We start from the raw sequence: 56196 nt of genomic DNA, 5'->3' as shown, positions 1-56196 counted from the left end.
AATCGGCTCCTTGTTCTTCAAGGTTCGATGATGGAAAACGTTCGCGCAACCACCCGCCCTGCCCTCTGGCTGATGTTCAGCATCATGCTCGTCGCCCTGAACCTGCGCCCGTCCATGGCCGCTGTCGGGCCTTTGCTGTCGGCGATTCGCGGCGACATTGCGCTGAGTTTCAGCCTGGCCTCGTTACTGACCATGCTGCCGGTGATGGCGATGGGGTTGGCGATGTTCTTCGGCCTCAGCGTCAGCCAGCGCCTCGGCGAACAGCGCACCGTGGTGCTCTCGTTACTGATCATCGCCGTGGCGACGGTGTCGCGCCTGTTCCTCGATTCGGCGGCCGAACTGATCCTCAGCGCCGTCCTGGCGGGGATCGGTATTGCGCTGATCCAGGCGTTGATGCCGGCGCTGATCAAATCCCGTTTCAGCGACAACGTTTCCGTGTGCATGGGGCTCTACGTCACGTCGATCATGGGCGGCGCGGCGATCGCGGCCTCCTTCGCGCCATTGGTGATGACCCGCACCGGCAGTTGGCGCGTGGGGTTGGCGATCTGGGCGGCACTTGCCGTGCTGGCGTTGCTGTTCTGGTGCGTCCAGCGTTCGAGGATGCCGGCACCGGTTTCGAAAACGTCAGGGAACCCGTCCTTCTTCAAGAATTCCCGCGCCTGGCTACTCGCGATCTTCTTCGGGCTGGGCACGGCGTCCTACACCTGTGTGCTGGCCTGGCTGGCACCGTACTACGTGGAAAAGGGCTGGAGCGAACAAAACGCCGGTTTGTTGCTGGGCTTCCTGACGGCCATGGAAGTCTTGTCCGGCCTGTTGACGCCGGCCATCGCCAATCGCAGCCGTGACCGACGCTGGGTGCTGGTGGTGTTGCTGACGCTGATCATGGCCGGCTTCTGCGGTTTGATACTCAGCCCGCCACACTTGAGCCTGCTGTGGCCGTGCCTGCTGGGATTGGGCATTGGCGGGTTGTTCCCGATGAGCCTGATCGTGTCCCTGGATCATCTGGACAACCCTCAGCGCGCCGGTGGCCTGACTGCGTTCGTGCAAGGCATCGGCTACCTGATCGCCGGCCTCTCGCCACTGATTGCCGGGATGATCCGCGATCAGCTCGGCAGCTTCGAATGGGCCTGGTGGTCACTGACCGGCGTCATGGCGCTGATGATCCTGATGGTGCTGCGCTTCGATCCCCGGCACTACGCCAGGCACATTCACTAACCCGGAACCCCGACCATGAAACACACCGGTTTCGCCGCCGCGCACTTGGGCATGTTGCTCTGGGCCGTGTTGATCGCCGCCTCGTTTCCAGCCGCCGCGCAGGTCAGCCAGGCCATCGACCCGATCCTGCTGACCGGTTTGCGCCTGCTGTTCTGCGCCCTGGTGTTTTTGCCGCTGCTGCTGTTAAAGGGCGATACCGCCATGACTGCGCGCGGACTGCTCGGCCATGCCGCACTCGGCTTGTTGCTGGCGGTGTATTTCGGCTCACTGTTCGAAGCGCTGCGCTACACCTCGGCAGTTAACACCGGGACGATGTTCACCTTGGTGCCCTTGCTGACACTGCTTTTCGAAGCGCTCCTGATGCCCTACAACAGCCTCAAACAACGGGCGCTGCCAATGCTGGTTGCTGCTGCCGGGGCGGTGTTGCTGGTTCTGAAAGGCACAGGACCGAGCGAGTTGCCATCGCTCTACGCGGTGTTGGTGTATGGCGTCGGTTGCCTGGCGATGGCGCTCTATTCGCCCCTGAGTCAGCGGCTCAAGGCCAACAGTCTCAAAGGTCGTGGCCCGGTAGGCATGACCTTCTGGAACATGCTGTTCGGCGCGCTGTTTTTGCTGGTGTTCTGTGGGTTCAGCGGCGGCTGGCGATCGGCGTCATTGCTGACGCTGAATGATTTCTACTGGCTGATCTACCTGGCCGTGTTCGCCACGCTGGCGACCTTCTGGTTGCTGCATCGCGCTATCGGCGTGATCGCCCCGTCCTCGGTGATTTCCTACATTTACTTGAGCACGTTGTTCATCACCTTGTTTCACTGGCTCTGGTTGCGTCAGTCGCCGTTACCACTGGAAATCATCGGTGCATTGTTGGTAGGCATCGGTATGCTGGCCTTGCTGATGTCCAGCCGGCGTGCGGTGTTTGCAACCGCTCAGGACTGAATGCCTACAAGGCATTCTCCTGGCACCATCGTTCCGTTAGGATCATTCGCACAACATTGCGCACCATCAGCGCAAGGAACGCAGCGAGAACGGAACGGATGCTGAACAGTAATTTGCTAAGAAAGCTCGATATGCAGGACCTCATGGTGTTTATCGCCGTGTATGAGCAAAGCAGCGTCACCGGTGTGTCCGAGACGCTCTGCGTCAGCCAGTCCACCGTCAGTTACTGCCTGAAAAAACTGCGCACCAGTTTCGAAGACGAGTTGTTCATCAACACCCGCGCGGGCATGCGTCCGACCTACAAAGCCGGCACCATGTACACCCACGTGCTGAAAATCCTCGAAAGCATCAATCTGTGCCACGCCGGGGCGCCGGCATTCGATCCGGCCTTGCAGCCAGTCACGTTCAACATTTGCGCACCGGAATACTTCGAACAGTTGATTCTGCCGCGCCTGTTGAAGCGCTTCGATTCCGCCGACCTGTCGGTGATGATCAACATGCACAAGTTCGAAACCGATATCCCCGCCGAAGACCTGCGCGACGGCAGCCTCGATCTGGTGATTTGCTTCGGCCCCAACTTCCATCGCAGCCACGGCGATGTCAAATCCCGACTGCTGTTGGAGGACGATCTGGTCTGTGTGTTCGACAAACGCGCCACGCCGCTGCAGCCGCGCTTAAGCCTGCAAGCCTTCGTCGAACGCCGGCACGTGTTCCCGACACCCTGGACGTCCACCACCAATATGGTCGACGGCTGGCTCGCGCAGCAGGCGCAAAAGCGCCAGATCGTTGCGCGCGCCAACAGCTACAGCGCGGCGCTGAAGATGATCACCGGCACTGACTTCATCCTGACCTTACCCCGGCGCATCCAGCAATTGCTGGCCAACGACGCGATCTTCAATCACTGCGAAGCGCCCAACGGCTTGCCGGGTTTCACCCTCGACATGCAATGGAGCCAAAGCGTCGATCAGGACAGCGCCAACACCTGGCTGCGTGAGCAAGTGGTCAAGGCCTGCTCCGAGCAGGAACTGACCTGACACTCAGTGGTTGATGGCGATCTTGGTGTAGGACTCTCGATCGATATCGAGGATTTCCACGGCCAGCTGGACCTCAACGCCTGTCGGCCATTCGCAAAGATCCTGTACTACCGCCAGCAGGCTTTCGGACAACTGCTTCTTGATTTCCGCCGAGCGACCGCTCAACAACGCCAGTTTCACATGCACGAACGCCCGTTCTCCCAACGCAGTACCGACCTTGAACGTCTCGACCTTCACCGCTCGACTCTTGATGTCGTACTCCGCCGCAAACTGACCGGAAGCCACCAGCGTATTGTTGAGCCGGATCAATGCCAAGTCGGCATTCAGACCCGGCAGGTTGTTGGTGTATTCCATGTGCACGTGAGGCATGACGTTGCTCCTTTAAGGGGTGGAAAAGTCGAAGATATAACACGGCGCGGCCCTATGGCAGCACTGGACGCTCACTCATGAACGCTTCCAGACGCGAACGCAACCAGCGTTCGGCCGGATCGGTGTCGACATGACTGAGCCAGACCATGGACAGATCCAGGGTCGGCGTCTTGAACGGGAACGGTTCCTTGAACAGCAGACCGGACGCCGCCATCGCTTCGGCCGCGTAATCCGGCAGGCTGGCGATCAGGTCGGTTCCGGCGAGCAAGGCTGGCAACGAACTGTACTGCGGCACCGACAGCACCACTTGCCGCGTCCGGCCTATATCGGCCAGCCACTCGTCAGCGTAGCCACTGACGTTGGCGGTGTGGGACACCAGCACGTGCGGCCGCGAGCAATATTCATCGAGCGTCAGCGGCGTGTCCGAGGCATCGGCACGCAACACGCAGGGCAAGATGTGCCGCAGCAACTTGCGCTTGGCGTTGGCCGGCAGACCGCGAGTCTGGCTGATACCGACCGTGATATCGCCGGACGCCAGCAAGTCGGGAATCCGCCAGTAATCGACGTGCTGCACTACAAACACCACGTTCGGCGCTTCCTGGCGCAAGGCGCGCAGCAACGGCGGCAACAGGCCAAACTCGACATCGTCCGACAGCCCGATACGAAAGGTCATGGTGCTGCTGGCGGGGTCGAAATCATGGGTCAGGCTCAGGGCCACCGACAACGAATCCAGTGCCGGCGACAAGTGCAGAATGATCTCCTCGGCCCGCGCCGTCGGCTCCATGCGATGGCCGACGCGTATGAACAGCGGATCGTTGAACATCGTGCGCAAGCGATTGAGTGCCGAACTGATGGTCGGTTGCCCAAGAAACAGCTTCTCCGCCACCCGGGTGACGTTGCGTTCGAGCATCAGCGTTTCGAACACCACCATCAGGTTGATATCGGCCTTGCGTAGTTCGTTGCGATTCATCTACTGCCCCTACTCCCCAAAACTGCTGACAGTTTAGGTAGCTGTCGCAATCGGCGTCTATGCGACTCAAGCCGATAGCGTTTAATTCAAATACGGGCTGCCCGGTTGAAACGAAGCTGCTCTGACTGAGCAGCTTCACTGCCTGCAACCTATATTTCCTTGATCGGAGTCTGATCCTGAGTGCCCTTGATCAAACTGATGGCATGCACGCAATCAGCCTTGTTGACGTAAGACTCCCCACTGGCAATCGTCTCATTGTTCCCCGCCCTCAAACGCCACCGCCATTGGCCCTTGCCAGTCTGTGAGGTGCCACGGGTTTGCCTGTAAATCTCAAAATACATTGATCGCTCCTTGCGATTGCTGATGACGGCAGATCAGTGACCTGCGAAACCAGAGTAGATGAGGATTTTGGGTGGAGAGGTCTTTCAATGTCAGGGGATATGTCGAGGGAAAGCCCTGAATTCATGGGGCGGCCAATGGATACGGGGTCGGGTAAATTGAGTGACCTGGATGAGTAACTTTTCTTGGGAACAGGCTTATTTTTCTTACGCCAGGACGCTGTCTGTTCCCACGCAAAACCCCAAGGGCATCGTGAAAATGAAGGGTAGTGGCTGGGCGCTTTGAAACGTCCAGCCGATGGCGTTTACTTACTGGCCCAGGCGTTGAACCGCTCTTCGAGTTCTTCGCCGTGATCGACCCAGAACGCCACGTCCATCGATAGCGCGCCTTTCAGGTTCTGCGGTGCAGTGGGTACCCATTGAGCGAGTTTGCTATCGAGCTTGGCCGCCGCTTCAGTATTGGTCGGGCCATAAGGGATTTGCTCAACGTACTTGACCTGGGCATCCGGCTGGTTGGCGAAGGCGATAAAGCGCTTGGCCTGATCGACGTGTTTCGAGCCTTTGATGATCGCCCAGTAATCCATGCCATACAGGCTGCCCGGCCAGACCAACCCGAGGTGGCTACCACTTTGCGCTGCGGCGGCGACACGCCCGCTGTAGGTCGAGGTCATCACCACGTCGCCGGCCGTCAGCCATTGCGCCGGTTGCGCGCCGGCTTCCCACCACTGGATGTAGGGCTTGAGTTCGGTGAGTTTGGCGAAAGCGCGGTCGACACCTTGCGGCGTGTTCAACACTGAATACACGTCCTCGACCTTCACCCCGTCAGCCAGCAAGGCGAATTCCAGGTTGTACACCGCGCGTTTGCGCAGCCCGCGTTTGCCTGGGGTTTTCTTCACATCCCAGAAGTCGGCCCACGAGGTCGGGGCCTGCGCAAGCTTCTGCGTGTCGTAGGCAATCGCAACGCTCCACACCAGCGCCGCCGAACCGCAGGCCTGCGCCGCATCGGGAATCAACTGCTCGACACGACCCAGGCTTTTCCAGTCGAGTTTTTCGTACATGCCTTCGTCGCAACCGCGCATCAAGTCCGGGCCTTCGATCTGCACCACGTCCCAATCGGCGTTGCCGGTGTCGACCATGACTTTGATCCGGGCCATCTCGCCGTTGTATTCACTCTGGATCAGCTTGCTGTGATCCGCGACGCTGAACGGTTGGAAGAAGGCCACATCCTGGGCTTTCTGTCCGGCACCGCCGTAACCCACCACCACCATCTCTGGCGCTGCCTGCGCACTGCCAAGGCCGAGGGCCAGGGACAGCAGCAAGGGATAAAAACCGTGCTTGAGCGTATTCGATTTCATCAGTGGTTCCTCTTGCAGGTGCCACCCGACTGAACGCCGCATGACCCTTTTTATTGTTGTGAGGTTCGCCCCAGGTGCGGGCGCCAACTGAATCTACTTCGAGCCGAAGTAAAAAAACAAGTTGATTTTTTACTACAGGTAAATTTCTATAGGAAAATAATAACAACGCCGAAAAGCCGGCCTTTCGGCTTCAGCCTGCCTGGAGTACCCGTCCCATGCCGACCTCGTCACCCGCTTTTGCGCACCTGTTCGAGCCCTTGCAGCTGCGTGGCAAACGCCTGAAAAACCGCATCATGTCCAGCGGTCACGACACGTCGATGCCCACCGACAACCTGGTCAATGAACAACTGATCGCCTATCACACCGCGCGAGCCGAAGGCGGTGTCGGCTTGATCGTGCTGCAAGTGGCCGGGGTGCATGACAGCGCGCGGTACACCTCGCATGTGCTGATGGCGACCGACGACGCCTGCATCGAGGGTTATCGAAAAATCGCTGAGCGTTGCCATGCTCACGGCACGGTGGTGCTGTCGCAGATCTTCCATCCGGGTCGGGAAATCATGGAGTCCAGCGATGGTCTGCTGGCCATCGCCTACTCGCCTTCAGCGGTGCCCAATGAACGTTTTCGGGTGATGCCGCGCGCGTTGGATCAGGCGATGATCGATGAGATTGTCGCCGGTTACGGCGCTGCCGCCCGGCGCCTGTATCAGGCCGGGATCGATGGCGTGGAAGTGGTCGCCAGTCATGGTTACCTGCCAGCGCAATTCATCAATCCGCGGGTCAATCGGCGCACCGATGGCTACAACGGCGATCTGCAACAGCGTCTGCGCTTTCTGCGCGAAGTGATCGCGGCCGTGCGCGCCAACACCGATGAACAGTTCATCATTGGCCTGCGCATATCCGCTGATGAACGCGATCCCGAAGGACTGACCGAGGACGAATCCCTGGCCGCCGTACAATTACTGCAACCGCTGCTGGATTACGTGCATATCGTCGCCGGAACGTCAGCGTCCTTGGGTGGCGCAGTGCATATCGTGCCGCCGATGGCGATCGAAGCGGCTTATCTGGCCAAGGAAGCCGGCACGTTCAAGGCCAGTCTGGCGATTCCACTGTTCGTCACCGGACGCATCAATCAACCCCAGGAAGCCGAACTGATTCTGGCGCGCGGCCAGGCGGATGTGTGCGGCATGACCCGCGCGTTGATTTGCGACCCGCAAATGCCCAACAAAACCGACACTGGCCACGTCGAAGATGTGCGCGCCTGCATCGCTTGCAATCAGGCGTGCATTGGCCACTTCCACAAAGGCTTGCCGATTTCCTGCATCCAGCACCCGGAAACCGGGCGCGAGTTGATTTTCGGCCAGCGACAACCAGCGACCCAGCGCAAACGCATCATGATTGCCGGCGGCGGTCCGGCCGGGATGAAAGCCGCTGCCGTGGCAGCCCAACGTGGACATGAGGTGACCCTTTACGAAGCCAGCTCGCAACTCGGCGGCCAGGTTTTGCTCGCGCAACTCTTACCCAAGCGCGCCGAATTCGGCGGCGCCAGCACCAACCTGCAACGCGAAATGGAACTGGCCGGTGTACGCGTCGTGCGCAACACCCGCGTCGACCGCGCGTTGGTGGAGCGCGAACGACCGGACATGGTGATCGTCGCCACTGGCGCCGAACCTTATTGGCCGGCGTTCGAGCGTGGCGGTGACTTGCAGGTGGTGGACGCCTGGCAGGTGCTGCGCGACGAGGTGCAAATCGGTCGCTCGGTGATGGTGGTCGACTGGCGCTGCGACTGGATCGGCCCCGGCATCGCTGAACGTCTGGTACGCGCCGGGCATCAAGTACAACTGGCCGTCAACGGCACCCATTGCGGCGAAAACCTGCCCTTGTACGTGCGCGATCAACTGGCCGGCGAACTGCACAAACTCGGCATCCCGATCACACCCTACGCCCGCCTTTATGGGTGCGACGACAACACCGTCTACCTGCAACACACGGCCAGCGGCGAACCGATGTTGTTTGAAAACATCGACACACTGGTGCTCTGCCAAGGCCATCAACCGGTCGACACTTTGGGCACCGAACTGCAAGGCTTGGTCGAGTTTCGACGCATCGGCGACTGCCTCGCGCCACGCACCGCCGAAGAGGCCATCTACGAAGGTTTGAAAGTCGCCTGGGAGCTTTAAGGCTGTTTATACTCCGGGACCATTTTCCTGTAGGAGCGAGCTCGCTCCTGCAAGGTTCACGTTCGACCCGGTTCGGAAATCACCATGAGCAATAAGAGCACGGAACGGCCCGCAACCGGCACCGCCGAACAACACTTCCTCGGCACACGCATTCGTGGCCTGCGTAAACGCCGGGGCATGACCCTGGCGGAACTGGCGCAGATGAGCGAGCTGACGGCGGGGTACATCAGCCAACTTGAACGCAACCTGGCGTATCCCTCCATTCCCGCACTGTTCAATATCGCTCGCAGCCTGGGCGTGACCATTCAGTGGTTCTTTGCCAGCGAAGCGCAAACGGCGCCCGAAGATGACGGCATTGTGGTGCGTAAAAACAGCCGGATGAGCGTGCATTACGAAGACGGCATTGTTGATCACCTGCTGACGCCACAGCCGAATCGGCAGTTGGAAATGCTGCACTCACGGTTTCCGCCTGGAACTTATAGCCAGCAGAGTTACAGCCACGAGGGTGAAGAGGCTGGGTATCTGCTGTCGGGGAGTTTTGAGCTGTGGGTGGGGGATCGGCATTTTCAGCTGGGTGAAGGAGATAGTTTCAGCTTTTCGAGCCAAGAGCCGCATCGGTATGGGAACCCTGGTGAGGTGGATGCGGTGGTGATTTGGGTGATTACGCCGCCTTCGTTTTGAACAGCGTGGATCCATTTCCGAAAGCTGACTAAAGTCAGTTCGCTGATTTCTGCCGAGTTAAATCATCGGCAGGCAGGCTCAATGGCTGTTCCGGTGATAGCCCCGCCTCGTTATCAACTTCTGCTTGAGGTTGGGGGATGATCGGGTCAGCAGGAGCCAGCAAAGCGCCCACAGCCCAATCAATCAGTGAAAGCAGTCCAAAAACGATGAAACCAAAGATCAGCCCCACCACCACGATGCTCAACGGGTGAATTTGATCGGCGTCGGGGCTTTCCATCATGTAGAAAAACGCCAGGACAGAAGCCGTCAGGCACGCCGCAACGGCTGCCATCAGCTTCACAATCAACCAAATCCGTCGCCACCTGTTCATGCATTTCCCCGTCATCCGGTGATTTGCTCTGTATGCATGATAGCTAATGAGCTGGTTGAGCCATCAGAAACGACAAAGCCCCGCAGTTAGTTCAGTTGCGGGGCTTTTCAATGTGAGCGAGGGGTGCGAGAGGGATCAAATCCATTTCACCACCATGCGACGGCGATAAAGAGGGTCAACGCCCTTTATAGATCATGGGGCCGTAGCGAGTGCGTTGCCCCTGGTTATGCATCGTCGTCAGGCATGCGCCTCACGATCCAGAACGTCTGCTACCCACTGATTGATACTCTTGTGGGCTAACTGCGCTTTTACGGCGACTGTCGCGTGGAGCGCGGGCGCTAAGCGCAGACTGAGGTTACCCGAATAGGGTTTCTGCGGTGCGCGTCCGAGCGTCGCGCAGGTCTCCAGGTAATCAGTGACGGCTTCTTCAAATGCCGCTCGAAGCTCACTGACTGATTCGCCATGAAAACCCACGACATCCTTGATACCCGCGATGTGGCCAACAAATAGGCCGTCTTCGTCGCTGTACTCAATTCGGGCGGCGTAGCCGTTGTAATTCATCACATTCACGGGGTAACTCCTGCTTGTTCAAGGAAAGCCCGAGCGTCACGCACCTGGTAGGGCTTGGCTTCTTTGTCGGGATGGGGTCGATGAAAGGTTGCGACCACACCATTGAGTTCAAAGCGCACTCGTGATCCTCTGCCTTCGATGGTTTTGGCGCCAACGGCGGAGAGCAAAGACTCGAGACGGGCCCATTCGAGCGTGGCCGGGGTCGGCCTCGAGAATACGGCTTTGAGGGTGCTGAGCTGTTTGTTATTCATGGTATTATATCATGATACCGTTCTGGTTTTTTAGCAGTCGCGAATCACATCGCTGATGCGTGAAGCGAACTCTCCACGTGCTTAAGAACGCCGCTTATCCAGTAGTAGGAAAGCGGCGTTTTCGTGTCTGAGATTCAGTTTTTTCAGGACGGTTACGAGAATATAGAGGTGACTCTCGATGGAGTTGTAGGCAAACTCCGAGAGTTGCGTAGGTAGGTACGTTTGCTGTGCCTTTGGTTAAGTTACCGCCTTGTTGGTGTGTGTTATGCCGGCTGTGCGTGGGACGTATTCAGGCGTGCCGATCTCCTTGGCTCCCGGTTTCCAGCCCGCGCGCAGTTGCCACCCTAATGAAATGGCTACCCCCGCCGCCCCCTGTGATCGCCGCCCACTAAGCTTTCACCGGGGGCTCATCGGAGACTGTTGCCATGAACAAAGTAGCTATTGCCGCCATTGATTTGGGAAAACACTCCTTTCACCTGCATGCGCAAGATGATCGCGGTCATGAGCTTTGCCGCAAAAAATTCAATCGGATGACGCTCATTCAGTATCTGGCCAACCTGGAGTCCTGCACAGTCGTGATGGAGGCCTGCGGAGGCGCCCACTTCATGGCGCAAGAGGTCGCAAAGCTGGGGCACACGCCCAAACTCATTGCGCCTCATCTCGTGCGTCCTTACGTGAAAAGCAACAAAAACGACTTCGCAGATGCCGAGGCAATCTGCGAGGCGGCGACCCGGCCCACGATGCGTTTTGTGCCGCCCAAAACCCAAGCCCAGCAGGCGCTGGCCATGTCCAACTCGATACGTGAGTCGTTCATTAAAGACCGCACTGCGACCGTCAATCGGATTCACGCAGCCCTGCTGGAGGTGGGCGTCAGTCTGGCAGTCGGCTTCAAAGCCATCAAAGAGCTTCCAGCGTTGCTTGAAGTGAGTTCATTTTCTGAACGCATCAAGAAAAATCTGATGCTGCTGCATGGGCACTTCAACTATCTGGATGGGCAGGTCAAGGCGCTGGACAAGGACGTGGAGTGCCAGGCCGCTGAAGATGATCTGGCGGCGCGCTTGATGACCATGCCGTGTGTCGGCCCGATCACCTCCACCGTCCTGGCTGCCGAGTTGGGCGATGGCAAACAGTTCAAATGCGGCCGAGGCTATGCGGCCTCGATCGGCTTGGTGCCGAAACAGCATTCCACGGGCGGCAAGACCGTGCTGTTGGGCATTAGTAAACGCGGCGACCGAAACCAGAGGCGTCTGCTCATCCAGTGCGCCCGGGTTTATTTGATTCAGGTAGACCGACAAAAAGGCGCTTTGGCGGAGTGGGTCCGCCAGCTAATAGCGTCCCACCATCACTCCAATCTCGTGGTTTGTGCGTTGGCCAACAAGCTGGCAAGGATCGCCTGGGCGATTGCGGCCCACCACACTGAATTCGATGCGGGGCCAGCCGCGATGAACGCCTGACCCCGCTGTCACCCGAGCACCACCCACCTGGTTTTGCGATGCTGGATAACTGATGACGTGAACGGCCAACCGGCCTGACGACAACCCTGAGCTGCTACACGGCTGTAAGGCCGTCACTCTAATTAGGGTCGTTAGGCATCGATTCTCATCGAGGCGCGGGGCCATAACCCCACTCAGACGCCGGATAGATGAAAGCAAGCCAAACACGCATCAAAAACAGTATTGCAGAAAAGGGGGTAACCATAGATATAGCAGCGCTACCCCTGCGCTCGCAGAGCGGATGTAAAAGCTAATTTAGGCATGCACTCCGTTCATTCCTTAAGACCTTGTAAAAAGCACCCTAGAGCTGCGTGTAAACGAGGTTTATGTCTTGAAAATGCCATAATCTAAACCTCAGAAACGAAAAAGCCCCCGTAATCATCAATGATTACGGGGGCTTAGTCTTGTTCAATAATGGCGGAGAGATAGGGATTCGAACCCTAGGTACCGGTGAAGGTACAACGGATTTCGAATCCGTCCCATTCGGCCACTCTGGCATCTCTCCAACGGCGCGCATCATAACAACACTTTTGCCGGAAGCGAACCCCCCAAGCCAAATTTTTTCCGTGCTATCAGATGCTTGCGTCGATTAAAGCGGTACGCCCAGACGATTGGCGACTTCTTCGTAGGCTTCGATGACGTCACCGAGGCCCTGGCGGAAGCGGTCCTTGTCCATTTTCTTGCCGGTGGCCTTGTCCCACAGGCGGCAGCCGTCCGGGCTGAATTCGTCACCGAGGACGATGGAGCCGTCGGAGAACACGCCGAATTCGAGTTTGAAGTCGACCAGCAGCAGGCCGGCGTCGTCGAACAGTTTGCTCAGGACTTCGTTGACCTTGAGCGACAGTTCTTTCATGCGAACCAGTTGCTCGGCGGTGCCCCAACCGAATGCCACGACGTGGGATTCGTTGATGAACGGGTCGCCCTTGGCGTCGTCCTTCAGGAACAGTTCGAAGGTGTAAGGGTTGAGCTTCATGCCTTCTTCGACGCCCAGGCGCTTGACCAGGCTGCCGGCGGCGTAGTTACGCACGACGCACTCGACCGGGATCATGTCGAGTTTTTTCACCAGGCATTCGTTATCACCCAGCAGTTTGTCGAATTGAGTCGGCACGCCGGCTGCTTCGAGTTTCTGCATGATGAAGGCGTTGAACTTGTTGTTCACCATGCCTTTGCGGTCGAGCTGCTCGATGCGCTTGCCGTCGAACGCCGAGGTGTCGTTGCGAAACAGCAGGATCAAGCGGTCAGCGTCGTCGGTCTTGAAAACCGATTTGGCTTTGCCGCGGTAGAGTTCTTCACGTTTTTCCATGATGGGCTCCGCTTGCTAAGTAGGTGGGCTAGGCGATGTGTCGCCAGTCGAGCCCTGAATCTTGATCGGCCAGTTGCAGCCAGTCCGGGTCGCACCCAAGGGTGTCGACAAAACATTGCCGGGCCAGCTGCGGCAGGTTGTTCTTGCTGCTCAGATGGGCCAGGACCAGGTGTTGCAGGCCTTGCCAGCCCAACTCGGACACCAGGAATGCCGCCTGGTGGTTGTTCAAATGTCCCAGTTCACCGCCCACCCGCTGCTTGAGAAAGTAGGGGTAGTGACCGCGAGCCAGCATGTCACGGCAATGGTTGGACTCGATCATCAACGCATCGAGGTCCCGATAGCCGTCCAGCACCTTGTTGCAATACGAGCCCAGGTCGGTCAATAGGCCGAAGCGCCGTTCACCGTCACTGAAGACATATTGCGTCGGTTCCTGAGCATCGTGGGCCACGGCAATGACCCCGATGTTCAAGTTGCCGATCTGCAGTTGCTCGCCGCCGGCCAAAAAGCCCGCGGGTTCAATCGGTTTGCGCATCCCGCGCAGGGTGCCGCGACTGAGGTAGACAGGCAGATTGTAGCGCCGAGACAGCAAACCCACGCCATGCACGTGGTCGGCATGTTCGTGGGTCACGAGTATCGCGCTCAACTGCGCAGGGTTTACCCCCAGGCGCAGCAGGCGTTTTTCGGTTTCCCGCAGGGAGAAACCACAATCCACCAGCACATACGTATCAGCACTGGCTATCAGCGTGCCGTTCCCTTGGCTACCGCTGCCGAGAACGGCAAAGCGCATGTGTGATCAGCCCAGGTTGTCTTGAATCACGCTCAACACTTTGCGCGCCACGTCTGCCGGCGCCACGGTGTTGATGTTTTTCTCGACGGTGACCTGCACGCTATCGCCCACTTTGCTCAGGCGAACCTGATAACGCTCGGCGCGGGCTTCGATTTCTTCCTTGTTCGGCGCGCTGCCGAACAGGCTGCTGAAGAAGCCCGGCTTCTCGTCTTTCTTCTCGGCTTTTTCAGCCAGGTTGATGTAGTACAAACCCAGGCTGCGGTTGATGTCTTCAACGCGCCATTCGCCCTGTTCCAGCGCACGACCGACGCTCGACCAGGCACGATCCAGGTCCGTACCGACGTTCAGTACCGGGTTGCCGCTGCCGTCTTCGCTCAGGCTGACACGATTGGGCGTATCGGAATCACGCGAGGCCAGCATGGAGACCGAACCGCCCTTCTCCGAAATGCGGCTCATGCTCGCCAGCATGTCGTCGACCAGTGCCGCGTCCAGGCCGGTGTTGACCGAACGGTTGGTGAAGGCCACGTCGGACGTACTGCCGGCAGGACGCTCGGCGGTGACCACATAGACTTCGCTGGTGTTGCGCTGCACACCCGGCTCGATACGGACACGAGCACGGACTTCGTTGTCCGCACTCACACCGGCGGCGCTCAGGCGCTTGGCCATCGCTGCCGACAGTTCGTCGGAATGTTGCCAGGTGGTGGTGAATTCGCCGGTTTGCGGGCGCTGTTCGTCCAGACGGAAACCGTTGTCCTGGAAGAACTGCACCGCCACTGGCCAGACTTCGGCTGGCGGGTTCTGCGCGACGATCCAGCGCGTATCACCGCTCTTTTGCAGCGAGTACGAGCTGATGTCGGCAGCCGCCGACAGCGGTTGCGGACGCGGCACGACGTATTCGCCCTTGACGGTGTCATCGGCCACGTTGCGCGGGATCGGCAGCAGCGGATCCAGACGCTTGGCGGTGCTGACATCGGTCGGCAGTTGCATCGGTGCAGTCTGTTGCGCTTCCAGGTAATCGCTACCACGGTCACGGAAATAACCTTCCGGGCCCCAGACCCATCCACAGCCACTGGTGCTGGAGATAATCAAGGCAAGTGCGGAAAGTCCGGCCATTCGCTTCATGCGTTGTACTTCCTCAATTAAACCAGGACGCCGGACTGGCGCATGGCCTGCCGCAGCGGTTCGTGACAGGCAGCGCTGAGCCAGGTGAGCGGCAGACGGATACCGTCCGGCATCAAGCCCATTTCATGCAGTGCCCATTTCACGGGAATAGGGTTGGATTCGATAAACAGGGTTTTATTGAGTGGCATCAGCTTTTCGTGGATGGCGCGGGCCGTGACGGCGTCGCCTTTCAGAGCAGCGTTGCACAGGTCGGCCATGTCACGCGGGGCAACGTTGGCGGTCACCGAGATGTTGCCTTTGCCGCCGAGCAGGATCAGCTCGACTGCGGTGGCGTCGTCACCGGAGATCACCAGGAAGTCTTTGCTGACGCCGTCGATGATGGCTTTGGCGCGAGACAGGTCGCCAGTGGCTTCCTTGATACCGATGATGTTTTTCACGGTCGACAGGCGGATCACGGTGTCGGCCAGCATGTCGCACGCGGTGCGGCCAGGCACGTTATAAAGAATCTGCGGGATGTCGACGGCTTCGGCGATGGCCTTGAAGTGCTGGTACAAGCCTTCCTGGGTCGGCTTGTTGTAGTACGGCGTCACCAACAGGCAGGCGTCGGCGCCGGCGGTCTTCGCATTGGAGGTCAGCTCGATCGCTTCGCGTGTCGAGTTGGCGCCGGTACCGGCGATCACCGGGATGCGCCCTGCCACTTGCTTGACCACGTAACGAATCACTTCGATGTGTTCGTTCACGTCGAGGGTGGCCGATTCACCTGTAGTGCCGACCGCCACGATGGCGTGGGTGCCGTTTTGCAGGTGAAAGTCCACCAGTTTGCTCAAGCTGTCCCAGTCGAGACGACCTTGTGCATCCATGGGTGTGACCAGTGCCACCATACTGCCCGCAATCATGCAACCGCTCCTGCCGGAAAAAGAGAGCCGTAATGGTACTGGCGCCAAGATGCTTGTACAAGCGAAGTACTGCGCTGCTGCCATTCCCCTTGGCGCCGCTTTTCGCTACCCTTCAGACTTTGATCGGTACTGACAAGCTCGTACGCCGGGTTCCAGCCTCCATTTTCGGCATCACAAGCCCCGATCCAGCGTTGCTACCCTTCGCTCCTGCCACTCTGGAGCACGTTGCAACCTTGCGGCTCGGGCTTTCTGAATTCGCATCCGCAGGCTCGTTTCCGGTAAAAAAAGCCCGTCGACGTATCGACCGCTCATCGCTTTAGGAATGCTGCATGTCCACCCCCACAGTTCGCGAACAATTCCTTGTCATCAGTGCCCTCGGCGCCAACCCCATGGAGCTGACTAACGTCCTGTGCCGCGCCAGCCATGAAAACCGCTGCGCCGTGGTCACCTCTCGCCTGACGCGTCACGGCGAGTGCAGTGCGTTGGTCCTCGAGATCTCCGGTAGCTGGGACGCCCTGGCGCGCCTGGAAGGCAGTCTGCCGGGCCTCGCCAAGAAGCACGCCTTCACGGTCAACGTGGTGCGCAGCGCAGCCCTGGAGAACCGTCCCCAGGCCCTGCCTTACGTCGCCTACGTCAGCTCGGCCTACCGCTCGGACATCATCAACGAGTTGTGCCAGTTCTTCATGGATCACAACGTCGAGCTGGAAAATCTGACCTGCGACACCTATCAGGCTCCGCAAACCGGCGGCACCATGCTCAATGCCACGTTTACCGTGACCTTGCCGGCCGGCGTGCAGATCAGCTGGTTGCGCGATCAGTTCCTGGACTTCGCCGACGCGCTGAACCTGGATGCGCTGATCGAACCGTGGCGCCCACAAAACCCAATGTAAGGAAGCTTTCATGGCCGTTGCCATCGACCAACCGGTTGCCGACTTCGAAGCACCCGCCACCAGCGGGCAGACCGTCAATCTCGCGAGCCTCAAAGGCAAGCAGGTGGTGATCTACTTCTATCCGAAGGACAGCACACCAGGCTGCACCACTCAGGGCCAGGGGTTTCGTGATCAGCTTGAGGCGTTTAAAGCGGCCAACACCGAAGTGTTCGGTGTGTCCCGCGACAGCCTGAAATCCCATGAAAACTTCAAGGTCAAGCAAGCGTTCACCTTCGAGCTGATCAGCGACAAGGAAGAAGCGCTTTGCCAGCTGTTTGATGTGATCAAGCTGAAAAAGCTGTATGGCAAGGAATACATGGGCGTTGATCGCAGCACGTTCCTGATCGACAAGGACGGTGTGCTGCGTCAGGAATGGCGGGGTGTGAAGGTGCCGGGGCATGTGGATGCTGTTTTGGCGGCTGCCCAGGCCCTCAATAAAGCCTGATTCATTTGGCGTCTGTTCGGACGCCTTCGCGGGCAAGCCTCGCTCCTACAGGTTATGCGTCAAGTGGTACGGTTGACGTATAACCTGTAGGAGCGAGGCTTGCCCGCGAAGAGGCCCCAAAGCTGACCAATCAAAGCAGTGGCGCAACCTCCGGCTCCTTGCGCGGCCACGCATCCAGCACCGCCTTGAACAGCGTCGCCAGGGGTATCGCAAAGAACACCCCCCAAAAGCCCCACAACCCGCCAAACAACAGCACCGCACAGATGATCGCCACCGGGTGCAGGTTGACCGCTTCCGAGAACAGCAGCGGCACCAGCACGTTGCCGTCCAGGACCTGGATGATTCCGTAGACCGCCATCAAATAGATGAACTGATCGCTCCAGCCCCACTGGAACAGCGCAATCAGCAGCACCGGCACGGTCACCACCACCGCTCCGACGTAAGGCACCACCACCGACACGCCGACCAGCAATGCCAGCAGCGCCGCATAGTTGAGGCCCAACACGACGAAACCGATGTAGGTCGCGCCACCGCAGATGAAGATTTCGATGACCTTGCCGCGAATGTAGTTGGCGATCTGCCGGTTCATCTCGTGCGCGACGCGGGTGATCAGCGTACGCTCACGCGGCAGGTAACCACTCACCCATTGGCCGATCATCTCCCGATCCTTGAGAAAGAAGAACACCAGGATCGGCACCAGCACCAGGTAGATCATGATGTTCACCAGCAGCGGCAGACTCGACAGCGAGAATGTCAGCGCCCACTGGCCAAACTTGCCAATCTCGCCCCGCGCCACTTCGATGGCTTGCAGCACCTGCTCGTCCGACACCAGATGCGGGTAGCGCTCCGGCAGCAGTAATAGCAGTGACTGCCATTTGGCGAGCATGCCCGGCAACTCGTTGAACAGCGTGATCAGCTGATGCCAGAGCAACGGCACCAAGACCACGATGAACACCAGCAACACGCCCATGAACAACGCGAAGACCAACCCCACCGCAACCCCGCCCGGTACGCGCAGACGCTCGAGAGTGACCACCAGCCCCTGCATCAGATACGCCAGCACCATCCCGGCGAGCACAGGCGCGAGCATGCCGCCCAAGGTGAGTACGGCGGTAAATGCCAGAAACAGCAGAACTGCCAGCACCACGGCTTCTTCGTCGGAAAAGTAGCGCTGAATCCAGTCGCGTAACACCTTGAACATCAATAATCCCTTAGAAACGAACGCAGTAGATTTCAGGCTTTTTTCAACCAATAGCGGTAAACGCCCGCTTCATCTTCTTCACGAAGCAGCGTATGACCGGCCAAACGGGCAAAGGTGCGGAAGTCGCGCTGTGAGCCCGCGTCGGTAGCAATGACCTTGAGCACCGCGCCGCTGGCCATTTTGTTGAGTTCCATCTTGGCCTTGAGCAGCGGCAACGGACAATTCAGACCGCTGGCGTCCAACTCCAGGTCATGGGCTACAGCATCGGTCATCGGGTCACTCCGGATCAGGTGGTTGAGCGGCTTAGAATATCTGGTCCCAAGCTTACTGTCCGGCTACAGTAAGGTCTTTGTCGACTAAGGCTTTGTGCATGACTTTTTTGCGCCCTACCCTGCTGACGCTCGCTTGCCTGCTCGCCTCACCGGGCTTCGCCGACGACCTGCCGTCACTCGGCGACGCCAGTTCTGCCATCGTCTCGCCGCAACAGGAGTACCAGTTGGGCCGCGCCTGGCTGGCGTTGTTGCGCAGCCAGGTTTCCCAGCTCAACGATCCGCAGCTCAAGGACTACGTCGAATCCAGCGTCTACCGACTGGTCGAGACCAGCCAGGTCAATGACCGGCGCCTGGAGTTCATCCTGATCAACAGCCCGCAACTCAACGCCTTCGCGGCACCGGGCGGGATCGTCGGGGTCAACGGCGGTTTGTTCCTCAATGCCCAGACCGAAGGCGAATATGCCTCGGTACTCGCTCACGAATTGGCTCACTTGTCGCAGCGCCACTTCGCCCGTGGCGTTGAAGCCCAGCAGCGCATGCAAGTGCCGATGATGGCCGCCTTGCTGGCCGGGATCGTGATTGCCGCCGCCGGTGCAGGCGATGCCGGGATCGCGGCCATTGCGGGCACGCAGGCGGCAGCGATCCAGGAACAGCGACGCTTCTCGCGCCAAAACGAGCAGGAAGCCGATCGCATCGGCATCCTCAATCTGGAAAAGGCCGGCTACGACCCACGCTCGATGCCGACCATGTTCGAACGGTTGGCGCGTCAATACCGCTTCGACGCCAAGCCACCGGAATTCCTGCTGACTCACCCGGTCACCGAATCGCGGATCGCCGACACCCGCAACCGCGCCGAGCAAGCCAAACCGGGCGGCATCGAAGACACCATGCGTTATCAGCTGATTCGTGCGCGGGTCCAGCTGATCTATGAAGAAACCCCGGGCCTGGGCGCCAAGCGTTTTCGCGCCCTCCTGGATGAAAACCCGAAGAACGATGTTGCGCGTTACGGCTTGGCGATTGCCCAGATCAAGGGCGGCCAGCTGAACGAAGCGCGGGAAAACCTCAAGCTGCTGCTGGCCAAATCGCCGAACGAGATCATCTACAACCTGGCTCAGGTCGATCTGGACATCACCAACAATCGCTTGCCGGATGCCCAAACCCGGGTCGACCGGTTGCTGACTCAGTATCCGGGCAACTATCCGTTGAATCAGGTACGGGTCGACCTGCTGCTCAAGCAGAACCGTGCACCGGAAGCGGAAAAAGCCCTGGAGAATCTGCTCAAGAGCCGTCCGGACGATCCCGACGTCTGGTACATGGTGGCCGAGACCCGCGGCTTGTCCGGCAACATCATCGGCCTGCATCAGGCCCGCGCCGAATACTTTGCGCTGGTCGGCGACTACCGTCAGGCCATCCAGCAACTGGACTTCGCCAAGCGCAAGGCCGGCACCAACTTCCCGCTGTCGTCGCGTATCGACGCACGTCAACGGGAGCTGATGGAGCAGGAACGCATGATCAAGGACATGATGGGCTGACGCTTTTCAGCAGGCACAAAAAAACCGCCTCTTTCGAGGCGGTTTTTTATTCAGCCAACAACCGGTTTATTCAGCCAGTTTGAAGGTGATGAAGCTGGCGCGATTTTGACGCAGGACTCGCATCGACACCGAGCGGTTCTTCGGCAGCGCCTTGGCGATTTCCGTGAACTCCTTGGTGGAACCAATCGCCTGATTGTTCAGGTGAGTGATCACGTCGCCTGGCTGCAAGCCGATCAACGAAGCAGGACCGTCCTGGACTTCCTTGATGACCACGCCGCCCTTGAGGTCGTAGGTTTTCTTCTGTTCTTCGGTCAGCTCCGCCACGGAAACACCCAGGCGATTGCTGCTGCGCTCAACGCCGGACTTTGCCAGGGCATCCAGCTCTTTGCCTTCTTCTGGAATAGCGCCGACCGTCAACTCGACTTTCTTGCGCTTGCCGTCGCGAATCACTTCCAGATCCGCTTTCGAGCCGGCTTTCAGCGCGCCCACAAGGTGCGGCAGATCGGCAGACATGATAATCGGCTGGCCGTTCATGCTCAGGATCACGTCGCCTACTTGCAGGTCACCCTTGGCAGCCGGGCCATCTTCCTGAATCTGCGCTACCAGCGCACCGGCGGGCTTCTCAAGACCGAACGACTCGGCCAGATCCTTGTTCACTTCCTGGATGACGACCCCCAACCAGCCACGGCTGACTTTGCCGCCGCTTTTCAGCTGATTGGAAACGTCCATCGCCACGTCGATCGGAATCGCGAACGACACGCCCATGAAACCGCCGGAGCGGGTGTAGATCTGTGAGTTGATCCCCACCACTTCGCCGGCCAGGTTAAACAGCGGACCACCGGAGTTACCCGGGTTGATCGGCACGTCCGTCTGGATGAACGGCACATAGTTTTCGTTCGGCAGACTGCGACCGACGGCGCTGACGATACCTTGGGTCACGGTATGGTCAAAGCCGAACGGTGAGCCGATCGCCACGACCCATTGACCGGCTTTCAAGTCCTGGGATTTGCCGAGCTTGAGGACCGGCAGATCCTTGCCTTCGATTTTCAGCAACGCCACATCGGACCGCGTATCGGTGCCAACCAGCTTCGCTTTCAATTCACTGCGGTCGGAGAGACGCACGAGAATTTCGTCGGCATCTGCGATCACGTGGTTGTTGGTCAAAATATAGCCATCAGACGAGATGATGAAACCCGAGCCCAAGGACTGGGCTTCACGCTGACGGTCGCCGCGAGGCGAACGCGGCTGTGGAAAGCCACGCTCGAAGAACTCGCGCAGGGCTGGAGGCAAGCCTTCGAGATCAGGCATGTCCTGGCTCGACACTTTACGGTCCGGCAATTTTTGCGTGGTACTGATGTTCACCACCGCGGGCGAGGCCTGCTCGACCAGTTGCGTGAAATCAGGCAATTCGACTGCTTGCGCAGAGACCGCCTGACCCAGCACCAGCACAGTGGCGAAGATGGACAGATAAGACTTCAAGCGTGGTATCGACATACGGCTCCCGTTACGACGAGCATGGTTAAGCGATATGGAGCAAGGAACACCGGGAACGATACGCCGGTATTTTTGTTCCGGGAACAACAAAACAAGGCCAGAGCCGAGGGCTCTGACCTATAAAAAATTTTGGGATTTTTTGCAAACTGAAATGCTCACCAAACATTTCGATCTCGGTTCACTACTTGGTTGCAGTGGCATCGGTGCGCATCGACAGCGCAATCCGTTCTGCGGTCCCGATCGGAATCTCGCCAACCACTGTGACCATCATCTCGCCTTGCGGTGTCGTCAAGCGCCGGGACACGGCAACAGTGGGCCCCAACTGGGTACGAGTGTCGGTGACAGTTCCACCGTTGAGTGGCTCCAGAAACACCGAGAAACGCGCCAGACCATCGTCATACATCAGACTGTTGACCTGGGTTTTGGTCGTTGGATCCTTGCGCGCACTGCTGCTGATCAGCTCGAAACCGGGTGGCAACCAGTCCGAATGCCAGGCCTGGGCGACCTTGGCTGCAGAAGCCTTGTCGACGTCCAGCGTGACAACCTTGCAATCGTCACCGGGTTGCAAGTCGCTGTCGGATGGAACACCGGCAGTGTCCAGTTGCGTGAACTGGAATCGCTCCAGCAACTGACCTTTATCATTGAGCAGCAATGACTTGAGCGGCAGGCCGGTTTCTTTATCCAGATGCAGTTCAAAACCGTAGCGGTGTTGATCGCGGGGCGTCAGTGAAACGATCACCGCCGAACGCCCGGCCACACGCGACTTGCCAATGACGGCAAGGTCGTACCAATTCTTGAGTTTTTGTGGATCGAGTGCACGAGCAGTGGAATTGGGTGAATCCCCAAGCCCTGCTATCAGGGTGCCGCTGACGCATTGAGTACGCCCATCAATGCGCACGACTTCCTGTGCCGAGCCGTCGAGCTGGAGTAAACGCTCGCGGACCTTGCCATCCTGGACGCGGTGCCAGATGTTATGGGTAGAAAAACTACCGTTTCGCTCGTAAACAAAAGTGCCTTGAAAGCTTTGCTGTTGCTCGGCTTGGCCCAGACGGGTCAACCAGTTCTGGGCTTCATCAGCATGGGCTGGAACAACAAACCAGCCACCGAGCAGAAGCGAAAGTAGAGGGATGGCGCGCATGATCCTCCTTAACGGTTTTCCAGGCTTGCTGCACGAGCGTAAGGCAGAGCGCTCTCAGTACCTTTCAGTGCAGCCTGTTGAGCATGTTGGCGCAAGTAGCCTGGCAGACGCTGATCGTGCCAGCCTGGTTGACCTTGCAATACGCCGTTGGCCATAGGGCCAGTGGCATCCGAACTCTCATTGTAGCCTGCTAATACAGCTGGACCCTTGACCTGAGGAACGGCCAGGCTCGATTGGCTGGATTGCTGTGCCAGTTCGACACCGGCGATTTCGTCCTGATTGTACAGACGAACACCTGCCAATACAGCAACGGTGACCGAAGCAGCAACCGCCAGACGACCCAGGCTGCGCCATGGACCACGGGAAGCTTTTGCCGGTACAACCTCGTCAGCCAGCGCAGCGGAAACTGCCGCAGCGATGTCCAGGCGTGGAAGCAGCAGATCCTTGTGCATCACTGCCCGAGCGATCTGATAACGAGCCCATGTATCACGGGTTTCAACATCGTCGAAGGCATTCAACACCCGACGCAATTCCAATTCGTCCGCTTCGTTATCCATCACTGCGGACAGCGATTCCTGCAGGGCTTCACGACTCATGGCGTTCCTCTCTTGGCTGTCGCCGCTGTCTCAGTTTTCCTGCAACAACGGCTGCAGGGCTTTATCGATGGCTTCCCGAGCGCGGAAGATCCGGGAGCGCACGGTACCCACCGGACATTGCATGACGGCCGCAATGTCCTCGTAACTCAGACCATCGAATTCACGTAAAGTTAAAGCCGTACGCAAATCTTCTGGAAGTTGCTGAATGGTTCGATGGACGGTGCCTTCGATCTCATCCCGCAGCAAAGCCCGTTCTGGCGACTCGAGATCCTTGAGGCCATGATCGCCATCGTAGAACTCTGCATCCTCGGAACTGACATCGCTATCCGGCGGCCGACGGCCGCGTGAAACCAGATAGTTTTTCGCCGTGTTGATGGCGATGCGGTAAAGCCACGTGTAAAACGCGCTGTCCCCGCGAAAATTTCCAAGTGCACGGTACGCCTTGATAAAGGCTTCCTGCGCCACATCCTGGGCTTCATGGGTGTCGTGCACGAAACGCACGATCAACCCGAGAATTTTGTGCTGGTATTTCAGCACTAGCAGATCGAAAGCTCGCTTGTCGCCGCGTTGAACGCGCTCGACCAGCTGCTGATCCTCTTCCTGGGTTAGCATGAACACTCCTCGATAAGCTCGGAGGAGGCTTGCATAACTAAACGACCAGACTTGCAAACATAGACTCGGGCTTTTCGCAAAAGTTCTCCCCCTCCAAGCAAGTTTCCTGCGGGCTCTGATTTGGCACGCACGAAAAGCGCAGCGCGGGTTAACCCGGCTGCGCGAATAATCTTGTCATCGGATTCGCCAGCAAGGATCAAACCGCAATCCCGCACTGAAGCCGACACTGTCCCTTGATTCAGGCAACGGTCTATTGATCTTGGCCTTTTGGCAAAAGTTCCAAATATTTATAGCTGCCCGAACCGACATTGTGCGCATGTGAGCAGAAAAAGACTGTTAAATCCACGATACAGTCCCCTTGTCGCCGAACCGGCTAAAAAAACATCCGACGAAGCGTTCAGTCTTTTCAGTCACAGTAGTTTCACAATGCCATGTGGGCTCGGCTATTGTGCCGCTCCCCCCCTCTATATACTAGTGGGCTGTGTGGCTGCCTGACTCGCCGATCCAGGTGTTTGGCGCCAACCCCGACCCGGGTCGCTTTGAGCGGAATCCTGAAATGAGCCAACAGTTTCAACATGATGTTCTGGTAATTGGCAGCGGCGCTGCCGGCTTGAGCCTTGCGCTGACGTTGCCCAGTCATTTGCGCATCGCCGTACTGAGCAAAGGCGACCTCGCCAATGGCTCGACTTTCTGGGCCCAGGGCGGCGTCGCTGCCGTCCTGGATGACACCGATACCGTGGAATCCCACGTCGATGACACGCTTAACGCCGGTGGCGGCCTGTGTCATGAAGACGCCGTGCGCTTCACCGTCGAGCACAGTAAAGAAGCGATTCAATGGCTGATCGACCAAGGCGTGCCCTTCACCCGTGATGAACAATCGGGCACCGAAGATGGCGGATTCGAGTTTCACCTGACCCGCGAAGGCGGCCACAGCCATCGGCGCATCATCCACGCCGCCGATGCCACGGGCGCCGCAATTTTCAAAACCCTGCTCGATCAAGCCAAGCAAAGGCCGAATATCGAACTGCTGGAACAGCGGGTCGCGGTCGACCTGATCACCGAAAAACGCCTGGGCCTTGAAGGCGATCGCTGCCTCGGCGCCTACGTGCTCAATCGCGCCAGCGGCGAAGTCGACACCTACGGCGCACGCTTCGTCATCCTCGCGTCCGGTGGCGCCGCCAAGGTCTACCTCTATACCAGTAACCCCGACGGCGCCTGCGGTGATGGCATTGCCATGGCCTGGCGTTCGGGCTGCCGCGTGGCGAATCTGGAATTCAACCAGTTCCACCCAACCTGCCTGTATCACCCGCAAGCCAAGAGTTTTCTGATCACCGAAGCCTTGCGTGGCGAAGGTGCTCACCTGAAGCTGCCCAATGGCGAACGCTTCATGCACAGGTTCGACCCACGTGCAGAGCTGGCACCACGGGACATCGTCGCCCGGGCCATCGACCATGAAATGAAGCGCCTGGGCATTGACTGTGTCTATCTGGACATCAGCCACAAGCCCGAAGCGTTCATCAAGTCGCACTTCCCGACGGTGTACGAACGCTGCCTTGAGTTCTCCATCGACATCACCAAGCAGCCGATTCCGGTGGTGCCGGCGGCGCACTACACCTGCGGTGGCGTGATGGTTGACCAGAATGGTCGCACCGACGTGCCGGGGCTGTATGCGATTGGCGAAACCAGTTTCACCGGCCTGCACGGCGCCAACCGCATGGCCAGCAATTCGTTGCTGGAATGTTTCGTCTACGCGCGTTCAGCGGCGGCGGACATTCTTCAGCAGTTGCCCCAGGTGTCGATTCCCATCGCCCTGCCCGTCTGGGACGCGAGCCAGGTCACCGACTCCGACGAAGACGTGATCATTGCGCACAACTGGGACGAACTGCGGCGATTCATGTGGGACTATGTGGGTATCGTGCGCACCAACAAGCGCCTGCAACGGGCGCAGCACCGCGTGCGGCTGCTGCTGGACGAAATCGACGAGTTCTACAGTAACTACAAGGTCAGTCGGGATTTGATCGAGCTGCGTAACCTGGCCCAGGTGGCCGAGTTGATGATCCAGTCAGCGATGGAACGCAAGGAAAGTCGCGGCCTGCATTACACCCTCGACTATCCGAACATGCTGCCGGTCGCCCTGGACACTATTCTGGTGCCGCCCACCTACGCCGACTGAACGTGAGCCGAACCCGCAGGCGTCGGTGCACATCCGCCGCCTGCGAATCCCGAGGCACGCAAATCGCCCGGACCCGCCGCTCGCCGCGCAAACGAAATCGCAGCACCACGACCAACGGCAACGCCAGGCTGTCCGGGCGTAGCTGCACCGGTTGCCAACCCGCCGCCTGATTCCACAACTGCCAGCCATCGGCATCACGACGCAAACCGCGAAATGCCTGTGGGTGCGTCAGCAGAATCTGCCGCGGCAGCGCCCAACAGGCGTGCGCCAGGCACAGCACAACGCCGGGCAAACTGGCCCAGATCGGTATCGAGAGCATACAAAGCGAACCCAGCGCGAACAGCTGGGCCAGAAGATACGCCGCCAGCAACTGCCGTGAGGCATGCCAGCGGCATTCGAACGAATTACTTGGGCTGGACACGATCCAGGATCATGCGAACCATGCGCTGAAGCTCCGGATCTTCCGATTCGGCCCGTTCCATGAACCAGCCGAACATGTCCTGATCTTCGCATTCGAGCAGCTTGCGGTAGCAATCGCGGTCGACATCATTGAGGTGCGGATAGACCTCTTTCACGAACGGCACCAGCAACACGTCAAGCTCAAGCATGCCGCGGCGGCTGTGCCAGTAGAGGCGATTCAGTTCAACATCTTCGACCATGGAGCGCTCCTCAAATAGGCGGCAAGTATACAGCCCCCTGCTCCATCGAACACTCGGCTTTGGTCGGGCATTACCGATCCTTTGTGAACTACCCATTTCATGGGCGCCCCCTTATGATGTCCACCAGACTCTTTACCCTGCGATGACCCATGGCCGATTCTGCTTTTTTCTGCACCCTGTCTCACGAAGGCGTTCTCGCGGTCCGCGGCGCGGATGCCAGTAAATTCCTGCAAGGCCAATTGACCTGCAACCTCAATTACCTGAGCGAAACCCAGGCCAGTCTCGGTGCCCGCTGCACGCAGAAAGGCCGGATGCAATCGAGCTTCCGTATCCTGTTGCAAGGTGACGGCGTGTTGATGGCCATGGCCACCGAACTGCTGGAGCCACAACTGGCGGACCTGAAAAAGTACGCGGTGTTCTCCAAGTCCAAACTGACCGATGAAAGCGCCGCCTGGGTCCGCTTCGGCATCGATCATGGCGATACCGCCTTGACCAGCCTCGGTCTTGACCTGCCGGCAGACACCGACAGCGTCGCGCGCAACGATGGCCTGATTGCCATTCGTGTCTCGCCCGACCGCGCCGAACTCTGGGTCGCCGCTGACCAAGCCGACGCCATCAAGGCCAAGCTGTCCGCGCTGATCGCTGAAGGCGATCTCAATCAATGGCTGCTGGGCCAGGTCCGCGCAGGGATCGGCCAGGTGATGCCAGGCACCCGCGAGCTGTTCATCCCGCAGATGCTCAACCTGCAAGCCGTTGGCGGTGTGAGTTTCAAGAAGGGTTGCTACACCGGCCAGGAAATCGTCGCGCGCATGCAGTACCTGGGCAAACTCAAGCGTCGCTTGTATCGCCTGCAACTGGATGCCAGCGAATTGCCGGAACCCGGCACACCGCTGTTTTCCCCGACCCACGGCAGTTCCATCGGCGAAGTGGTGCTGGCCGCCCGCAGCGAGCAAAACATTGAACTCCTGGCCGTGCTGCAAGCCGAAGCAGCAGAAGCCGGCGACATCCACGTGGGCGCCCTGGAAGGTCCCGCCCTGCAACTGCTCGACTTGCCTTACCAACTGGATCGCGATCGCGAAATCCAGCGTTAATTGCCGTATTGGTTGCAACACCCTAGAGAGTAGAAATGAGCGAGCTGGCGGAAAAGGTCCAACAGGATTTGGTTGAGGCCATCGATAACGATGACCTGGTTCTGCCAACACTACCGGAAGTGGCCCTGCAGATTCGCAAGGCCGCTGAAGACCCGGAAATCAGTATCAGCACCCTGAGCAAAGTGATCGGCCGCGATGCCGCGTTGTCGGCGCGCCTGATCAAAGTGGTCAATAGCCCACTGCTGCGTGCCACCCAGGAAGTCACTGACCTGCACACGGCGATCACTCGCCTGGGCATCAACTACAGCAGCAACCTGGCCATCGGCCTGGTCATGGAACAGATTTTCCATGCCCGCTCCGAGGTGGTGGAACAGAAAATGCGCGAAGTCTGGCGCAAAAGTCTGGAAATCGCCGGTGTCAGCTATGCACTGTGCCGCAGTTACACCCAACTCAAACCCGATCAGGCAGCCCTTGGCGGACTGGTGCATCAAATCGGCGTGCTGCCGATCCTGACCTACGCCGAAGATCACTATGAGTTACTGTCTGACCCGGTCAGCCTCAACCATGTGATCGACCAGATTCATCCGCTGCTGGGCGACAAGCTGCTCAGGGTCTGGGAGTTTCCAGAGAAGCTGGTGCAAGTGCCGGGACTGTATCTGGACTTCAAGCGCCAGTCGGCACGGGTCGATTATGTCGATCTCGTGCAAGTGGCCAGCTTGTATTGCCACAAGGGCACCGACCATCCCATCGCGCGTATTGATGCGTACAGTGTGCCGGCCTTCGAGAAACTGGGGATCGACCCGGAGAACGAGTCGATGTGCCGTGACCTGGAAGAGTCGCGGTCGATGTTTTATTGATTGAGACCGCGTCGCGCCCTTCGCGAGCAAGCCCGCCCCCACATTTGACCCGGTTCTTTCATGATAAACGCGGTCGAATGTGGGAGCGGGCTTGCTCGCGAAGAGGCCGGTCCAGACACCACATACCTACCCCGCAATAAAACTCACGCGCACCTTCAACCCCGCGTGTTCACCATCATGCAAACTGATCTGCGCCAGGTGTGCGCGACAGATTTCCCCGACAATCGCCAAGCCCAACCCCGACCCCGCCACCTGCTGGTTACGCCGATAAAAGCGTTCGAACACCCGATCCCGCTCATCAACCGGAATCCCTGGCCCATCGTCCTCGACTTCCAACACCGCTGGTGCCGAAACCCGCAGAATCACATTGCCGCCCGGTGGTGTGTGGGCCAGCGCGTTGTCCACCAGATTGCTCAACAGTTCATTCAACAGCGTCGGCTCACCGCGCAGCCACACCGGCTCGTCCGCTTCCAGCGCCAGGGCCACGCCGCGTGCGTGGGCCAGCGGCGCCATGGCCATGCCCAGTTCCCGGGCCAACTGGCTCAGATCCAGCAACTGCGCTCCGCCTTCGGCAATGGCCCGAGCGCCGTTTTCGACGCGGGCCAGCGACAGCAATTGATTGGCCAGATGGGTCAGGCGGTCCGTGCCTTGGGCGGCGGTTTCCAGGGTGTTGCGCCAGGTGTCGGGTTCGCTTGAACGCAGGCCCAGTTCGAGTCGCGCCTTGAGCGCGGCCAGCGGTGTGCGCAGTTCATGCGCGGCATCGGCGATGAATTGCGCCTGACGCTCGAATTGCTCGCGCAAACGCTCGGTAAAGTGATTGAGCGCGCGCACCAGTGGCCACAACTCATGCTGCACTTCCACCAGCGGCAACGGCCGCAGATCGTCTGATTGGCGCTCTTCCACCGCCGTGCGCAAACGCTCCAGCGGGCGCAACGCCGCACTGACCGCAAACCACACCAGCAACAACGCCCCCACCGCCAGCATGCCCAGGCGCAGTAATGTATCAGCCGCCAGGCTGCGGGCCATGCTGACTCGCGCTTCATCGGTTTCCGCCACGCGGATTTCCGCCATGCCGTTCATGTTCGGCTCGCTCACGGGCTTGAGCAGGCTCACCACGCGTACATTTTGCCCCTGATATTTGGCATTGTAGAAACGCGCCAGCGCCGGATAGTCATCGGTGCGCGGCGTGCCTGGCGGCGGTGGCGGGAGGTTTTCGTAACCGGAAATCAGCTTTTGGTTGATGTCGTTGACCAGGTAAAAAATCCGCCCCGCGCTGTCGTAGGCAAACGTATCGAGGGCCACGTAAGGCACGTCGGCACTCAGCGTGCCGTCGCGCTGAGAGACACCTGCTGCGATGGTCCGCGCCGAGGCCAGCAAGGTGCGGTCGTAAGCGGTGTCGGCGGCTTCACGACCGTTCCAGTACGCGCTCAAACCACTGGCCAGCATCAACACCACCAACAACAGCGCGAGGTTCCACAGCAACCGCCAGCGCAGGCTGCTGGGCTTATGCATCGCGGCTTTCCAGCAAGTAGCCGAGACCGCGAAACGTCACGATGGCGACCGGTTGGCCGTCGAGTTTCTTGCGCAGACGATGGACGTAGATCTCGATGGCATCGGGACTGGCTTCTTCGTCCAGGCCGAACACCTGTGAAGCCAGTTGCTCCTTGCTCATCACCCGACCGGGACGGGCAATCAATGCTTCGAGCACGGCCTGCTCGCGGGAGGTCAGGGTCAGCAATTCTTCGCCAAGGGTGAAGCGCCGCGTGTCCAGATCGTAAGACAGCACACCGCAGGTCTGCTGGCGTTCACCACCGAGCACACTGCGGCGAAGCAAGGCTTTGACCCGTGCTTCGAGTTCGGTCAGTTCGAACGGTTTGGCCAGGTAGTCGTCGGCCCCGAGGTTCAGGCCGTGGACCCGATCCTTGACGTCGCTGCGGGCGGTCAGCATCAGCACCGGCAGGTTCTTGCCCCGGGCCCGCAGGCGCGCCAGTACTTCGAAACCATCCATGCGCGGCAGGCCGACGTCGAGGATCGCCATGGCGTATTCCTCGCTGCTCAACGCCAGGTCGGCCGCCACGCCGTCGTGCAGCACATCCACGGTCAGCCCGGTGCTCTTGAGTGCCTGGGCGACACTTTCGGCGAGCTGCAGATGGTCTTCGACGAGCAGAACACGCATGGATCTTTACCTCATTCAGGGATGTTCGACGCCATTCTTTGGCGCGGAGTTTACAGCCGCATCCGCCGCTGTGAAGCCCGAAAACCATGAAAGCCTGCTGAAAGGTTAGTGAAAGGTTCGCCCGTTAGAGTCGGCCCACGGATGGTTTCGTCTGCAAGCCATCGAATCGTGCTTTGAAATGTAGCTCCCGAAAAACGCCTTGATGCGTTTTCGCCAAATAAGAACAATAACGAGGTACTGCACCATGCTGTCCACACAGCTTCAGGCTTGCCCGCCGCACCCTTCCCCCCGATTTTCATCGTTTACGCTCGCCAGCGCCGAAGCCGGGCGCACAGCGCAAAACCGACGCATCTGAAACATCCCCAAAAACAATAACTCCCGTGGAGACACCATGAACCGATCACTGCGCCGTTTCGCCCTTGCCGCCAGCTGTGTGCTGTTTGCCGGCCACCTGATGGCCGAACCCAAACGCCCGGAATGCATCGCCCCGGCCTCGCCGGGCGGTGGTTTCGACCTGACCTGCAAACTGGTGCAGAGCGCGCTGGTCAACGAGAAACTGCTGAGCAAACCAATGCGCGTGACCTACATGCCCGGCGGTGTCGGCGCTGTGGCGTACAACGCAGTAGTGGCACAGCGTCCGGCCGACGCTGGTACGTTGGTGGCCTGGTCCAGCGGTTCGCTGCTGAACCTGGCGCAGGGCAAGTTCGGGCGTTTCGATGAATCCAACGTTCGTTGGCTGGCCGCCGTAGGTACAAGCTACGGCGCGATCGCGGTGAAAAGCGATTCGCCCTACAAGAACCTCGACGACCTCGTTCAAGCGCTGAAGAAAGACCCGAGCAAAGTGGTGATCGGTTCCGGCGGCACCGTCGGCAGCCAGGACTGGATGCAAACCGCACTGATCGCCAAAGCCGCCGGGATCAACCCGCGCGACTTGCGCTACGTCGCCCTCGAAGGCGGCGGTGAAATCGCCACCGCCCTGCTTGGCGGCCACATCCAGGTCGGCAGCACCGACATCTCCGACTCCATGCCGCACATCCTCAGCGGCGACATGCGCCTGCTCGCCGTGTTCTCGGAGAAGCGCCTCGACGAGCCGGAAATGAAAGACATTCCGACCGCCAAGGAGCAAGGCTACGACATCGTCTGGCCGGTGGTTCGCGGTTTCTACCTCGGGCCAAAAGTCAGCGATGAAGACTACGCCTGGTGGAAAGACGCCTTCGACAAACTGCTGGCTTCCGACGACTTCGCCAAGCTGCGCGATCAGCGTGAACTGTTCCCGTTCGCCATGACCGGCCCGGAGCTGGACACCTATGTGAAGAAGCAGGTCGCGGACTACAAAGTGCTGGCCAAAGAGTTCGGCCTGATTCAGTGATCGTCTTTGTCTAGCGGCTGCGGCCCCGTTCTACCGGGGCCGTGGCACAGGAGTTCCCCATGCTCTTACAACGCATTTTTGCTTCAGTGCTGTTGCTGGCCTGTATCGGCCTGGCACTGATGGCCTGGCCGTATCAGGCCGCTTTTTCCTACGAACCTGTGGGGCCTCGGGCCTTTCCGCTGTTGATGCTCGGCCTGATGGGCCTTGGCCTGCTGTACATGGTGTTTCGCCCGACGCCGATCATCCACAGTGATGACGACCCGAAACTGGACCGCGAAACCCTGACCAAAATCGGCATTTGTGTGGTGCTGTTGCTGATGTTCGCCGGGACTTTCGAACCCCTTGGTTTCATCGTCGCCAGCATTCTGATCGGAGTCCCCATGGCTCGCCTGTATGGCGGTCGCTGGCTGCCCAGTGCAGTGATTATCAGCGTGATGGCCGTCGGTCTTTATCTGCTGTTCGACAAAGTGATGGACGTGCCACTGCCGCTGGGCGTGCTCGACGTTCTGGAGAACTGATATGGATACTCTTGGCTATTTGGGTCAGGGCTTCGGCGTCGCGCTGAGCCCGTACAACCTGGTGACCGCGCTCTGCGGCACCTTGATTGGCACCGTGGTCGGCCTGTTGCCAGGCCTGGGTCCGATCAACGGCGTGGCGTTGCTGATCCCGATCGCCTTCGCCCTCGGTTTGCCGCCGGAGTCGGCGCTGATTCTGTTGGCGGCGGTGTACCTGGGTTGCGAATACGGCGGCCGGATCAGCTCGATCCTGCTGAACATTCCAGGCGAAGCCTCCACCGTGATGACCACCCTCGACGGTTACCCGATGGCCCGCAAAGGCCTGGCCGGTGTGGCCCTGTCGCTGTCGGCGTGGAGTTCGTTCATCGGTGCCTTCATCGCCACCTGCGGCATGGTGCTGTTCGCCCCGCTGCTGGCGAAGTGGGCGATTGCCTTCGGACCGGCGGAATATTTCGTGCTGATGGTGTTTGCGATTGTCTGTCTCGGCGGCATGGCGGGTGATCGTCCGTTGAAGACGTTTATCGCCGCGCTGATCGGTCTATTCCTGTCGACCGTCGGGATCGACGCCAACAGCGGCGTGTACCGTTTCACCGGGGACAACATCCATTTGACTGACGGTATTCAGTTCGTCGTTCTGGTGCTGGGCCTGTTCTCGATCAGTGAAATCCTGCTACTGCTGGAAAAAACCCATCGTGGCCAGGAAGCGGTGAAAGCCACCGGGCGCATGATGTTCAACTTCAAGGAAGCGTCGTCGGTGTTCGTGGTGAACATCCGCTGCGGTCTGCTGGGCTTCATCATGGGCGTTTTGCCGGGTGCCGGCGCTACGCTCGCCAGCGCCGTGGCTTACATGACCGAGAAACGTATCGCCGGCGCCAAGGGCACATTCGGACAAGGCGATATGCGTGGCCTCGCGGCACCGGAAACCGCCATCGGTGGTGCAGCCTGCGGTGCACTGGTGCCGATGCTGACCCTGGGCGTTCCGGGTTCGGGCACCACGGCGGTGATGATCGGCGCGCTTTCGCTGTACAACATCACGCCCGGTCCGTTGCTGTTCCAACAACAGCCTGACATCGTCTGGGGCCTGATCGCTTCGTTGTTCGTCGCCAACATCATGCTGGTGATCCTCAACATTCCGATGATCCGCATCTTCACCCGCATTCTGGCCGTGCCGAACTGGGCGCTGGTGCCGGTGATCGCGATCATTACCGGGATCGGGGTCTACGCGGTGCACGCCACCACGTTCGACCTGTTCCTGATGATCGGTATCGGCATCTTCGGTTACATCCTGCGCAAGCTGGACTTCCCGTTGTCGCCGGTGCTGCTGGGCTTCATCCTCGGCGGTTTGATGGAGCAGAATTTGCGGCGCGCCCTGTCGATTTCCAACGGTGCGCTGGAAATCCTCTGGTCGAGCCCGATTACCTTCGGTGTGTGGGTGCTGACCGCGATCATGCTGCTGATGCCGCTGCTGCGGATCTGGCGCAAGCGTTCGGTTGCCCGGCGCGTTATTGCCGATGTCTGATCGAACACCGTTCAACGCCTGGTGGGGCACGCCGCTGGTGGGTGCGCTGGGCGGCTACCTCGCCAGCCAGGTCGGTTGGCCACTGCCGTGGATGGTCGGCTCGTTGCTGGCGATCATCCTTGTGCGCTGCCTGACACCCTGGCAACTGGCGGAAATCCCTGGCGGCCGCAAGTGCGGCCAGTGGATTGTCGGCATCGGTATCGGCCTGCACTTCACCCCGGTGGTGATGGAGCAGGTCCTGAGCCACTTCGGTCTGATCTTCTTCGGTGCGTTGGTCACCAGCCTGTCGGCCGTGGTCGGCGTCTGGTTGATGCGGCGAACCGGTGAAGATCGCGCCACGGCGTTCTTTTCCAGCATGCCGGGCGGCTCCGGGGAGATGGTCAACCTCGGCGCCCGCAACGGTGCGGTGCTCAGTCGCGTGGCGGCGGGGCAAAGTTTGCGGGTGTTGGTGGTGGTGCTGTGCGTGCCGGCAGCGTTCAAGTATTTGCTGGGCAATGGCGCGCCGGTTTTCCATCCGAGCGTCGTCAATTGGTGGTGGCTGGCGCTGCTATTCCCGGCAGGTGCATTGGCGGCCTGGCTGTGGGAACGCCTTCGTCAACCCAATCCGTGGCTGTTCGGGCCGTTGCTGGTCAGCGCGGCGGTGAGCATTGGTTGGGATCTGCACGTTGGCTTGCCGAATGGCGGCAGCCAGATCGGCCAATGGCTGATCGGCAGTGGGTTGGGGTGTCACTTCAACCGGCAATTCTTCCGCCGTGCCCCTTCGTTCATGGGGCGGACGTTGATCGGTACAGTGCTGACCATGTTGATTGCCACACTGGCCGCTCTGGGCTTGAGTGCGCTGACCCATCTGGATTTGCGCTCACTGACATTGGGCATGATGCCCGGCGGGATTGCGGAGATGAGCCTGACGGCGGAGACGCTGCAATTGTCGGTGCCGCTGGTGACGGCGATGCAGGTGATGCGGTTGTTGTTTGTGTTGTTTCTGGCGGAGCCGTTGTTCAAGTATTGGAACCGCGATCCAGAGTAAAGACCGAGTTGAATTCATCGCCAGCAGGCTGGCTCCCACAGGTTTTGTAAACACCGCAAAACCAATGTGGGAGCCAGCCTGCTGGCGATGCTTTTTAGACTGGCGGAAGACGCCACTCGATCGGCGTCTCGCCGTTCTGCTCCAGAAACTTGTTGGTCCGGCTGAAGTGCCCGCACCCGAGAAAACCGCGATAGGCGGACAGCGGTGACGGATGCACCGAGGTCAGGACCAAATGCTTGGTGGCATCGATGAGTTTCTGTTTGCTCTGCGCATGGGCGCCCCACAGCATGAACACCAGATGCGGTTGCTGTTCACTGACCACTTGAATGATTCGATCGGTGAAAAACTGCCACCCCTTGTCCTTGTGCGCATTGGCGTTGGCGCGCTCCACGGTCATGGTGGTGTTGAGCATCAGCACGCCCTGCTCGGCCCAACTCTGCAGGTAGCCGTGGCTCGGGATGTCGATGTTCAGGTCGCGCTTCAATTCTTTGTAGATGTTCACCAGCGACGGCGGCGCCGGCACGCCCGGTTGCACCGAGAAGCACAAGCCGTGGGCCTGACCCGGGCCGTGGTACGGGTCCTGGCCGAGGATGACGACCTTGACCTTGTCCAGCGGCGTGGAGTTGAGTGCGTTGAAAATCATCGGGCCCGGCGGATAGATTTCCTTGCCCGCCGCTCGCTCCTCTTGCAGAAAGGCACGCAATTCTGCCATGTAGGGCTGGTCGAACTCGGCACGCAGTGCCTCCTTCCAGCTCGGTTCGAGTTTGATACGGTCGTCAGCAGTCATGGTTACATCCGGCAAAAACAATGGGGCGAACCCTAGGAAAGCCCATCACGCTTGTCAATTGATCTGACGCAGATCCGGCACTTTCCGATATAGCGATCATACTGAACGCTCAAATTCCCGATCGAGGTCACGATGAATCTGCACTTCGAAGAACTCACCGGCACCGACGGCGCCCGTATCGGCATCGCCAGCCTTGATGCCGAAAAGTCGCTCAATGCGCTGTCCTTGCCGATGATCAACGCCCTGCGCGATCAATTGGACGCCTGGGCCAAGGAACCGCAAATCGTCTGCGTGGTGTTGCGCGGCAACGGCAACAAAGCCTTTTGCGCCGGCGGCGAAGTCCGCAGCCTGGTGGAAGCCTGTCGCGCCCATCCCGGCGAGGTGCCGCCATTGGCCGCGCACTTCTTTGCGGCGGAATATCGCCTGGACTTCAATCTGCACACCTACCCGAAACCGTTGATCTGTTGGGGGCATGGTTATGTGCTCGGCGGCGGCATGGGCCTGCTGCAAGGGTCGAGCATTCGCATTGTCACACCGAGCAGCCGATTGGCGATGCCCGAGATCAGCATCGGCCTGTACCCGGACGTCGGGGCCAGTTGGTTCCTGTCGCGACTGCCGGGCAAGCTCGGATTGTTTCTCGGCCTGACCGGCGCGCATATGAATGGTCGTGATGCGATCGATCTGGACCTGGCCGACCGTTTCCTGCTCGATGAACAGCAAGAAGAGCTGATCGAAGGCTTGCTGCAATTGAACTGGCAGGAACAGACATCGATGCAGCTCAACAGCCTGCTCAAGGCTTTGCAGCAGGAAGCCATCGGGCAGATGCCTGAAGCGCAATGGCTGCCGCGACGCGAGCAGATCGACGAGTTGCTGGATGTCAGCGATGTGCGCTGCGCCTGGAAAGCCATCAGCCAGTTGCGCGACAGCACGGATATACTCTTGAGCCGCGCCGCGAAAACCATGAGCGAGGGCTCGCCGCTGACCGCTCATCTGGTGTGGGAACAGATCATCCGCGCGCGGCACATGTCGCTGACTCAGGTTTTCCAGATGGAATACACCATGAGCCTCAATTGCTGCCGTCATCCGGAGTTCAGTGAGGGTGTACGAGCGCGGTTGATCGACAAGGACCAGAAACCTCACTGGCACTGGCCGGACATCAATAATGTGCCGGATGCGGTGGTGGAGGCGCATTTCCAGAAGGTTTGGGAAGGCCGGCATCCCTTGGCGGACCTGTAATTACACAAAAAAAATGTGGGAGCGGGCTTGCTCGCGAAAGCGGTGTGTCAGTCGACATTAATGCTGTCTGACACACCGCCTTCGCGAGCAAGCCCGCTCCCACAGGTATTGCGTTTTAACTAATTGGTTTAACGACGGCCGCCTCGGCCATCGTGATCGCCACGACCATTGTGGTCGCCTCGTCCGCCATGATTGTTGCGCCCATCGTGACCGCGGTTGTCGTTGTTCCAGTTGCCGCGATTACGGCCATCCCAGCCCTGATTCTGGTGAGCCCGGTAGTCGCCTCGTTGCGACTGGTAATAACGCGGAGAAGGTTGATAAACCCGCGGCTGGTAGTAATGCCGCGGTGTTGGCTGGTAATACCGCGCAGGCGGTGCGTAGTACCGGCGAGGTTGCGTGTAGTAACCCCCGCCACCTGAGTAGTAAGGCCCGCCGCCAGAGTAATAGGCTGGCGCTGGCGAGGTATAGACCTCGGAACTGTAGTAGCTGGCTCCTCCATCGGAATAGGGCACGCACGCACCAAGAGACAATCCCAACACAGCAATCAGAAGAATTCGAGAGAGCATGGCGGCCTCCTGGACCGCGAGTGAGCCACACCAGCGACGCTGGCAGGCGACAGTCAATTATTCGGTGGCTGTCGACAGATCAGACATCGATTTCGAAATCTGGTGCGTTCCCGAAACACATTGAAACAAGTCGCCGATGAAAGGTTTTTCATCTATTCACGCGCTGATTAGTGGTGGCCACCCCGGTATCCACCGCCGTAATAACGTGGTGAATGACCGCCCCAATAGTAATAGCGATAACCGCCATAGAAGCGTGGGCCAGAGTAGTAACGCGGGCCGTAATAGTAGGAATAAGGCGAATAGCCGGGATAGTAATAAGGCGCGGGATACGCAACGTCGTAACCCCCGGCGTAGTAATAACAACCGGACAATCCGAGCCCCAGCGCAGCGGCAAACAACAGTCGACGAAACATGGCGGCCTCCTGAAAGACCCGCAGCCGGTACAGGCCGACTGACACCCGTTTTGACTTTTAAAATCCGACCAAGTGCGCAGCCAGGACAACCTTCGGATCAATGGCCATCACGTCCCATTGCGGTGCGTCGGCGCACCATCACAAGGCAATGACGCGGTTGCCGGCCTCAGCGTCAAACGAGCAATCCCCCACGCTAGAGCGTTCCAGCCGACTTGGCACGGCTCTCGCTTTAGTAAAAGCGTGCAGGAGTCATCACAGGTTCGCGGCACCACAATTTGCAAATGGCTGACTAGGGTTCCGGCTCGCCAAGGCGAGTGGCTGGTCCGAGAGTTAGCGACCTCCAGTTGAGGTTACACGGCGGGATAAAAGCCCGGGAGACAAGCCACCGTTCGCGGTGCCGCGTTGACTCCTGCCCGCCCTTGATCAACTGGAGAACCACCCATGCTCAAGCTTCGTTTACCCGCCCTGCTCGCCGCTGCTTTCGCCGCCCTCGTGAGCGTCTCGTCCCAAGCCGCCCAGAAAGACCACTTCAGCGTCTGCTGGACCATTTACGCCGGCTGGATGCCCTGGGAATACGCTGGCAGCCAAGGCATCGTCGACAAATGGGCGAAGAAGTACGGCATCAAGATTGATGTGGTGCAGCTCAATGACTACGTCGAATCCATCAACCAATACACCGCCGGCCAGTTCGATGGCTGCACCATGACCAACATGGATGCGCTGACCATTCCCGCTGCCGGTGGCGTCGACAGCACCGCGCTGATCGTCAGCGACTTCTCCAACGGCAACGACGGCATCGTCCTCAAGGGCGACGGCAAGAAAGTCACCGACCTCAAGGGCATGGACGTCAATCTGGTGGAGCTGTCGGTTTCCCACTACTTGCTGGCACGGGCGCTGGATTCGGTCGATCTCACCGAAAAAGACCTGAAAGTGGTCAACACCTCCGACGCCGACATCTCGGCCGCCTTCAACACCGATCAAGTCAATGCCGTCACCACCTGGAATCCGATGCTCTCGGACATCAAGGCCAAACCGGGCGTGACCGAAGTGTTCAACTCCAGCCAGATCCCCGGCGAAATCATGGACATGATGGTGGTCAACAGCGCCACCCTCAAAGACAACCCGGCGTTGGGCAAGGCACTGACTGGCGCGTGGTTTGAAGTGGTCGAGTTGATGAACGCGAAAAACGCCGCCAGCAAAGTCGCACTCGAACACATGGCCAAGGCCTCGGGCACCGACCTGGCCGGCTTCCAGGCGCAACTCGACACCACCAAGCTATTTGCTACTCCGCAGGAGGCGCTGGCGTTTTCCACCAGCAAGCAACTGCCGGAGACCATGCGCAAGGTCGCCGAGTTCTCGTTCCAGCACGGCTTGCTCGGTGAAGGCGCCAAAGACACCAGCGCGGTCGGCATGGCCTTCGCCAACGGCGTGACCAGCGGCGACAAGAGCAACCTCAAGCTGCGCTTCGACCCGAGCTACGTGCAGATGGCTGCCGACGCCAAGCTGTAACAGGAGGACGTGGCCATGCGCCTGATCAATCGCCACCCGGATCGCCCGAGTCGCCTGCTGTTGGTGATCCTGCCGTTCGCCCTGGTGCTGTTCGCCTACTTCATGGGCTCGGCCGAGCGGCTGATGGAAAACCCCAACGACAAGCTGTTGCCGAGCGCCGTGCAGATGACCGACGCGGTGAAACGCCTGGCCTTCACTGCCGACACCCGCACCGGTGAATACGTACTGTGGCAAGACACCGCGTCCAGCCTGCGCCGACTCGCCATCGGCCTCGCTATCAGCGCGTTGGCCGGGCTGTGCCTGGGCATCGCCGCCGGCACCTTGCCGCTGTTTGGCGCACCGTTGTCGCCGTTGCTGACGGTGCTGTCGATGGTGCCGCCACTGGCGATCTTGCCAATTCTGTTCATCGTTTTCGGGCTGGGGGAATTGTCGAAAGTGATGCTGATCGTGATCGGCATCACCCCGTGCCTGGCCCGTGATCTGGAACAACGCGCTCGGGAAATTCCGGTCGAGCTGCTGATCAAGGCGCAAACCCTCGGCGCGTCGACCTGGACGTTGATGCTGCGGGTGGTGCTGCCGCAATTGCTGCCGCGCCTGCTGATCTCGCTGCGGTTGATGCTCGGCTCGGCGTGGTTGTTCCTGATTGCCGCTGAAGCCATCGCGTCCACCGACGGTCTCGGCTATCGGATCTTCCTGGTGCGCCGTTACCTGGCGATGGACGTGATCCTGCCGTACGTGGTCTGGATCACCCTGCTCGCCTGGCTGATGGATTGGGGCCTGAAGCGCCTGACCCAGCGTGCTTTTCCTTGGTATGAAGGAGCCCGCGCATGAGCTTCATCACGGTGAAAAACGTCTGGCAGCAATACGCTGATCAGGTGGTGCTCGAAGGGTTGAACCTGAACGTCAACGAGGGTGAGTTCTGCACCTTGGTCGGCGCTTCCGGTTGCGGCAAATCGACCTTCCTGCGCTTGCTGCTGGGTCAGGAAAAAGCCAGTCGCGGCGAGATTCTGTTGGACGGCCAGGCCTTGGCCGGTGAACCCGATTCAAGCCGTGGCGTGGTGTTCCAGCGCTATTCGGTGTTCCCGCATCTGACGGTGCTGGACAACGTCGCCCTTGGCCTCGAACTGCCACGTTCGCCACTGCTCGGGCGCTTGTTCGGCAGTGCAAAAAAAGAGGCTCGCGAACAGGCTTCAGTGCTGCTGCACAAAGTCGGCCTCGGCCACTCGCTGGACAAGTACCCGGCGCAGCTTTCCGGCGGCATGCAACAACGGCTGGCCATCGCCCAGGCGCTGATCATGAAACCTCGGGTGTTGCTACTCGACGAGCCCTTCGGCGCGCTCGATCCGGGCATCCGCAAGGACATGCACGGCTTGTTGCTGGAGCTGTGGCGCGAGACGCAACTGACGGTGTTCATGGTCACGCATGACCTGTCCGAAGGCTTCAGCCTCGGCACGCGCCTGCTGGTGTTCGACAAGGTTCGCGTCGACCCGCACGCCCCCGGCGCCTATGGCGCACGCATCACTTACGACATCCCTTTGAACAGCGACCGCCGCACCACCCGTGCCGCCGTCGACGCCTTGCCGGCTCAGCTGGCGGGCACGCTTCGCATCGCTTGAGAGGATTTTGCCCATGACTGATTCGACCCAACTGTTCCCGCCCTTCGCCGAAGAAATGCTCCCCGGCGGCGGCCATCGTTCCTTCGTGTTGAAACGCGGCCAATTGCTGCGCCTGACCGACCTGCGCGGCGGTGCCAACGTTAGCTTGACGCTGCTGAACGCCAACGAAAAAACCGAACGCCTGAACCTGCCCGACAGCCTCAAATGCCAACACACGGCCAAGCTCACCGCTGGCCATTGCCTGTACTCGGACATGGGCCGCGTACTGGCCGCCATCACCGCCGACACCTGCGGCTGGAGCGACAGCCTCGGCGGTGTGCTCTGCGCTGAAGAAGTCGCGGAAAAATACGGCGCGGGCCGCTATCAGGAACTGCGCAATGGCTTCTTCCGCAACGGCACCGACAACCTGCTGGTGGAACTGGGCAAGTGGGGTTTGGGCCTGTCGGATTTGCTGATGACGCTCAACCTGTTCAGCCGAGTGAACGTCGATGAGGCCGGACGTTTTCACTTTGTCGAAGGTAACTCCAGGGCGGGCGATTACATCGAGCTCTACGCACCAATGGACACGCTGGTGGTGCTCACCGCGCTGCAGCATCCGATGGACCCGTCGCCGGAATACGCCCCCAAACCGCTGAAGCTCAGCTGGATGAACGCCGACGCCAGCGTCGCCGAACACTGCCGCACTTCGCGCCCGGAAAACGAGCGCGGCTTCATCAACACCGACCGTTTGTTCGCTTGAGGATCGCTGCCATGTCACTCGCCATCGCCACCACTCAACAGCAGCCAGAAAACGCGGTGTACCGCGCCACCATCCCCGCCGGCGAACCCTGGCTGATGGAGGTCAAGGCCGGCCAGACCCTGCGCATCCTCGACCTTGAAGGCAATCAGGCGGTCGATACGCTGTTCTACAGCGTCGCCAATCCAAAGGAACGCTACGACGTGCAACGCACGCTGCGCCGGCAGAACAGCGTCTACCTGAGCACCGGCAGCGTGCTCTATTCCAACCTTGGCAAACCGATGCTGACCATCGTCGCCGACACCTGCGGCCGCCACGACACTCTCGGCGGCGCCTGCGCGCAAGAGAGCAACACCGTGCGTTACGCGCTGGAGAAACGCTACATGCACAGCTGCCGCGACAACTACCTGCGCGCCTGCGTCCACGACGGGCGCCTGGGTAAAGGCGACATTGGGCCGAACATCAACTTCTTCATGAACGTGCCGGTCACGGCGGATGGCGGGCTGACGTTTGAAGACGGGATTTCCGCACCGGGCAAGTACGTCGACCTGCGGGCCGAGATGGACGTGATCGTGCTGATCTCCAACTGCCCGCAACTGAACAACCCGTGCAACGCCTACAACCCTACTCCTGCGGAGCTGCTGGTATGGAACTGACATTAGCGCGGTGGCGCAGATGGTTGTTCACCCTGTGCCAGGCCCGTTCCGGCCAGTGCCTCAAAAAGTAAGAACATCACTAAACACTGTGGGAGCGAGCCTGCTCGCGATGGCGTCAGCATATTCACCATTAATGTCGACTGTTACATCGCTATCGCGAGCAGGCTCGCTCCCACAGGGGTTCTGCGGTGTTTTTAAATGAACTGATTCTGCCGTCGAGGACGACCTCGGCGCCTATCGAAAAACTGCGGGACGGCCCGCATCCCAGGTCGAGGCTGATGCGCTATCGCCTCCGGGGGTTATGCCATGTTCGAAAAAGTCCTGATTGCCAACCGTGGCGCCATTGCCTGCCGCATCCTGCGCACGTTGCGCGAGTTGCGGGTGTTGGGCGTCGCCGTGTATTCCGAAGCCGATGCCGCGAGCCTGCACATTCTTCAAGCCGATGAAGCCCACAGCCTCGGTGAAGGCGCGGCGGCCGGTACGTATCTGGCCGTCGATAAAATCCTCGCCATCGCGCAATCCACTGGCGCCACGGCGATCCATCCCGGCTACGGTTTCCTCTCGGAAAACGCCGCGTTCGCCGAAGCCTGCGAAGCCGCCGGCATCGCCTTCATCGGCCCGACACCGCAGCAACTGCGCGTGTTCGGTCTCAAACACACCGCTCGCGCCTTGGCCAAGCAACATGGCGTGCCAATGCTCGAAGGCACCGAACTGCTCGACAGCCTCGATGCGGCGTTGATCGCAGGCGAACAAGTTGGCTACCCGGTGATGCTCAAAAGCACCGCTGGCGGTGGCGGCATCGGCATGCGCGTGTGCCGTAGCGCCGCCGAGTTGAGCGAGTCATTCGAGGCGGTCAAACGCCTCGGTCAAAACAACTTCAGCGACGCCGGTGTGTTCATCGAGAAGTACATCCAGCGCGCCCGGCATCTGGAAGTCCAGGTGTTTGGCGACGGCCAGGGTGAAGTGATTGCGCTGGGTGTGCGCGACTGCTCGGTGCAGCGACGCAATCAGAAAGTCCTCGAAGAAACTCCCGCGCCGAACCTGCCCGAGGGCATGGCGGAAGCGCTCTGCGCCGCTGCAATCAAACTGGCTAAAGCAGTGAATTACCGCAGCGCCGGCACGGTCGAGTTCGTCTTCGACAGTGAAGACCAGCGCTTCTACTTTCTGGAAGTGAACACCCGTTTGCAGGTAGAACACGGCGTCACCGAACAGGTGTGGGGCGTGGACCTGGTGCGCTGGATGGTGGAACTGGCGGCCGGTGATTTGCCGCCATTGAGCGCGTTGAGTCAGGGTTTGAAAGCCGAGGGCCATGCGATTCAGGCGCGGCTTTACGCGGAAGATCCGGGACGGGATTTTCAGCCGAGTCCCGGCCTGCTCACTGCCGTGAGCTTCCCTGTCACCGATGGCAAACAACTGCGCATCGACACCTGGGTCGAGGCCGGTTGCGAGATCCCGCCGTACTTCGACCCGATGATCGCCAAGGTCATCAGCTGGGCGCCGACCCGCGAAGAGGCGCGCGCCGATCTGCATCAAGCGTTGGGCGACAGCTTGCTCTACGGGGTGGAAACCAACCGCGATTACCTGCGGCAGATTTTGCTCGATGCGCCCTTCGCCAGCGGCCAGCCGTGGACTCGATGCCTGGAAGGTCTGATCTATCAGGCCAACACGTTTGAAGTGCTCAGCGCCGGCACACAAACCAGTGTTCAAGACTATCCCGGTCGTCTCGGTTACTGGGCGGTGGGTGTGCCGCCGTCCGGGCCGATGGACAGCCGCGCCTTGCGCCTGGGCAACCGCTTGCTGGGGAATGACGAAGGTGCAGCGGCCCTTGAAATCACCATGAGCGGGCCGATGCTGCGCTTCAATTGCGAGGCGGTCGTGGCGGTGACCGGCGCGGTGATTCCGTTGATGCTGAACGGTGAAGCCGTGCCGATGAACACCGCGCTGCTGGTTCCGGCGGGCTCTACTTTGAGCCTCGGCACGATTGCCGGTGCAGGCGCGCGCAGCTATCTGTGCCTGCGCGGTGGTTTGCAGGTGCCGGATTATCTGGGCAGCAAAAGCACCTTCACCCTTGGTCAGTTTGGCGGGCATGGGGGTCGTGCCTTGCGGGCTGGCGATGTATTGCATCTCCCGGTCTTGAACAATCGCAGCACAGGTGCGCAACTAACTGAAACTCAGATCAGCGAACTGCCGGCCGTGCGACAGATCCGGGTGATCTATGGCCCTCATGGCGCTCCGGAATACTTCACCGAAAACTACATCGGCACCTTCTTCGCTACCCAATGGGAAGTCCACTTCAACTCCAGCCGTACCGGCGTGCGGTTGATCGGTCCGAAGCCTGAATGGGTACGCGCCGACGGTGGCGAAGCCGGGCTGCATCCGTCGAACATTCACGACAATCCGTATGCTATCGGCGCAGTGGATTTCACCGGCGACATGCCCGTGATCCTCGGCCCCGACGGCCCGAGCCTCGGCGGGTTTGTGTGCCCGGTGACGGTGATCGAAGCAGACCTGTGGCAGCTGGGGCAACTCAAGGCTGGAGACAAAGTGCAGTTCTTCCCAGTCGACCTGAAGAGCGCCCGCACCCTCGCCTTGAAATGGGATCAATGTGGGAGCTGGCCTGCCAGCGATGGGGCCCGACCAGACACCGCATCAACTTCATCGCTGGCAGGCCAGCTCCCACAGGGGGTTGTGTCGCCTGTGGTGTTGGAGTTGGGTCAGGGCGATACGCGGCTGGTTGCACGACTGTCTGGCGATACGCATCTGCTGCTAGAGATCGGCGCACCGGAACTCGACCTCGTTCTGCGCTTCCGCGCCCACGCCCTGATGCAGGCGCTGGAAAGCAAACACCTGCACGGCGTGATCGACCTGACACCCGGCATCCGCTCGCTGCAAGTGCACTACCAACCCGAGCATCTGCCGCTGGCCGATCTGCTCGGCATCGTCGCTGGCGAATGGGACGCGGTGTGCGCCGCCAAAGATCTGCAAGTGCCCTCGCGCATCGTCCATCTGCCGTTGTCCTGGGACGATCCGGCCTGCCAATTGGCCATCGAAAAATACATGACCACCGTGCGCAAGGATGCGCCGTGGTGCCCGAGCAATCTGGAGTTCATTCGCCGCATCAACGACCTGCCAAACCTCGATGAAGTGCAGCGCACGGTGTTCGACGCCAGTTACCTGGTGATGGGGCTGGGCGACGTCTACCTCGGTGCACCGGTCGCCACCCCGCTCGATCCACGCCATCGCCTGGTGACCACCAAGTACAACCCGGCGCGCACCTGGACCGCGGAAAACTCGGTGGGCATCGGCGGCGCCTACATGTGCGTGTACGGCATGGAGGGCCCTGGCGGTTATCAGTTTGTCGGTCGCACCTTGCAGATGTGGAATCGTTACCGCGAAGTCGCCGCGTTCGACGGCAAACCGTGGCTGCTGCGCTTCTTCGATCAGATCCGTTTCTACCCGGTGAGCGCCGACGAACTGCTGCGCATTCGCCGGGATTTTCCGCTTGGGCGCTTCGATCTGAACATCGAACACAGTCAGTTAAACCTCGCTGATTACCAGGCATTCCTGACGCAAGAAGCCGAGACCATTGCCGCGTTTCGTGAGCAACAAAAAGGCGCGTTCAACGCCGAACGCGAGCGCTGGATCGCCAGCGGCCAGGCACATTTCGACAGCGAAGAACTGGCCCCGGAAGTGACCGAAGACGCACCGCTAGCCAGCGGTCAGCAGAGCGTCGACAGCCACATCGCCGGCAACCTCTGGCAGGTTCAGGTCGAGACCGGCAGCCGGGTCGCCGCCGGCGATGTGCTGGTGATTCTGGAGTCGATGAAGATGGAAATCCCGCTGCTCGCGCCCATGGCCGGTGTGGTGCGCGAGATTCGCGTGCAACCGGGTTCGGCGGTGCGCGCCGGACAGCGCGTCGTGGTGCTGGAACTCGACTGAACCCATTTTGAAAAGGACTAACGCCATGAACATCAATCTGCAACTCGACGCCCTGCGCAACGCTTACCGCGACGGCAGCCTCACACCTCGGCAACTGCTGCTGAGCCTGCGCGATAAAGCGGCGGCGCTGAACCCGGACTATCACCTGTTCATCCACTTGCTCAGCGTTGAAGAACTGGAACCGTACCTCGCCGCCCTCGACGGTCGCGACATTGATAGCCTGCCGTTGTACGGCGTGCCGTTTGCGATCAAGGACAACATCGACCTGGCGGGCATTCCGACGACGGCAGCGTGTCCTGATTTTGCTTATGTCCCGGAGCGGTCAGCGACCATCGTCGAGCAACTGCTGGCACTCGGTGCGATCCCGCTGGGCAAGACCAACCTCGACCAGTTCGCCACCGGCCTCAACGGCAGTCGCTCGCCGTACGGCGCGTGCCCGAACAGCGTGTTGCCGGAGTATCCATCGGGCGGTTCCAGCGCCGGTTCATCGCTGGCAGTGGCGCTCGGCGTGGCGAGTTTTTCGTTGGGCACCGACACCGCCGGCTCCGGACGCGTGCCGGCGGCATTGAACAATCTGGTCGGATTGAAAGCCAGCAAAGGTTTGATTTCAACGGCCGGCGTGGTGCCGGCCTGTCGCACGCTGGACTGCGTGACGACCTTCACCGCGACGGCTCGGGAAGCCAGTCAGTTACTGGCGCTCACCGCGCACCTTGATCCACGGGACGAGTACAGCCGCAGCAACCCGCAATGGAATGACGGCTCGGCATTCGGCAAGCCTCGCTCGTTCCGCTTCGGCGTGCCGCGTGCGCAGGACCTGGAGTTTTTCGGCTGCCCTGAAGGCCCGTTGTTGTTCGGTGATGCCATCGATCAGCTCAAGGCCCTGGGCGGTGAAGCGGTGGAACTGGATCTGTCGCCCTTCCTCGAAGCGGCGCGTTTGCTCTACGAAGGGCCGTGGGTGGCCGAGCGTTACAGCGTGGCCGGCGAGTTGATGGAGCAAAACCCCGACGCCGTGCTGCCGGTAATTCGCGCGGTGCTGGCCAAGGCCCCGGCGGTGAGCGGCGTGCAAACCTTCCGTGCCCAGTACCGGTTGCAAGCGCTGAAAGCCCTGTGCGACAAGGCGCTGGAGAATCTTGATTGCGTCGTCACGCCCACCATTGGACGCCCCGTCACGCTGGCGGAACTGGACGCCGAACCGGTGCTGCGCAATTCGGAACTGGGCTATTACACCAACTTCATGAACCTGCTCGATTACGCCGCCGTCGCCGTGCCCAGCGGATTTATGGGCAATGGTTTGCCGTGGGGCGTGACGCTGTTTGGGCGGGTGTTTACCGATCAATATTTGCTGGGTATGGCGGATGCCTTGCAGCGTACTTCACCAACGCCGACGGCCGTCGCTCGCAACGACCGGGCGCGGCTGGTGGTGTGTGGCGCGCACCTGGACGGGTTGGCGCTGAACTGGCAATTGAAGCGGCGTGGGGCTCGGCTGGTCGAGAGCACTTACAGTTCGCCCGACTATCAGCTGTATGCCTTGGCTGGCGGGCCGCCGTTTCGTCCGGGGATGGTTCGGGTGAAGGATGGCGGCGTGGCGATTGCGGTGGAAGTTTGGGAGCTGCCGAGCAGCGAGTTGGGCTCGTTCCTGACCGGGATTCCGGCGCCGCTGGGGCTGGGCAAGGTGCAACTGGCGGATGGGCGCTGGGAAAGCGGGTTTATCTGTGAGGGGTATGGGTTGGAAGGGGCGGTGGATATCAGCCATTTCGGCGGATGGCGTGCGTATCTGAACGATTTGCGTTGATCTGACGATTCGCGGGCAAGTCGGATCGCCGCACCGCCGCTCCTACAGTCATGCGCCAATCCTGTAGGAGCGAGCGGTGCGGCGATCCGACTTGCCCGCGAAGGCGTCAGCCCAGTCGCCATCTCTCCTGATCCCGACCGATTCACCCTACAAATCCAGCAGTTATTTCCCCGCCGTGCCATTAGAATGCCCGCCATCGGATTACTGCCAACGGAATTGTCATGCCGCTTCCCTCGCCGCTGTATTCACAACGTTCGTTGGTCCTCACGCTGATTGCGCTGCTGGGCGCAGGTTTCCTCGCCACGTCCTTCCTCAGCTACTACGCCTCGCGAGCGTCGATTCGCGACAACATCGTCAACACCGAGCTGCCGCTAACGTCCGACACGGTCTACTCGGAAATCCAGAAAGACCTTGTCAGACCGATCCTGATTTCCTCGATGATGTCCCGCGACACCTTCATGCGTGACTGGGTGGTAAACGGCGAGCAGGACCCCGATAAAATGACCCGTTACCTCAACGAAGTCATGACCCACTACGGCGCCTACACCGCGTTTTTCGTCTCCAACACCACGCTGACCTACTACCACGCCAAGGGCGTGCTCAAGCAGGTCAAAGCCACTGAGCCCCGCGATGCCTGGTACTTTCGCGTCCGCGACATGGCCGATCCCTACGAGATCAACGTCGACCCGGACCTCGCCAACAAGGACAACCTGACCTTCTTCATCAACTACAAGGTCTACGACTACAACAACCGATTCATCGGCGCGGCGGGCGTTGGTCTGACGGTCGATGCGGTGATCAAGCTGATCGACAAGTACCAGCAGCGCTACCAGCGCAGCGTGTATTTCGTCGACAACTTCGGGCGCCTGGTACTGACCGGTGCCGAGGGCGGCCCGCAAGGCGCGCGGGTCGGACAGAAACTCGGTGAACTCGAGAGCATGAAGGGCATGGTCAGCCAGCTGCCGAAACCCCACAGTGGCAGCTACGAATATTCCGTCCAGGGCCAGGGACATTTCCTCAACGTGCGGTTCATTCCGGAACTGAATTGGTACCTGTTCGTCGACAAGCGCGAAGAAGGTGCGCTCAGTCAAATCCGCCAGTCGCTGTACCTCAACCTGCTGATCTGCCTGCTCGTCACGCTGATCGTGCTGGTCCTGCTCAACCGCGTGAACAAGCGCTATCAGGGCAAGATCCAGGCCCAGGCAACGCTCGACAGCCTGACGGAACTGCCCAACCGTCGCGGCTTCGACCTGCTGGCCGCGCAAGCCATGCACGAAGCGCAACGCGAACCGAAACCGCTGAGCGCGTTGCTGCTCGATCTGGACCACTTCAAAGCCTTGAACGACACCTACGGCCACTTGGCCGGCGATCAGGTGCTGATCGGCTTCGCACGGGACCTGGAGAGTTGCCTGCGGCACTCGGACATCGTCTGCCGCTGGGGTGGTGAAGAATTCATCGTGCTGCTCAAGGACACCGACGGTGAGACCGGTCTGATGATCGCCGAGAAAATTCGTCAGCATGTCCAGGAACAGCGTTATGCCTACAACGGCAAGGCATTGCGGCTGACGGTAAGCATCGGCGTGACCACCCTGCAGGGCGATGACACCTTGCACACGTTGCTGTCGCGGGCCGATCATGCGATGTACCGGGCCAAGCAAGCCGGCCGTAACCGCACCTGCGTGGAAATGCCTCACTCCAGTTATGAATAGTCCTACATGAACAGTCCTACATGAGTAAACCTGACCGCTGCCCGGCATGCGGCGCCGCTAACGACTGCAGCCTGGCCGACCCGCGAACCGCCGATCGCGCATGCTGGTGCTACAGCGTCAGCATCGACCCGACCGTGCTCGAAGCGCTGCCGGCCGGACTGCGCATCCTCTCCTGCTTGTGCCCCAGCTGCGCTCAGGTCGAGGCGCAGTTGCAAGCAGCCGCCCGGTCAATCACGTAAGATGCGCGGCCCTTTTCCCACCGATCTCTAGCCATGCGTGTTGACCGCTTCCTCAGCAATCTGCCGCGCTTCAACCGTAAGCAGGTACGTCTGTTGCTGGTGGAAAAGCGCGTCCGGGTCGACGGAAAAATCGTCAGCGACCCGCACGCCGAGGTGCTGGAGTTCAGCCGCGTGGAGGTCGACGAGGACGTGCTGCAAGTCGGCAAACCCGCCCGCTACTTCATGCTGCACAAGCCGGCCGGGTGCGTCAGCGCCACCCGCGACCCTCAGCACCCGACCGTGCTCGACCTGATCCATGAGCCAGACAAGGACGAGCTGCACATCGCCGGCCGCCTCGATTTCAACACCACCGGTCTGATGCTGATCACCAATGACGGCAGCTGGTCGCGACGCCTGACTCAACCGCAGACCAAACTGCCCAAGGTCTACTACGTCGAGACCGAGCAGGACATCGGCCCCGAATATGCAATCAAGTTCAGCGAAGGGCTGTATTTCGCTTTCGAAGACCTCACCACCCAACCAGCCGGGTTACAGCTGCTGGGGCCGAAATCGGCGCGGCTGAGTATTGTCGAGGGTCGATATCACCAGGTGAAGCGAATGTTCGGCCACTTCGACAACAAGGTGCTGCGCTTGCACCGCGAATCCATGGGCCCGCTGGTGCTCGATAATGCGCTAAAACCGGGCGAGTACCGCGCCTTGCGCACTGAAGAGATTCATTTGATCTAAGCAGGCGACCGCTCAGCAGAAGTTGTCGAACAATTTACGAATGACACTTGCGCGATGACGTGACCCCTGCTTGAATCAGGACGTCGGCCGAAATGTGACCGACGAGTCACAACATACTTCTAAGAAACTTTTTGCCGGTAGAGAACCCTCAGGTTCCGCCTTCCCCCGGCAGACTGCCCGCCAATAACAATACCCGTCGACCGGTCTGCATTGGATCGACATGGGCTCCAAAATTCCAGGCGTATGCCTACCTGTCACAAAGCTCGTGCAATCTCATTTGCGCGCATACCCGCTTGCTTGGAGTCTTATGACATGAGGCCAGAAATCGCTGTGCTGGATATACAGGGTCAGTATCGGGTTTACACGGAGTTCTATCGCGCAGACGCCGCAGAGAAGACCATTATTCTGGTCAACGGCTCGATGGCCACGACTGCATCGTTTGCGCAAACCGTCAAAAACCTGCACCCGCAGTTCAATGTCGTCTGCTACGACCAGCCCTACGCGGGCAGGTCCAAAGCCCACAACCTGCATGAAAAATTGCTGACCAAGGAAGTCGAAGGGCAGATCCTCCTGGAGCTGATCGACCACTTCGCCGCCGAACACGTACTGTCGTTTTCCTGGGGTGGCGCCGCGACCCTGGTCGCCTTGGCCCAACAGCCTCGGCGCATCGAGAAAGCCGTGATCAGCTCGTTCTCGCCGGAGATCAACTCGCACATGCTCGATTACCTCGAGCGCGGTGTCGATTACCTTGGCAGCCGGGACGGCGACCGCGTTGGCAACCTGGTGAACAGCACCATCGGCAAACACTTACCGACCCTGTTCAAACGCTTCAACTATCGGCACGTCAGCAGCCTGGCCGATCATGAATACGGGCAGATGCACTTCCACATCAGCGACCTGCTACACAGCGATCGCCAGTGCTTTCTGAAAGCCGCCGAGAAAATCAGGGTGCCGCTGCTGTTCATGAACGGCGAATGGGACGAATACACCGCTGCCGAAGGCGCACAGTTGTTCGCCAACCACGTGCAACACGCCACGTTCACCACCCTAGAGGCCACCGGCCACTTTCTCGACATGGAACACAAAGCCGCCTGCCGAGACAGCCGCAACGCATTGCTGGGCTTCCTGAAACCGGCGCAACACGAAAGCCGGCCGCGTTACCACTACGTCCAGGACCAACATGCACTGGCCATCTGAAACAGAGTCATCGCGAGCAAGCCCCGCCCTACTGCGTTAACGCATTCCTGTAGGCGCGAGGCTTGCCCGCGATAGACCGTCATGCGGTCCCTGTTTGTGTTTCACCTGACGTTAAAACTGTGCCGCGCAAAGAAAAACTTCATTTCCACGCGCACATCTGGTACAAAGTCAGCCGCTCTGAGCGGGTGTCGTATAATGGCATTACTCCAGCTTCCCAAGCTGATAACGAGGGTTCGATTCCCTTCACCCGCTCCACATTGTTTTTCCATGGATTTCTGTACGAGTCCACGGAACGCATGCAAGTCCACAGAGCTGAAACAGATTTTTTCCTAGCTTCATTCCAGTGACACCCATCGATTTCCACTGACTACCGGTCTTATCTGGTACATAAAGTGGTGCATCCTCGCAGTCTTTTCCCCGTCGCATTGTCGCTGGAGGAGCCATCCTCAGGTCGCATCCAACTCTAATTCTGAGGGTTGGACACATGCCCACCGATTTCAAATATCCCAGGGCGGTAAGCGGGTGAAGCGCATAGAATCCGGCGATGGTCGCTCAGCTTTTCGGCGATCAACCGATTGTCTTCCAATTCTCCGATCCGTTGGCAGCGTCAAAACCCTCATCAATGATGTCGACCAGACGCTCGTTATAGTCTGCGAGGATCGAGACATGAGGATAAAGCTCGAGAAAATCCGGCAGCATCGGGCCCAGCCAACGCCGTCCCATCGCTGCCGGTAATGCAAGGCGCAAAGTCCCTCCAACTTCGCTGGCACCCTTCGCCGCTTGGGTGTCGCTGCAATAGCCGACCAGCCCCGACAAACGAGCCCTGTGAGGCAACGGCCAGAAACGCAGCGATCTCGTCACTGTACTGATTATTCAGAACATCAAGATTCATGGTTTTAGAATGATCGCTCCCGATGAACGCTCCGACTCCAGGTCGGCATGCGCCAGTGCTGCGTCAGCCAGCGAGTGGCTTGCCCAGATCCGGGGTTTGAAATACCTGCACCCAAGGCGACCAAGACATCCTGTGCGCGTTCCTGGTACTCAGAGGCACTCCCCGACGTGTCAGGAACAACGAGCCTATGGCGTTGAGCGTGGACAGCTCTATGGCTGAAGGCGCTCCGGAGGATGCTCCAAACGACACCATCAGACCGCGTTGTCGCAGACTATCCTTGTGGCGAATCCGTCGGCCATGTTTTTTCGCGGACAAAACAAAACCCCTACCTGCATACGCAGATAGGGGTTTCGGAATTTAATCTTGACGATGACCTACTCTCACATGGGGAAACCCCACACTACCATCGGCGATGCATCGTTTCACTGCTGAGTTCGGGATGGGATCAGGTGGTTCCAATGCTCTATGGTCGTCAAGAAATTCGGGTACCGAGTCGTGGCCGGCTGGCCGCGCTTCAGCAAATTGGGTAAGTGATAGCTTTCGGTGTTTTGCAAGATCTCGAACTTTCGGTTCGTTTCGTCTTCACACACCGCAATCTGGTGCCCCTTTTCATTTATAAAGAAGGGTCAGCAAATTGCTTGGGTGTTATATGGTCAAGCCTCACGGGCAATTAGTATTGGTTAGCTCAACGCCTCACAGCGCTTACACACCCAACCTATCAACGTCGTAGTCTTCGACGGCCCTTCAGGGGACTCAAGGTCCCAGTGAGATCTCATCTTGAGGCTAGTTTCCCGCTTAGATGCTTTCAGCGGTTATCTATTCCGAACATAGCTACCCGGCAATGCCACTGGCGTGACAACCGGAACACCAGAGGTTCGTCCACTCCGGTCCTCTCGTACTAGGAGCAGCCCCTCTCAAATCTCAAACGTCCACGGCAGATAGGGACCGAACTGTCTCACGACGTTCTAAACCCAGCTCGCGTACCACTTTAAATGGCGAACAGCCATACCCTTGGGACCGGCTTCAGCCCCAGGATGTGATGAGCCGACATCGAGGTGCCAAACACCGCCGTCGATATGAACTCTTGGGCGGTATCAGCCTGTTATCCCCGGAGTACCTTTTATCCGTTGAGCGATGGCCCTTCCATACAGAACCACCGGATCACTAAGACCTACTTTCGTACCTGCTCGACGTGTCTGTCTCGCAGTCAAGCGCGCTTTTGCCTTTATACTCTACGACCGATTTCCGACCGGTCTGAGCGCACCTTCGTACTCCTCCGTTACTCTTTAGGAGGAGACCGCCCCAGTCAAACTACCCACCATACACTGTCCTCGATCCGGATAACGGACCTGAGTTAGAACCTCAAAGTTGCCAGGGTGGTATTTCAAGGTTGGCTCCACGCGAACTGGCGTCCACGCTTCAAAGCCTCCCACCTATCCTACACAAGCAAATTCAAAGTCCAGTGCAAAGCTATAGTAAAGGTTCACGGGGTCTTTCCGTCTAGCCGCGGATACACTGCATCTTCACAGCGATTTCAATTTCACTGAGTCTCGGGTGGAGACAGCGCCGCCATCGTTACGCCATTCGTGCAGGTCGGAACTTACCCGACAAGGAATTTCGCTACCTTAGGACCGTTATAGTTACGGCCGCCGTTTACCGGGGCTTCGATCAAGAGCTTCGCGTTAGCTAACCCCATCAATTAACCTTCCGGCACCGGGCAGGCGTCACACCCTATACGTCCACTTTCGTGTTTGCAGAGTGCTGTGTTTTTAATAAACAGTCGCAGCGGCCTGGTATCTTCGACCGGCATGGGCTTACGCAGTAAATGCTTCACCCTCACCGGCGCACCTTCTCCCGAAGTTACGGTGCCATTTTGCCTAGTTCCTTCACCCGAGTTCTCTCAAGCGCCTTGGTATTCTCTACCCAACCACCTGTGTCGGTTTGGGGTACGGTTCCTGGTTACCTGAAGCTTAGAAGCTTTTCTTGGAAGCATGGCATCAACCACTTCGTCACCCAAAGGGTAACTCGTCATCAGCTCTCGGCCTTAAGATCCCGGATTTACCTAAGATCTCAGCCTACCACCTTAAACTTGGACAACCAACGCCAAGCTGGCCTAGCCTTCTCCGTCCCTCCATCGCAATAACCAGAAGTACAGGAATATTAACCTGTTTTCCATCGACTACGCTTTTCAGCCTCGCCTTAGGGACCGACTAACCCTGCGTCGATTAACGTTGCGCAGGAAACCTTGGTCTTTCGGCGTGGGTGTTTTTCACACCCATTGTCGTTACTCATGTCAGCATTCGCACTTCTGATACCTCCAGCAAGCTTCTCAACTCACCTTCACAGGCTTACAGAACGCTCCTCTACCGCATCACCTAAGTGATACCCGTAGCTTCGGTGTATGGTTTGAGCCCCGTTACATCTTCCGCGCAGGCCGACTCGACTAGTGAGCTATTACGCTTTCTTTAAAGGGTGGCTGCTTCTAAGCCAACCTCCTAGCTGTCTAAGCCTTCCCACATCGTTTCCCACTTAACCATAACTTTGGGACCTTAGCTGACGGTCTGGGTTGTTTCCCTTTTCACGACGGACGTTAGCACCCGCCGTGTGTCTCCCATGCTCGGCACTTGTAGGTATTCGGAGTTTGCATCGGTTTGGTAAGTCGGGATGACCCCCTAGCCGAAACAGTGCTCTACCCCCTACAGTGATACATGAGG

General features: G+C 59.4%; 52 protein-coding genes, 2 tRNA genes, 2 rRNA genes, 2 pseudogenes and 1 riboswitch (1 of these 59 cut by a window edge). Of the genes and pseudogenes, 29 read left to right on the top strand and 29 right to left on the bottom strand.

The features are described from left to right. Positions 1-30 precede the first annotated feature (30 nt). From ACA057_RS07215 to ACA057_RS07205, 3 genes are all read left to right on the top strand, one after another. Complete coding sequence (locus ACA057_RS07215) at positions 31-1215, top strand: cyanate transporter (protein WP_497347047.1); 1185 nt, start codon at positions 31-33, stop codon at positions 1213-1215. Positions 1216-1230: 15 nt separating this feature from the next. Beyond that, positions 1231-2148: a DMT family transporter gene (locus tag ACA057_RS07210; RefSeq protein WP_497347045.1), complete on the top strand. Its 918-nt coding sequence runs from the start codon at positions 1231-1233 to the stop codon at positions 2146-2148. Positions 2149-2246: 98 nt separating this feature from the next. Further along, positions 2247-3182, top strand: a complete 936-nt coding sequence (locus ACA057_RS07205; RefSeq protein WP_497347043.1) for a LysR family transcriptional regulator — start codon at positions 2247-2249, stop codon at positions 3180-3182. Positions 3183-3185: 3 nt separating this feature from the next. Here the strand turns inward: ACA057_RS07205 and ACA057_RS07200 are convergent, their stop codons facing one another. The 4 genes from ACA057_RS07200 to ACA057_RS07185 all read right to left on the bottom strand — a co-directional run bounded on the left by ACA057_RS07200 (position 3186) and on the right by ACA057_RS07185 (position 6214). Next, entirely contained in the window at positions 3186-3551 is a 366-nt protein-coding gene (locus ACA057_RS07200) for a 5-carboxymethyl-2-hydroxymuconate Delta-isomerase (protein ID WP_497347041.1), read from the bottom strand. 52 nt (positions 3552-3603) lie between these two features. Further along, positions 3604-4521, bottom strand: coding sequence for a LysR family transcriptional regulator (locus tag ACA057_RS07195; RefSeq protein ID WP_497347039.1), 918 nt, complete (start codon positions 4519-4521; stop codon positions 3604-3606). Positions 4522-4670: 149 nt separating this feature from the next. Then, the gene (locus tag ACA057_RS07190) at positions 4671-4862 is read right to left on the bottom strand and encodes a YegP family protein (RefSeq protein ID WP_401360069.1); all 192 of its coding nucleotides are present in this window, start codon (positions 4860-4862) and stop codon (positions 4671-4673) included. 302 nt (positions 4863-5164) lie between these two features. Next, positions 5165-6214, bottom strand: a complete 1050-nt coding sequence (locus ACA057_RS07185; RefSeq protein ID WP_497347037.1) for an ABC transporter substrate-binding protein — start codon at positions 6212-6214, stop codon at positions 5165-5167. Positions 6215-6429: 215 nt separating this feature from the next. On the opposite strand from ACA057_RS07185, the gene ACA057_RS07180 reads away from it, so the two are divergent. Beyond that, the gene (locus tag ACA057_RS07180) at positions 6430-8391 is read left to right on the top strand and encodes an oxidoreductase (RefSeq protein WP_497347035.1); all 1962 of its coding nucleotides are present in this window, start codon (positions 6430-6432) and stop codon (positions 8389-8391) included. Positions 8392-8475: 84 nt separating this feature from the next. After that, positions 8476-9072, top strand: a complete 597-nt coding sequence (locus ACA057_RS07175; RefSeq protein WP_497347033.1) for a cupin domain-containing protein — start codon at positions 8476-8478, stop codon at positions 9070-9072. A gap of 34 nt (positions 9073-9106) precedes the next feature. On the opposite strand, the gene ACA057_RS07170 is transcribed toward ACA057_RS07175, so the two are convergent. The 3 genes from ACA057_RS07170 to ACA057_RS07160 all read right to left on the bottom strand — a co-directional run bounded on the left by ACA057_RS07170 (position 9107) and on the right by ACA057_RS07160 (position 10263). Continuing rightward, the gene (locus ACA057_RS07170) at positions 9107-9442 is read right to left on the bottom strand and encodes a hypothetical protein (RefSeq protein WP_497347031.1); all 336 of its coding nucleotides are present in this window, start codon (positions 9440-9442) and stop codon (positions 9107-9109) included. A 237-nt stretch (positions 9443-9679) separates the two neighbouring features. After that, on the bottom strand, positions 9680-10012 hold the full coding sequence (locus ACA057_RS07165; RefSeq protein WP_497347029.1) for a type II toxin-antitoxin system HicB family antitoxin: 333 nt from the start codon (positions 10010-10012) through the stop codon (positions 9680-9682). Beyond that, positions 10009-10263 carry a type II toxin-antitoxin system HicA family toxin gene (locus tag ACA057_RS07160; protein ID WP_497347027.1) on the bottom strand — a complete coding sequence of 85 codons (255 nt, stop codon included), beginning with the start codon at positions 10261-10263 and terminating at the stop codon, positions 10009-10011. The genes ACA057_RS07165 and ACA057_RS07160 overlap by 4 nt, the downstream gene beginning before the upstream one ends. A 425-nt stretch (positions 10264-10688) precedes the next feature. On the opposite strand from ACA057_RS07160, the gene ACA057_RS07155 reads away from it, so the two are divergent. After that, on the top strand, positions 10689-11717 hold the full coding sequence (locus tag ACA057_RS07155) for an IS110 family RNA-guided transposase (protein ID WP_497342339.1): 1029 nt from the start codon (positions 10689-10691) through the stop codon (positions 11715-11717). A gap of 454 nt (positions 11718-12171) precedes the next feature. Here ACA057_RS07155 and ACA057_RS07150 read toward each other — a convergent pair. From ACA057_RS07150 to dapA, 5 genes are all read right to left on the bottom strand, one after another. Beyond that, positions 12172-12261 (bottom strand) — tRNA-Ser (locus ACA057_RS07150). 84 nt (positions 12262-12345) lie between these two features. After that, positions 12346-13059 (bottom strand): phosphoribosylaminoimidazolesuccinocarboxamide synthase, encoded by a 714-nt coding sequence (gene purC, locus ACA057_RS07145; protein ID WP_008034929.1) that lies wholly within the window; start codon positions 13057-13059, stop codon positions 12346-12348. 28 nt (positions 13060-13087) lie between these two features. Further along, complete coding sequence (locus ACA057_RS07140; RefSeq protein ID WP_497347025.1) at positions 13088-13846, bottom strand: MBL fold metallo-hydrolase; 759 nt, start codon at positions 13844-13846, stop codon at positions 13088-13090. Positions 13847-13852: 6 nt separating this feature from the next. Beyond that, positions 13853-14968, bottom strand: a complete 1116-nt coding sequence (bamC, locus tag ACA057_RS07135; RefSeq protein WP_497347023.1) for an NlpB/DapX family lipoprotein — start codon at positions 14966-14968, stop codon at positions 13853-13855. Between the two features lie 17 nt (positions 14969-14985). Continuing rightward, complete coding sequence (dapA, locus tag ACA057_RS07130; RefSeq protein WP_401360095.1) at positions 14986-15864, bottom strand: 4-hydroxy-tetrahydrodipicolinate synthase; 879 nt, start codon at positions 15862-15864, stop codon at positions 14986-14988. A gap of 329 nt (positions 15865-16193) precedes the next feature. Between dapA and ACA057_RS07125 the strand changes: the two genes are divergently transcribed. Beyond that, positions 16194-16754: a glycine cleavage system transcriptional repressor gene (locus tag ACA057_RS07125; protein WP_401360097.1), complete on the top strand. Its 561-nt coding sequence runs from the start codon at positions 16194-16196 to the stop codon at positions 16752-16754. A 10-nt stretch (positions 16755-16764) separates the two neighbouring features. Beyond that, positions 16765-17238, top strand: a complete 474-nt coding sequence (locus tag ACA057_RS07120) for a peroxiredoxin (protein ID WP_497347020.1) — start codon at positions 16765-16767, stop codon at positions 17236-17238. A gap of 130 nt (positions 17239-17368) precedes the next feature. Here ACA057_RS07120 and ACA057_RS07115 read toward each other — a convergent pair whose 3' ends face one another. Both ACA057_RS07115 and ACA057_RS07110 read right to left on the bottom strand, forming a co-directional pair. Continuing rightward, positions 17369-18439, bottom strand: coding sequence for an AI-2E family transporter (locus ACA057_RS07115; protein ID WP_497347018.1), 1071 nt, complete (start codon positions 18437-18439; stop codon positions 17369-17371). A gap of 32 nt (positions 18440-18471) precedes the next feature. Further along, positions 18472-18711: a sulfurtransferase TusA family protein gene (locus ACA057_RS07110; RefSeq protein WP_401360105.1), complete on the bottom strand. Its 240-nt coding sequence runs from the start codon at positions 18709-18711 to the stop codon at positions 18472-18474. Between the two features lie 98 nt (positions 18712-18809). Here ACA057_RS07110 and ACA057_RS07105 point away from each other — a divergent pair, with 98 nt between their 5' ends. After that, the gene (locus tag ACA057_RS07105) at positions 18810-20243 is read left to right on the top strand and encodes a M48 family metalloprotease (RefSeq protein WP_497347015.1); all 1434 of its coding nucleotides are present in this window, start codon (positions 18810-18812) and stop codon (positions 20241-20243) included. A 66-nt stretch (positions 20244-20309) separates the two neighbouring features. Here ACA057_RS07105 and ACA057_RS07100 read toward each other — a convergent pair whose 3' ends face one another. The 4 genes from ACA057_RS07100 to rpoE all read right to left on the bottom strand — a co-directional run bounded on the left by ACA057_RS07100 (position 20310) and on the right by rpoE (position 24083). Then, positions 20310-21737, bottom strand: a complete 1428-nt coding sequence (locus ACA057_RS07100) for a DegQ family serine endoprotease (protein ID WP_497347013.1) — start codon at positions 21735-21737, stop codon at positions 20310-20312. Positions 21738-21918: 181 nt separating this feature from the next. Next, the gene (locus tag ACA057_RS07095; protein ID WP_497347011.1) at positions 21919-22875 is read right to left on the bottom strand and encodes a MucB/RseB C-terminal domain-containing protein; all 957 of its coding nucleotides are present in this window, start codon (positions 22873-22875) and stop codon (positions 21919-21921) included. Between the two features lie 8 nt (positions 22876-22883). After that, the gene (locus ACA057_RS07090) at positions 22884-23471 is read right to left on the bottom strand and encodes an RseA family anti-sigma factor (protein ID WP_497347009.1); all 588 of its coding nucleotides are present in this window, start codon (positions 23469-23471) and stop codon (positions 22884-22886) included. Positions 23472-23501: 30 nt separating this feature from the next. After that, positions 23502-24083 carry an RNA polymerase sigma factor RpoE/AlgU gene (rpoE, locus tag ACA057_RS07085; RefSeq protein WP_007944079.1) on the bottom strand — a complete coding sequence of 194 codons (582 nt, stop codon included), beginning with the start codon at positions 24081-24083 and terminating at the stop codon, positions 23502-23504. 556 nt (positions 24084-24639) lie between these two features. On the opposite strand from rpoE, the gene nadB reads away from it, so the two are divergent. Further along, entirely contained in the window at positions 24640-26256 is a 1617-nt protein-coding gene (gene nadB / locus ACA057_RS07080; protein ID WP_497347007.1) for an L-aspartate oxidase, read from the top strand. Here the strand turns inward: nadB and ACA057_RS07075 are convergent. Continuing rightward, positions 26225-26677: a protein YgfX gene (locus ACA057_RS07075; RefSeq protein WP_497347005.1), complete on the bottom strand. Its 453-nt coding sequence runs from the start codon at positions 26675-26677 to the stop codon at positions 26225-26227. The genes nadB and ACA057_RS07075 overlap by 32 nt on opposite strands. Next, positions 26661-26915, bottom strand: coding sequence for an FAD assembly factor SdhE (locus tag ACA057_RS07070; RefSeq protein WP_007944081.1), 255 nt, complete (start codon positions 26913-26915; stop codon positions 26661-26663). The genes ACA057_RS07075 and ACA057_RS07070 overlap by 17 nt, the downstream gene beginning before the upstream one ends. 149 nt (positions 26916-27064) lie before the next feature. Between ACA057_RS07070 and ygfZ the strand changes: the two genes are divergently transcribed. After that, the gene (ygfZ, locus tag ACA057_RS07065; protein WP_497347003.1) at positions 27065-28006 is read left to right on the top strand and encodes a CAF17-like 4Fe-4S cluster assembly/insertion protein YgfZ; all 942 of its coding nucleotides are present in this window, start codon (positions 27065-27067) and stop codon (positions 28004-28006) included. Positions 28007-28041: 35 nt separating this feature from the next. Continuing rightward, the gene (locus ACA057_RS07060; protein WP_497347001.1) at positions 28042-28863 is read left to right on the top strand and encodes an HDOD domain-containing protein; all 822 of its coding nucleotides are present in this window, start codon (positions 28042-28044) and stop codon (positions 28861-28863) included. A gap of 126 nt (positions 28864-28989) precedes the next feature. On the opposite strand, the gene ACA057_RS07055 is transcribed toward ACA057_RS07060, so the two are convergent. Then, positions 28990-30375: a sensor histidine kinase gene (locus ACA057_RS07055; RefSeq protein ID WP_497346999.1), complete on the bottom strand. Its 1386-nt coding sequence runs from the start codon at positions 30373-30375 to the stop codon at positions 28990-28992. Then, complete coding sequence (locus ACA057_RS07050; RefSeq protein ID WP_059406685.1) at positions 30368-31039, bottom strand: response regulator; 672 nt, start codon at positions 31037-31039, stop codon at positions 30368-30370. Before ACA057_RS07050 ends, ACA057_RS07055 begins: the two co-directional genes overlap by 8 nt. A 391-nt stretch (positions 31040-31430) precedes the next feature. Between ACA057_RS07050 and ACA057_RS07045 the strand changes: the two genes are divergently transcribed. From ACA057_RS07045 to ACA057_RS07030, 4 genes are read left to right on the top strand one after another with little or no spacing between them, the layout of a single operon-like run. Continuing rightward, the gene (locus ACA057_RS07045) at positions 31431-32408 is read left to right on the top strand and encodes a Bug family tripartite tricarboxylate transporter substrate binding protein (RefSeq protein WP_497346997.1); all 978 of its coding nucleotides are present in this window, start codon (positions 31431-31433) and stop codon (positions 32406-32408) included. A 59-nt stretch (positions 32409-32467) separates the two neighbouring features. After that, the gene (locus ACA057_RS07040; protein ID WP_064679264.1) at positions 32468-32926 is read left to right on the top strand and encodes a tripartite tricarboxylate transporter TctB family protein; all 459 of its coding nucleotides are present in this window, start codon (positions 32468-32470) and stop codon (positions 32924-32926) included. 1 nt (position 32927) lies between these two features. Next, positions 32928-34442, top strand: coding sequence for a tripartite tricarboxylate transporter permease (locus tag ACA057_RS07035; protein ID WP_497346995.1), 1515 nt, complete (start codon positions 32928-32930; stop codon positions 34440-34442). After that, positions 34435-35469, top strand: coding sequence for an AbrB family transcriptional regulator (locus tag ACA057_RS07030; protein WP_497346993.1), 1035 nt, complete (start codon positions 34435-34437; stop codon positions 35467-35469). Before ACA057_RS07035 ends, ACA057_RS07030 begins: the two co-directional genes overlap by 8 nt. Positions 35470-35563: 94 nt before the next feature. Here ACA057_RS07030 and ung read toward each other — a convergent pair whose 3' ends face one another. Continuing rightward, positions 35564-36256, bottom strand: coding sequence for a uracil-DNA glycosylase (gene ung, locus ACA057_RS07025; protein WP_059406690.1), 693 nt, complete (start codon positions 36254-36256; stop codon positions 35564-35566). Positions 36257-36388: 132 nt separating this feature from the next. Here ung and dspII point away from each other — a divergent pair, with 132 nt between their 5' ends. Next, positions 36389-37492: an enoyl-CoA hydratase/isomerase DspII gene (gene dspII / locus ACA057_RS07020; RefSeq protein ID WP_497346991.1), complete on the top strand. Its 1104-nt coding sequence runs from the start codon at positions 36389-36391 to the stop codon at positions 37490-37492. Between the two features lie 128 nt (positions 37493-37620). On the opposite strand, the gene ACA057_RS07015 is transcribed toward dspII, so the two are convergent. After that, a complete protein-coding gene (locus tag ACA057_RS07015; protein WP_497346989.1) occupies positions 37621-38058 on the bottom strand; it encodes a hypothetical protein in 438 nt (145 codons plus the stop codon). Positions 38059-38225: 167 nt separating this feature from the next. Next, a complete protein-coding gene (locus ACA057_RS07010; RefSeq protein WP_497346987.1) occupies positions 38226-38471 on the bottom strand; it encodes a hypothetical protein in 246 nt (81 codons plus the stop codon). Positions 38472-38749: 278 nt separating this feature from the next. Further along, positions 38750-38850, top strand: a riboswitch (guanidine-I (ykkC/yxkD leader). A 62-nt stretch (positions 38851-38912) separates the two neighbouring features. Here ACA057_RS07010 and ACA057_RS07005 point away from each other — a divergent pair. The 12 genes from ACA057_RS07005 to ACA057_RS06950 all read left to right on the top strand — a co-directional run bounded on the left by ACA057_RS07005 (position 38913) and on the right by ACA057_RS06950 (position 52845). Next, positions 38913-39980 (top strand): putative urea ABC transporter substrate-binding protein, encoded by a 1068-nt coding sequence (locus tag ACA057_RS07005; RefSeq protein WP_497346985.1) that lies wholly within the window; start codon positions 38913-38915, stop codon positions 39978-39980. A gap of 15 nt (positions 39981-39995) precedes the next feature. Next, the gene (locus ACA057_RS07000) at positions 39996-40811 is read left to right on the top strand and encodes an ABC transporter permease (RefSeq protein WP_497346983.1); all 816 of its coding nucleotides are present in this window, start codon (positions 39996-39998) and stop codon (positions 40809-40811) included. Next, positions 40808-41596, top strand: coding sequence for an ABC transporter ATP-binding protein (locus ACA057_RS06995; protein WP_497346981.1), 789 nt, complete (start codon positions 40808-40810; stop codon positions 41594-41596). The genes ACA057_RS07000 and ACA057_RS06995 overlap by 4 nt, the downstream gene beginning before the upstream one ends. Before the next feature lie 13 nt (positions 41597-41609). Further along, the gene (locus tag ACA057_RS06990) at positions 41610-42335 is read left to right on the top strand and encodes an urea amidolyase associated protein UAAP1 (protein WP_497346979.1); all 726 of its coding nucleotides are present in this window, start codon (positions 41610-41612) and stop codon (positions 42333-42335) included. Positions 42336-42346: 11 nt separating this feature from the next. Continuing rightward, positions 42347-42988, top strand: coding sequence for an urea amidolyase associated protein UAAP2 (locus ACA057_RS06985; protein WP_497346977.1), 642 nt, complete (start codon positions 42347-42349; stop codon positions 42986-42988). A 306-nt stretch (positions 42989-43294) separates the two neighbouring features. Next, on the top strand, positions 43295-46927 hold the full coding sequence (gene uca / locus ACA057_RS06980) for an urea carboxylase (protein ID WP_497346975.1): 3633 nt from the start codon (positions 43295-43297) through the stop codon (positions 46925-46927). Between the two features lie 25 nt (positions 46928-46952). Then, the gene (gene atzF, locus ACA057_RS06975; protein WP_497346973.1) at positions 46953-48719 is read left to right on the top strand and encodes an allophanate hydrolase; all 1767 of its coding nucleotides are present in this window, start codon (positions 46953-46955) and stop codon (positions 48717-48719) included. Between the two features lie 221 nt (positions 48720-48940). Next, the gene (locus ACA057_RS06970) at positions 48941-50428 is read left to right on the top strand and encodes a sensor domain-containing diguanylate cyclase (RefSeq protein WP_497346971.1); all 1488 of its coding nucleotides are present in this window, start codon (positions 48941-48943) and stop codon (positions 50426-50428) included. A 20-nt stretch (positions 50429-50448) separates the two neighbouring features. Continuing rightward, entirely contained in the window at positions 50449-50667 is a 219-nt protein-coding gene (locus tag ACA057_RS06965) for a cysteine-rich CWC family protein (RefSeq protein WP_497346969.1), read from the top strand. A gap of 33 nt (positions 50668-50700) precedes the next feature. Further along, positions 50701-51393 carry a pseudouridine synthase gene (locus ACA057_RS06960; RefSeq protein WP_497346967.1) on the top strand — a complete coding sequence of 231 codons (693 nt, stop codon included), beginning with the start codon at positions 50701-50703 and terminating at the stop codon, positions 51391-51393. Positions 51394-51705: 312 nt separating this feature from the next. Continuing rightward, a complete protein-coding gene (locus ACA057_RS06955) occupies positions 51706-52590 on the top strand; it encodes an alpha/beta fold hydrolase (protein ID WP_497346965.1) in 885 nt (294 codons plus the stop codon). 181 nt (positions 52591-52771) lie between these two features. Then, a tRNA-Gly gene (locus ACA057_RS06950) sits at positions 52772-52845 on the top strand. Between the two features lie 259 nt (positions 52846-53104). Here ACA057_RS06950 and ACA057_RS06945 read toward each other — a convergent pair. From ACA057_RS06945 to ACA057_RS06930, 4 genes and pseudogenes are all read right to left on the bottom strand, one after another. After that, a pseudogene (locus ACA057_RS06945) lies at positions 53105-53482 on the bottom strand (LysR substrate-binding domain-containing protein); the annotation flags it as partial. Continuing rightward, positions 53479-53758 (bottom strand): annotated as a pseudogene (locus ACA057_RS06940) (quinone oxidoreductase); the annotation flags it as partial. The pseudogenes ACA057_RS06945 and ACA057_RS06940, both read right to left, overlap by 4 nt. Before the next feature lie 85 nt (positions 53759-53843). After that, positions 53844-53959 (bottom strand): 5S ribosomal RNA (gene rrf / locus ACA057_RS06935). Positions 53960-54131: 172 nt separating this feature from the next. Next, a 23S ribosomal RNA gene (locus tag ACA057_RS06930) occupies positions 54132-56196 on the bottom strand (it continues 827 nt past the right edge of the window).

This window comes from Pseudomonas sp. LBUM1661, from assembly GCF_059695925.1.
The sequence above is the reverse complement of the archived record's forward strand: the minus strand, read 5'-3'. Positions and strand labels throughout refer to the sequence as shown.

What these genes read in the sequence shown, in the direction of transcription:
- ACA057_RS07215 (WP_497347047.1), top strand. Translation starts at nt 31, where the DNA reads ATGGAAAACGTTCGCGCAACCACCCGCCCTGCCCTCTGGCTGATGTTC.
- ACA057_RS07210 (WP_497347045.1), top strand. Translation starts at nt 1,231, where the DNA reads ATGAAACACACCGGTTTCGCCGCCGCGCACTTGGGCATGTTGCTCTGG.
- ACA057_RS07205 (WP_497347043.1), top strand. Translation starts at nt 2,247, where the DNA reads ATGCTGAACAGTAATTTGCTAAGAAAGCTCGATATGCAGGACCTCATG.
- ACA057_RS07200 (WP_497347041.1), bottom strand. Translation starts at nt 3,551, where the DNA reads ATGCCTCACGTGCACATGGAATACACCAACAACCTGCCGGGTCTGAAT.
- ACA057_RS07195 (WP_497347039.1), bottom strand. Translation starts at nt 4,521, where the DNA reads ATGAATCGCAACGAACTACGCAAGGCCGATATCAACCTGATGGTGGTG.
- ACA057_RS07190 (WP_401360069.1), bottom strand. Translation starts at nt 4,862, where the DNA reads ATGTATTTTGAGATTTACAGGCAAACCCGTGGCACCTCACAGACTGGC.
- ACA057_RS07185 (WP_497347037.1), bottom strand. Translation starts at nt 6,214, where the DNA reads ATGAAATCGAATACGCTCAAGCACGGTTTTTATCCCTTGCTGCTGTCC.
- ACA057_RS07180 (WP_497347035.1), top strand. Translation starts at nt 6,430, where the DNA reads ATGCCGACCTCGTCACCCGCTTTTGCGCACCTGTTCGAGCCCTTGCAG.
- ACA057_RS07175 (WP_497347033.1), top strand. Translation starts at nt 8,476, where the DNA reads ATGAGCAATAAGAGCACGGAACGGCCCGCAACCGGCACCGCCGAACAA.
- ACA057_RS07170 (WP_497347031.1), bottom strand. Translation starts at nt 9,442, where the DNA reads ATGAACAGGTGGCGACGGATTTGGTTGATTGTGAAGCTGATGGCAGCC.
- ACA057_RS07160 (WP_497347027.1), bottom strand. Translation starts at nt 10,263, where the DNA reads ATGAATAACAAACAGCTCAGCACCCTCAAAGCCGTATTCTCGAGGCCG.
- ACA057_RS07155 (WP_497342339.1), top strand. Translation starts at nt 10,689, where the DNA reads ATGAACAAAGTAGCTATTGCCGCCATTGATTTGGGAAAACACTCCTTT.
- purC (WP_008034929.1), bottom strand. Translation starts at nt 13,059, where the DNA reads ATGGAAAAACGTGAAGAACTCTACCGCGGCAAAGCCAAATCGGTTTTC.
- ACA057_RS07140 (WP_497347025.1), bottom strand. Translation starts at nt 13,846, where the DNA reads ATGCGCTTTGCCGTTCTCGGCAGCGGTAGCCAAGGGAACGGCACGCTG.
- bamC (WP_497347023.1), bottom strand. Translation starts at nt 14,968, where the DNA reads ATGAAGCGAATGGCCGGACTTTCCGCACTTGCCTTGATTATCTCCAGC.
- dapA (WP_401360095.1), bottom strand. Translation starts at nt 15,864, where the DNA reads ATGATTGCGGGCAGTATGGTGGCACTGGTCACACCCATGGATGCACAA.
- ACA057_RS07125 (WP_401360097.1), top strand. Translation starts at nt 16,194, where the DNA reads ATGTCCACCCCCACAGTTCGCGAACAATTCCTTGTCATCAGTGCCCTC.
- ACA057_RS07120 (WP_497347020.1), top strand. Translation starts at nt 16,765, where the DNA reads ATGGCCGTTGCCATCGACCAACCGGTTGCCGACTTCGAAGCACCCGCC.
- ACA057_RS07115 (WP_497347018.1), bottom strand. Translation starts at nt 18,439, where the DNA reads ATGTTCAAGGTGTTACGCGACTGGATTCAGCGCTACTTTTCCGACGAA.
- ACA057_RS07110 (WP_401360105.1), bottom strand. Translation starts at nt 18,711, where the DNA reads ATGACCGATGCTGTAGCCCATGACCTGGAGTTGGACGCCAGCGGTCTG.
- ACA057_RS07105 (WP_497347015.1), top strand. Translation starts at nt 18,810, where the DNA reads ATGACTTTTTTGCGCCCTACCCTGCTGACGCTCGCTTGCCTGCTCGCC.
- ACA057_RS07100 (WP_497347013.1), bottom strand. Translation starts at nt 21,737, where the DNA reads ATGTCGATACCACGCTTGAAGTCTTATCTGTCCATCTTCGCCACTGTG.
- ACA057_RS07095 (WP_497347011.1), bottom strand. Translation starts at nt 22,875, where the DNA reads ATGCGCGCCATCCCTCTACTTTCGCTTCTGCTCGGTGGCTGGTTTGTT.
- ACA057_RS07090 (WP_497347009.1), bottom strand. Translation starts at nt 23,471, where the DNA reads ATGAGTCGTGAAGCCCTGCAGGAATCGCTGTCCGCAGTGATGGATAAC.
- rpoE (WP_007944079.1), bottom strand. Translation starts at nt 24,083, where the DNA reads ATGCTAACCCAGGAAGAGGATCAGCAGCTGGTCGAGCGCGTTCAACGC.
- nadB (WP_497347007.1), top strand. Translation starts at nt 24,640, where the DNA reads ATGAGCCAACAGTTTCAACATGATGTTCTGGTAATTGGCAGCGGCGCT.
- ACA057_RS07070 (WP_007944081.1), bottom strand. Translation starts at nt 26,915, where the DNA reads ATGGTCGAAGATGTTGAACTGAATCGCCTCTACTGGCACAGCCGCCGC.
- ygfZ (WP_497347003.1), top strand. Translation starts at nt 27,065, where the DNA reads ATGGCCGATTCTGCTTTTTTCTGCACCCTGTCTCACGAAGGCGTTCTC.
- ACA057_RS07060 (WP_497347001.1), top strand. Translation starts at nt 28,042, where the DNA reads ATGAGCGAGCTGGCGGAAAAGGTCCAACAGGATTTGGTTGAGGCCATC.
- ACA057_RS07055 (WP_497346999.1), bottom strand. Translation starts at nt 30,375, where the DNA reads ATGCATAAGCCCAGCAGCCTGCGCTGGCGGTTGCTGTGGAACCTCGCG.
- ACA057_RS07050 (WP_059406685.1), bottom strand. Translation starts at nt 31,039, where the DNA reads ATGCGTGTTCTGCTCGTCGAAGACCATCTGCAGCTCGCCGAAAGTGTC.
- ACA057_RS07045 (WP_497346997.1), top strand. Translation starts at nt 31,431, where the DNA reads ATGAACCGATCACTGCGCCGTTTCGCCCTTGCCGCCAGCTGTGTGCTG.
- ACA057_RS07040 (WP_064679264.1), top strand. Translation starts at nt 32,468, where the DNA reads ATGCTCTTACAACGCATTTTTGCTTCAGTGCTGTTGCTGGCCTGTATC.
- ACA057_RS07035 (WP_497346995.1), top strand. Translation starts at nt 32,928, where the DNA reads ATGGATACTCTTGGCTATTTGGGTCAGGGCTTCGGCGTCGCGCTGAGC.
- ACA057_RS07030 (WP_497346993.1), top strand. Translation starts at nt 34,435, where the DNA reads ATGTCTGATCGAACACCGTTCAACGCCTGGTGGGGCACGCCGCTGGTG.
- ung (WP_059406690.1), bottom strand. Translation starts at nt 36,256, where the DNA reads ATGACTGCTGACGACCGTATCAAACTCGAACCGAGCTGGAAGGAGGCA.
- dspII (WP_497346991.1), top strand. Translation starts at nt 36,389, where the DNA reads ATGAATCTGCACTTCGAAGAACTCACCGGCACCGACGGCGCCCGTATC.
- ACA057_RS07015 (WP_497346989.1), bottom strand. Translation starts at nt 38,058, where the DNA reads ATGCTCTCTCGAATTCTTCTGATTGCTGTGTTGGGATTGTCTCTTGGT.
- ACA057_RS07010 (WP_497346987.1), bottom strand. Translation starts at nt 38,471, where the DNA reads ATGTTTCGTCGACTGTTGTTTGCCGCTGCGCTGGGGCTCGGATTGTCC.
- ACA057_RS07005 (WP_497346985.1), top strand. Translation starts at nt 38,913, where the DNA reads ATGCTCAAGCTTCGTTTACCCGCCCTGCTCGCCGCTGCTTTCGCCGCC.
- ACA057_RS07000 (WP_497346983.1), top strand. Translation starts at nt 39,996, where the DNA reads ATGCGCCTGATCAATCGCCACCCGGATCGCCCGAGTCGCCTGCTGTTG.
- ACA057_RS06995 (WP_497346981.1), top strand. Translation starts at nt 40,808, where the DNA reads ATGAGCTTCATCACGGTGAAAAACGTCTGGCAGCAATACGCTGATCAG.
- ACA057_RS06990 (WP_497346979.1), top strand. Translation starts at nt 41,610, where the DNA reads ATGACTGATTCGACCCAACTGTTCCCGCCCTTCGCCGAAGAAATGCTC.
- ACA057_RS06985 (WP_497346977.1), top strand. Translation starts at nt 42,347, where the DNA reads ATGTCACTCGCCATCGCCACCACTCAACAGCAGCCAGAAAACGCGGTG.
- uca (WP_497346975.1), top strand. Translation starts at nt 43,295, where the DNA reads ATGTTCGAAAAAGTCCTGATTGCCAACCGTGGCGCCATTGCCTGCCGC.
- atzF (WP_497346973.1), top strand. Translation starts at nt 46,953, where the DNA reads ATGAACATCAATCTGCAACTCGACGCCCTGCGCAACGCTTACCGCGAC.
- ACA057_RS06970 (WP_497346971.1), top strand. Translation starts at nt 48,941, where the DNA reads ATGCCGCTTCCCTCGCCGCTGTATTCACAACGTTCGTTGGTCCTCACG.
- ACA057_RS06965 (WP_497346969.1), top strand. Translation starts at nt 50,449, where the DNA reads ATGAGTAAACCTGACCGCTGCCCGGCATGCGGCGCCGCTAACGACTGC.
- ACA057_RS06960 (WP_497346967.1), top strand. Translation starts at nt 50,701, where the DNA reads ATGCGTGTTGACCGCTTCCTCAGCAATCTGCCGCGCTTCAACCGTAAG.
- ACA057_RS06955 (WP_497346965.1), top strand. Translation starts at nt 51,706, where the DNA reads ATGAGGCCAGAAATCGCTGTGCTGGATATACAGGGTCAGTATCGGGTT.